Origin of the sequence: Shinella sp. S4-D37, from assembly GCF_040812195.1 — a bacterium.
Classification (GTDB): domain Bacteria; phylum Pseudomonadota; class Alphaproteobacteria; order Rhizobiales; family Rhizobiaceae; genus Shinella.
Genome location: NZ_JBFNXL010000001.1, coordinates 54,436 through 110,074 on the forward strand (window position 1 = coordinate 54,436; position 55,639 = coordinate 110,074).

At 66.8% G+C, this 55,639-nt stretch carries 51 protein-coding genes and 2 pseudogenes (2 of these 53 running past the window's edge); 23 read left to right on the top strand and 30 right to left on the bottom strand.

The features are described 5' to 3' along the window. The 3 genes in view from napA to AB3G45_RS00300 are tightly spaced (at most 2 nt apart) and all read left to right on the top strand, a layout consistent with a single transcriptional unit that may run on beyond the window. A protein-coding gene (gene napA, locus AB3G45_RS00290) for a periplasmic nitrate reductase subunit alpha (protein ID WP_367828679.1) crosses the window boundary here: on the top strand, positions 1–2,339 show its 3' portion. Its footprint begins 166 nt before the window's first position; only the last 2,339 of its 2,505 coding nucleotides appear in the window; its start codon lies beyond the left edge, outside the window; it ends in the stop codon at positions 2,337–2,339. After that, positions 2,309–2,800, top strand: coding sequence for a nitrate reductase cytochrome c-type subunit (locus tag AB3G45_RS00295; RefSeq protein ID WP_367828680.1), 492 nt, complete (start codon positions 2,309–2,311; stop codon positions 2,798–2,800). Before napA ends, AB3G45_RS00295 begins: the two co-directional genes overlap by 31 nt. Positions 2,801–2,802: 2 nt before the next feature. Then, positions 2,803–3,507: a cytochrome c3 family protein gene (locus AB3G45_RS00300; RefSeq protein ID WP_367828953.1), complete on the top strand. Its 705-nt coding sequence runs from the start codon at positions 2,803–2,805 to the stop codon at positions 3,505–3,507. A gap of 22 nt (positions 3,508–3,529) precedes the next feature. Here the strand turns inward: AB3G45_RS00300 and AB3G45_RS00305 are convergent, their stop codons facing one another. The 7 genes from AB3G45_RS00305 to AB3G45_RS00335 form a co-directional block, all read right to left on the bottom strand. Further along, positions 3,530–4,246, bottom strand: a complete 717-nt coding sequence (locus AB3G45_RS00305) for a FadR/GntR family transcriptional regulator (RefSeq protein ID WP_367828954.1) — start codon at positions 4,244–4,246, stop codon at positions 3,530–3,532. 78 nt (positions 4,247–4,324) lie between these two features. After that, a complete protein-coding gene (yjfF, locus tag AB3G45_RS00310) occupies positions 4,325–5,293 on the bottom strand; it encodes a galactofuranose ABC transporter, permease protein YjfF (RefSeq protein ID WP_367828681.1) in 969 nt (322 codons plus the stop codon). After that, positions 5,290–6,315 (bottom strand): ABC transporter permease, encoded by a 1,026-nt coding sequence (locus tag AB3G45_RS00315; RefSeq protein ID WP_367828682.1) that lies wholly within the window; start codon positions 6,313–6,315, stop codon positions 5,290–5,292. Before AB3G45_RS00315 ends, yjfF begins: the two co-directional genes overlap by 4 nt. After that, on the bottom strand, positions 6,312–7,832 hold the full coding sequence (gene ytfR, locus AB3G45_RS00320) for a galactofuranose ABC transporter, ATP-binding protein YtfR (RefSeq protein WP_367828683.1): 1,521 nt from the start codon (positions 7,830–7,832) through the stop codon (positions 6,312–6,314). Before ytfR ends, AB3G45_RS00315 begins: the two co-directional genes overlap by 4 nt. 108 nt (positions 7,833–7,940) lie before the next feature. Continuing rightward, positions 7,941–8,903, bottom strand: coding sequence for a galactofuranose ABC transporter, galactofuranose-binding protein YtfQ (ytfQ, locus tag AB3G45_RS00325; protein ID WP_367828684.1), 963 nt, complete (start codon positions 8,901–8,903; stop codon positions 7,941–7,943). 244 nt (positions 8,904–9,147) lie between these two features. Continuing rightward, positions 9,148–10,176 carry an Ldh family oxidoreductase gene (locus tag AB3G45_RS00330; RefSeq protein WP_367828685.1) on the bottom strand — a complete coding sequence of 343 codons (1,029 nt, stop codon included), beginning with the start codon at positions 10,174–10,176 and terminating at the stop codon, positions 9,148–9,150. A 3-nt stretch (positions 10,177–10,179) separates the two neighbouring features. Further along, positions 10,180–11,874: an aconitase X gene (locus AB3G45_RS00335; RefSeq protein WP_367828686.1), complete on the bottom strand. Its 1,695-nt coding sequence runs from the start codon at positions 11,872–11,874 to the stop codon at positions 10,180–10,182. Positions 11,875–12,059: 185 nt separating this feature from the next. Here AB3G45_RS00335 and AB3G45_RS00340 point away from each other — a divergent pair, with 185 nt between their 5' ends. Together AB3G45_RS00340 and AB3G45_RS00345 are read left to right on the top strand one after the other, a co-directional pair. Continuing rightward, positions 12,060–12,740 carry a GntR family transcriptional regulator gene (locus AB3G45_RS00340; protein WP_367828687.1) on the top strand — a complete coding sequence of 227 codons (681 nt, stop codon included), beginning with the start codon at positions 12,060–12,062 and terminating at the stop codon, positions 12,738–12,740. 185 nt (positions 12,741–12,925) lie between these two features. After that, positions 12,926–13,927, top strand: a complete 1,002-nt coding sequence (locus tag AB3G45_RS00345) for an IS30 family transposase (RefSeq protein ID WP_367828688.1) — start codon at positions 12,926–12,928, stop codon at positions 13,925–13,927. Between the two features lie 157 nt (positions 13,928–14,084). Here the strand turns inward: AB3G45_RS00345 and AB3G45_RS00350 are convergent, their stop codons facing one another. Further along, positions 14,085–14,699 (bottom strand): hypothetical protein, encoded by a 615-nt coding sequence (locus AB3G45_RS00350; RefSeq protein WP_367828689.1) that lies wholly within the window; start codon positions 14,697–14,699, stop codon positions 14,085–14,087. 68 nt (positions 14,700–14,767) lie between these two features. Next, positions 14,768–15,075, bottom strand: a pseudogene (locus tag AB3G45_RS00355) (LysR family transcriptional regulator); the annotation flags it as partial. Positions 15,076–15,202: 127 nt separating this feature from the next. On the opposite strand from AB3G45_RS00355, the gene AB3G45_RS00360 reads away from it, so the two are divergent. Together AB3G45_RS00360 and AB3G45_RS00365 are read left to right on the top strand one after the other, a co-directional pair. Continuing rightward, positions 15,203–15,682: a carboxymuconolactone decarboxylase family protein gene (locus AB3G45_RS00360; protein ID WP_367828690.1), complete on the top strand. Its 480-nt coding sequence runs from the start codon at positions 15,203–15,205 to the stop codon at positions 15,680–15,682. A gap of 26 nt (positions 15,683–15,708) precedes the next feature. Beyond that, on the top strand, positions 15,709–16,125 hold the full coding sequence (locus AB3G45_RS00365; RefSeq protein ID WP_367828691.1) for a cupin domain-containing protein: 417 nt from the start codon (positions 15,709–15,711) through the stop codon (positions 16,123–16,125). Positions 16,126–16,207: 82 nt separating this feature from the next. Here AB3G45_RS00365 and AB3G45_RS00370 read toward each other — a convergent pair whose 3' ends face one another. Then, positions 16,208–16,696: an Rrf2 family transcriptional regulator gene (locus AB3G45_RS00370; protein WP_367828692.1), complete on the bottom strand. Its 489-nt coding sequence runs from the start codon at positions 16,694–16,696 to the stop codon at positions 16,208–16,210. Positions 16,697–16,758: 62 nt separating this feature from the next. Further along, positions 16,759–17,670 (bottom strand): LysR family transcriptional regulator, encoded by a 912-nt coding sequence (locus AB3G45_RS00375; RefSeq protein WP_367828693.1) that lies wholly within the window; start codon positions 17,668–17,670, stop codon positions 16,759–16,761. Positions 17,671–17,845: 175 nt separating this feature from the next. On the opposite strand from AB3G45_RS00375, the gene AB3G45_RS00380 reads away from it, so the two are divergent. The 4 genes from AB3G45_RS00380 (at position 17,846) to AB3G45_RS00395 (ending at position 23,405) form a co-directional block, all read left to right on the top strand. Then, positions 17,846–18,946 (top strand): Bug family tripartite tricarboxylate transporter substrate binding protein, encoded by a 1,101-nt coding sequence (locus AB3G45_RS00380; RefSeq protein ID WP_367828694.1) that lies wholly within the window; start codon positions 17,846–17,848, stop codon positions 18,944–18,946. 139 nt (positions 18,947–19,085) lie between these two features. Beyond that, positions 19,086–21,110 (top strand): tripartite tricarboxylate transporter permease, encoded by a 2,025-nt coding sequence (locus tag AB3G45_RS00385; protein WP_367828695.1) that lies wholly within the window; start codon positions 19,086–19,088, stop codon positions 21,108–21,110. A 92-nt stretch (positions 21,111–21,202) separates the two neighbouring features. Next, complete coding sequence (locus tag AB3G45_RS00390; RefSeq protein WP_367828696.1) at positions 21,203–22,309, top strand: 4-oxalomesaconate tautomerase; 1,107 nt, start codon at positions 21,203–21,205, stop codon at positions 22,307–22,309. 37 nt (positions 22,310–22,346) lie between these two features. Next, complete coding sequence (locus AB3G45_RS00395) at positions 22,347–23,405, top strand: isocitrate/isopropylmalate dehydrogenase family protein (protein WP_367828697.1); 1,059 nt, start codon at positions 22,347–22,349, stop codon at positions 23,403–23,405. 63 nt (positions 23,406–23,468) lie between these two features. Here the strand turns inward: AB3G45_RS00395 and rraA are convergent, their stop codons facing one another. From rraA to AB3G45_RS00425, 6 genes are all read right to left on the bottom strand, one after another. Then, positions 23,469–23,963 carry a ribonuclease E activity regulator RraA gene (rraA, locus tag AB3G45_RS00400; RefSeq protein WP_367828698.1) on the bottom strand — a complete coding sequence of 165 codons (495 nt, stop codon included), beginning with the start codon at positions 23,961–23,963 and terminating at the stop codon, positions 23,469–23,471. Beyond that, positions 23,960–24,937, bottom strand: coding sequence for a D-2-hydroxyacid dehydrogenase family protein (locus AB3G45_RS00405; protein WP_367828699.1), 978 nt, complete (start codon positions 24,935–24,937; stop codon positions 23,960–23,962). The genes rraA and AB3G45_RS00405 overlap by 4 nt, the downstream gene beginning before the upstream one ends. Positions 24,938–24,940: 3 nt before the next feature. Then, positions 24,941–26,026 carry an Ldh family oxidoreductase gene (locus tag AB3G45_RS00410; protein WP_367828700.1) on the bottom strand — a complete coding sequence of 362 codons (1,086 nt, stop codon included), beginning with the start codon at positions 26,024–26,026 and terminating at the stop codon, positions 24,941–24,943. Positions 26,027–26,146: 120 nt separating this feature from the next. After that, positions 26,147–27,043 carry a LysR family transcriptional regulator gene (locus AB3G45_RS00415; RefSeq protein ID WP_367828701.1) on the bottom strand — a complete coding sequence of 299 codons (897 nt, stop codon included), beginning with the start codon at positions 27,041–27,043 and terminating at the stop codon, positions 26,147–26,149. Continuing rightward, positions 26,961–27,218 carry a hypothetical protein gene (locus tag AB3G45_RS00420; protein ID WP_367828702.1) on the bottom strand — a complete coding sequence of 86 codons (258 nt, stop codon included), beginning with the start codon at positions 27,216–27,218 and terminating at the stop codon, positions 26,961–26,963. Before AB3G45_RS00420 ends, AB3G45_RS00415 begins: the two co-directional genes overlap by 83 nt. 115 nt (positions 27,219–27,333) lie before the next feature. Continuing rightward, positions 27,334–28,458, bottom strand: coding sequence for an AbrB family transcriptional regulator (locus AB3G45_RS00425; RefSeq protein WP_367828703.1), 1,125 nt, complete (start codon positions 28,456–28,458; stop codon positions 27,334–27,336). 103 nt (positions 28,459–28,561) lie between these two features. On the opposite strand from AB3G45_RS00425, the gene AB3G45_RS00430 reads away from it, so the two are divergent. Then, a complete protein-coding gene (locus AB3G45_RS00430; RefSeq protein WP_367828704.1) occupies positions 28,562–29,218 on the top strand; it encodes a GntR family transcriptional regulator in 657 nt (218 codons plus the stop codon). A 32-nt stretch (positions 29,219–29,250) separates the two neighbouring features. On the opposite strand, the gene AB3G45_RS00435 is transcribed toward AB3G45_RS00430, so the two are convergent. From AB3G45_RS00435 to acnA, 4 genes are all read right to left on the bottom strand, one after another. Continuing rightward, the gene (locus AB3G45_RS00435) at positions 29,251–30,651 is read right to left on the bottom strand and encodes a CoA transferase (protein ID WP_367828705.1); all 1,401 of its coding nucleotides are present in this window, start codon (positions 30,649–30,651) and stop codon (positions 29,251–29,253) included. Next, complete coding sequence (locus AB3G45_RS00440; RefSeq protein WP_367828706.1) at positions 30,648–31,802, bottom strand: 2-methylaconitate cis-trans isomerase PrpF family protein; 1,155 nt, start codon at positions 31,800–31,802, stop codon at positions 30,648–30,650. Before AB3G45_RS00440 ends, AB3G45_RS00435 begins: the two co-directional genes overlap by 4 nt. A gap of 28 nt (positions 31,803–31,830) precedes the next feature. Next, a complete protein-coding gene (locus AB3G45_RS00445) occupies positions 31,831–32,568 on the bottom strand; it encodes a TSUP family transporter (protein WP_367828707.1) in 738 nt (245 codons plus the stop codon). Between the two features lie 93 nt (positions 32,569–32,661). After that, entirely contained in the window at positions 32,662–35,355 is a 2,694-nt protein-coding gene (gene acnA / locus AB3G45_RS00450) for an aconitate hydratase AcnA (RefSeq protein WP_367828708.1), read from the bottom strand. A gap of 385 nt (positions 35,356–35,740) precedes the next feature. Here acnA and tcuA point away from each other — a divergent pair, with 385 nt between their 5' ends. Both tcuA and tcuB read left to right on the top strand, forming a co-directional pair. Beyond that, the gene (gene tcuA, locus AB3G45_RS00455) at positions 35,741–37,162 is read left to right on the top strand and encodes an FAD-dependent tricarballylate dehydrogenase TcuA (protein WP_367828955.1); all 1,422 of its coding nucleotides are present in this window, start codon (positions 35,741–35,743) and stop codon (positions 37,160–37,162) included. Continuing rightward, positions 37,159–38,292 (top strand): tricarballylate utilization 4Fe-4S protein TcuB, encoded by a 1,134-nt coding sequence (gene tcuB / locus AB3G45_RS00460; protein ID WP_367828709.1) that lies wholly within the window; start codon positions 37,159–37,161, stop codon positions 38,290–38,292. Before tcuA ends, tcuB begins: the two co-directional genes overlap by 4 nt. Here the strand turns inward: tcuB and AB3G45_RS00465 are convergent. After that, complete coding sequence (locus tag AB3G45_RS00465; protein WP_367828710.1) at positions 38,256–38,786, bottom strand: hypothetical protein; 531 nt, start codon at positions 38,784–38,786, stop codon at positions 38,256–38,258. The two genes, tcuB and AB3G45_RS00465, sit on opposite strands and share 37 nt — an antisense overlap. A gap of 39 nt (positions 38,787–38,825) precedes the next feature. On the opposite strand from AB3G45_RS00465, the pseudogene AB3G45_RS00470 reads away from it, so the two are divergent. Continuing rightward, positions 38,826–39,102: pseudogene (locus AB3G45_RS00470) on the top strand (LysR family transcriptional regulator); the annotation flags it as partial. 191 nt (positions 39,103–39,293) lie between these two features. Here AB3G45_RS00470 and AB3G45_RS00475 read toward each other — a convergent pair. Then, on the bottom strand, positions 39,294–39,971 hold the full coding sequence (locus tag AB3G45_RS00475) for an SMC-Scp complex subunit ScpB (RefSeq protein WP_367828711.1): 678 nt from the start codon (positions 39,969–39,971) through the stop codon (positions 39,294–39,296). 2 nt (positions 39,972–39,973) lie between these two features. Further along, positions 39,974–40,927, bottom strand: coding sequence for a DUF1403 family protein (locus AB3G45_RS00480; protein WP_367828712.1), 954 nt, complete (start codon positions 40,925–40,927; stop codon positions 39,974–39,976). Between the two features lie 267 nt (positions 40,928–41,194). On the opposite strand from AB3G45_RS00480, the gene AB3G45_RS00485 reads away from it, so the two are divergent. After that, positions 41,195–42,955, top strand: coding sequence for a peptidoglycan D,D-transpeptidase FtsI family protein (locus AB3G45_RS00485; RefSeq protein ID WP_367828713.1), 1,761 nt, complete (start codon positions 41,195–41,197; stop codon positions 42,953–42,955). On the opposite strand, the gene AB3G45_RS00490 is transcribed toward AB3G45_RS00485, so the two are convergent. The 4 genes from AB3G45_RS00490 to AB3G45_RS00505 all read right to left on the bottom strand — a co-directional run bounded on the left by AB3G45_RS00490 (position 42,952) and on the right by AB3G45_RS00505 (position 46,673). After that, entirely contained in the window at positions 42,952–43,344 is a 393-nt protein-coding gene (locus tag AB3G45_RS00490) for a response regulator (protein ID WP_367828714.1), read from the bottom strand. The two genes, AB3G45_RS00485 and AB3G45_RS00490, sit on opposite strands and share 4 nt — an antisense overlap. Before the next feature lie 23 nt (positions 43,345–43,367). Next, entirely contained in the window at positions 43,368–43,559 is a 192-nt protein-coding gene (locus tag AB3G45_RS00495; RefSeq protein WP_367828715.1) for a DUF3008 family protein, read from the bottom strand. Positions 43,560–43,648: 89 nt separating this feature from the next. Then, positions 43,649–45,766 carry a response regulator gene (locus tag AB3G45_RS00500; protein WP_367828716.1) on the bottom strand — a complete coding sequence of 706 codons (2,118 nt, stop codon included), beginning with the start codon at positions 45,764–45,766 and terminating at the stop codon, positions 43,649–43,651. 124 nt (positions 45,767–45,890) lie between these two features. Then, positions 45,891–46,673 carry an SDR family oxidoreductase gene (locus tag AB3G45_RS00505; RefSeq protein WP_367828717.1) on the bottom strand — a complete coding sequence of 261 codons (783 nt, stop codon included), beginning with the start codon at positions 46,671–46,673 and terminating at the stop codon, positions 45,891–45,893. Between the two features lie 137 nt (positions 46,674–46,810). Here AB3G45_RS00505 and AB3G45_RS00510 point away from each other — a divergent pair, with 137 nt between their 5' ends. Genes AB3G45_RS00510 through AB3G45_RS00525 form a run of 4 tightly spaced genes read left to right on the top strand, consistent with a single transcriptional unit; the run spans position 46,811 to position 47,973 of the window. Continuing rightward, positions 46,811–47,017 carry a hypothetical protein gene (locus AB3G45_RS00510; RefSeq protein ID WP_367828718.1) on the top strand — a complete coding sequence of 69 codons (207 nt, stop codon included), beginning with the start codon at positions 46,811–46,813 and terminating at the stop codon, positions 47,015–47,017. Positions 47,018–47,030: 13 nt separating this feature from the next. Further along, positions 47,031–47,423 carry a cyclic nucleotide-binding/CBS domain-containing protein gene (locus AB3G45_RS00515; RefSeq protein ID WP_367828719.1) on the top strand — a complete coding sequence of 131 codons (393 nt, stop codon included), beginning with the start codon at positions 47,031–47,033 and terminating at the stop codon, positions 47,421–47,423. A gap of 2 nt (positions 47,424–47,425) precedes the next feature. Next, a complete protein-coding gene (locus AB3G45_RS00520) occupies positions 47,426–47,686 on the top strand; it encodes a DUF982 domain-containing protein (protein ID WP_367828956.1) in 261 nt (86 codons plus the stop codon). Between the two features lie 29 nt (positions 47,687–47,715). Further along, positions 47,716–47,973 carry a DUF2934 domain-containing protein gene (locus AB3G45_RS00525; protein WP_367828720.1) on the top strand — a complete coding sequence of 86 codons (258 nt, stop codon included), beginning with the start codon at positions 47,716–47,718 and terminating at the stop codon, positions 47,971–47,973. Positions 47,974–47,983: 10 nt separating this feature from the next. Here the strand turns inward: AB3G45_RS00525 and AB3G45_RS00530 are convergent, their stop codons facing one another. Together AB3G45_RS00530 and glgX are read right to left on the bottom strand one after the other, a co-directional pair. Then, positions 47,984–49,009, bottom strand: coding sequence for a DNA topoisomerase IB (locus AB3G45_RS00530; RefSeq protein ID WP_367828721.1), 1,026 nt, complete (start codon positions 49,007–49,009; stop codon positions 47,984–47,986). A gap of 9 nt (positions 49,010–49,018) precedes the next feature. Then, positions 49,019–51,106 (bottom strand): glycogen debranching protein GlgX, encoded by a 2,088-nt coding sequence (gene glgX / locus AB3G45_RS00535; protein ID WP_367828722.1) that lies wholly within the window; start codon positions 51,104–51,106, stop codon positions 49,019–49,021. 210 nt (positions 51,107–51,316) lie between these two features. Between glgX and treZ the strand changes: the two genes are divergently transcribed. The 3 genes in view from treZ to treY are tightly spaced (at most 58 nt apart) and all read left to right on the top strand, a layout consistent with a single transcriptional unit that may run on beyond the window. Then, positions 51,317–53,137, top strand: coding sequence for a malto-oligosyltrehalose trehalohydrolase (gene treZ, locus AB3G45_RS00540; protein ID WP_367828723.1), 1,821 nt, complete (start codon positions 51,317–51,319; stop codon positions 53,135–53,137). A 58-nt stretch (positions 53,138–53,195) separates the two neighbouring features. Further along, positions 53,196–53,567 (top strand): CBS domain-containing protein, encoded by a 372-nt coding sequence (locus AB3G45_RS00545; RefSeq protein WP_367828724.1) that lies wholly within the window; start codon positions 53,196–53,198, stop codon positions 53,565–53,567. Positions 53,568–53,600: 33 nt separating this feature from the next. Continuing rightward, positions 53,601–55,639, top strand: the 5' portion of a protein-coding gene (gene treY, locus AB3G45_RS00550; protein ID WP_367828725.1) for a malto-oligosyltrehalose synthase. 604 nt of this gene lie beyond the right edge of the window; 2,039 of the gene's 2,643 nt are visible here — the first part of the coding sequence; the start codon lies at positions 53,601–53,603; the stop codon falls past the right edge of the window.

The following is a 55,639-nucleotide window of genomic DNA, read 5'->3' on the forward strand; positions in this document are numbered from 1 at the left end:
GCTGCGGCGTCATGGTGGGCGTCAAGGAAGGCAAGGTCGTCGCCACGCACGGCGACATGCAGGCCGAGGTCAATCGCGGCCTCAACTGCATCAAGGGCTACTTCCTGTCGAAGATCATGTACGGCTCCGACCGCCTGACGACCCCGCTCCTGCGCAAGCGGGACGGCGCCTATGCCAAGGACGGCGACTTCGAGCCGGTGACCTGGGAAGAGGCCTTCGACGTGATGGCCGAGCAGGCCAAGAAGGTCCTGAAGGAGAAGGGGCCGACGGCACTGGGCATGTTCGGCTCCGGCCAGTGGACGATCTTCGAGGGCTATGCCGCGACCAAGCTGATGCGCGCCGGCTTCCGCTCGAACAATCTCGATCCGAACGCCCGCCACTGCATGGCCTCGGCCGCCGTCGCCTTCATGCGCACCTTCGGCATGGACGAGCCGATGGGCTGCTACGACGATTTCGAGCATGCCGACGCCTTCGTGCTGTGGGGCTCGAACATGGCGGAGATGCACCCGATCCTGTGGACGCGCATCGCCGACCGGCGGCTCGGCAACGAGCATGTGCGCGTGGCGGTGCTCTCCACCTTCACCCATCGCAGCATGGACCTCGCCGACATCCCGATGGTCTTCAAGCCGGGCACGGACCTGGTGATCCTCAACTACATCGCCAACCATATCATCCAGTCCGGCCGGGTGAACGAGGACTTCGTGCGCAATCACACGAAGTTCGTGCGCGGCGTCACCGATATCGGCTACGGCCTCAGGCCGGACGACCCGGTCGAGGTGAAGGCGGCCAACTCCGCCGATCCGGGCAAGACGGAGCCGATGGACTACGAGGCCTTCAAGGCGTTCGTGGCGGAATACACGCTGGAAAAGGCGGTGGAGATGACCGGCGTGGAGGCCGGCTTCCTCAAGCAGCTCGCCGAGCTTTACGCGGACCCGGACCGCAAGGTCATGTCGCTCTGGACCATGGGTTTCAACCAGCATGTGCGCGGCGTCTGGGCCAACCAGATGGTCTACAATCTCCATCTCCTGACCGGCAAGATCTCCGAGCCCGGCAACAGCCCCTTCTCGCTGACCGGCCAGCCTTCGGCCTGCGGCACGGCGCGCGAGGTCGGCACCTTCGCCCACCGCCTGCCGGCCGATATGGTGGTGACGAACCCGGAACACCGCAAGCATGCCGAGGAAATCTGGCGTATTCCCCACGGCATCATCCCCGAAAAGCCCGGCTATCATGCTGTCCAGCAGGACCGCATGCTTCGGGACGGCAAGCTCAATTTCTACTGGGTACAGGTCAACAACAACGTCCAGGCCGGCCCCAACACCTCGAACGAGACCTACAGGGGCTATCGCAACCCGGAGAACTTCATCGTCGTGTCGGATGCATACCCGACGATCACGGCGATGAGCGCGGACCTCATCCTTCCGGCCGCCATGTGGGTGGAGAAGGAAGGCGCCTACGGCAATGCCGAGCGGCGCACCCATGTCTGGCACCAGCTTGTGCAGGCGCCGGGCGAGGCGCGGTCCGATCTCTGGCAGCTGGTCGAGTTCTCCAAGCGCTTCACCACGGACGAGGTCTGGCCGGCGGAAATCCTCGCCGCCAACCCGGCCTACAAGGGCAAGACGCTCTACCAGGTGCTGTTCGCCGAGAGCGACGTGGCGAAGTTCCCCGTCAGCGAGATCAGCGCCGACCATGCCAACAACGAGGCGCAGCAGTTCGGCTTCTACATCCAGAAGGGATTGTTCGAGGAATATGCCGCCTTCGGCCGCGGCCATGGTCACGACCTTGCGCCCTACGACACCTATCACGAGGTGCGCGGCCTGCGCTGGCCGGTGGTCGACGGCAAGGAGACGCTCTGGCGCTACCGCGAGGGGTACGACCCCTATGTGAAGCCCGGCGAAGGGGTGAGGTTCTACGGCAACAAGGACGGCAAGGCGGCGATCATCGCCGTGCCCTACGAGCCGCCGGCCGAATCCCCCGATGACGAATACGACACCTGGCTCGTCACCGGCCGCGTGCTGGAGCACTGGCATTCCGGCTCGATGACCATGCGCGTGCCCGAGCTCTTCAAGGCCTTTCCCGGTGCGCGCTGCTTCATGAATGCGGACGACGCGCGCAAGCGCGGCCTCAACCAGGGCTCGGAGATCCGCATCATTTCCCGGCGCGGCGAGATCCGCTCGCGCGTCGAGACGCGCGGGCGCAACCGCATGCCGCCGGGCGTGATCTTCGTGCCGTGGTTCGATGCCAGCCAGCTCATCAACAAGGTCACGCTCGACGCCACCGATCCCATCTCGAAACAGACGGATTTCAAGAAATGCGCAGTCAAGATCGAACCCGTCGCCTGACCCTTTCCAGAGGCTGGATCCTGGCTGCGCTCAGCGCAGCCGTCATCGCCACCAGCGCCATGGCGCAGATGGTGCCGCAATTGTCCGGCCCGGATGGCGACAAGATGCAGGAGGTGCCGGCCGATCCGTTGCCGAAATGGGTCGTCGACGACATCCGCCGCATGCGCGCCTATCCGGAACAGCCGCCGGTCATTCCGCACTCGATCGACGGCTACCAGCTGTCGGTCAATGCCAACCGCTGTCTTTCCTGCCACAAGCGCGAGTTCTCGCAGGATGCCGGCGCGCCGATGATCAGCATCACGCACTACATGACGCGTGAGGGCCAGATGCTCGCCGACGTCTCCCCACGGCGCTATTTCTGCACCGCCTGCCATGTGCCGCAGGCCGACAGGAAACCGCTCGTCGACAACACGTTCAAGGACATGAGCGACATGGGCGTCACCAAGGCGGGAAGCGAGTGATGGTGGCGCGCATCAAGGCACTCATCGTTTGGGTCTGGACCGTGCTGACGACGCCGGCGGCGACGCTCAGCCTCGCCTTCCTGACGCTCGGCGGCTTCGTCGGCGGCGTCATGTTCTGGGGCGCCTTCAACACCGCGCTGGAACTGACGAACACCGAGAAATTCTGCACCTCGTGCCACGAGATGCGGGACAACGTCTACCAGGAGCTGACCAACACGGTGCACTTCACCAACCGCTCCGGCGTGCGCGCCTCCTGTCCGGATTGCCATGTGCCGCACGAATGGACCGACAAGATCGCCCGCAAGATGCAGGCCTCGAAGGAGGTCTGGGGCAAGATCTTCGGCACGATCAACACCCGCGAAAAGTTCCTCGACCATCGGCTGGAGCTTGCCCAGCACGAATGGGCGCGGCTGAAGGCGAACGACAGCCTGGAATGCCGCAACTGCCATTCGGCCGTGGCGATGGACTTTACCAAGCAGACCCAGCGCGCGGCCGATATCCACGCGAAGTTCCTCCTTCCCGGCAAGGCGACCTGCATCGACTGCCACAAGGGCATCGCGCACGAGCTGCCCAACATGGAAGGCGTCGATCCGGGCTGGAAGATGCCGCGGGAACTTGAGGGCGAGCAGCTTCCGGCGGCGTCCAACGGGGCGATCGAGGACCTGCGCAAGGCGGTGGCAAGCGCCCATGGGGCGATGACGTTCTAGCTCCGGGGTTTGAGCGCTACGGCTACTTCTGCACCAGCGTATCCGTCAGGCGGCTGCGGCCGACGCGGATGACCGCCTCCATGGCGCGCCGGGCGCCGTCCTCGTCGCGCCGGCGGATTTCCTCGACGATGCGCATGTGGCTTGCGGCGACGTCGCCGATCTTGATCTGGTCTGCAGCGGGCGAGGAGAGCTTGAAAATGCCGGCCAGCGCTGCCTCGATGAGGCTGCCCACCGTGCGCATGAAGGGGTTGCGCGCGGCATCGATCACGCTGAGATGGAAGCGGAGGTCGGCGAGCGCCAGGGTTTCCGGCGTGTGGGCCGGATCGCCCATGGCGACGGCGAGCAGCATCATCTGGTTGATGTCGGCCTCGCTCGCGTGACGGGCGGCAAGGGCGGCGGCCTGCGGCTCGAAGCCGAGGCGGATCTCGCTCAGATGGACGAGGAACTGCTCGTCCACGCCGACGGCGAAATGCCAGGTGAGTATGTCGCTGTCGAAGAGGTTCCACTGGGTCTTCGCGGTGATGCGCGTGCCGATGCGCGCGCGCGGCACGACCAGCCCCTTGGCCGCCAGTGTCTTCATCGCTTCGCGCAGCACGGTGCGGGACACGCCGAAGCGCGCTTCGAGTTCCGCATCGCCCGGCAGCGTAGCGCCGACCGCGAATTCACCGGCGACGATCGCCCTGCCGAGCTCACCCACGACCTGGGAATGGCTGGTGCGCGCCATGGGTCCGTTCATCATCGTTTCGATAAGGCCCTTCTTTCGCACCGGTGCGTCCTCGCCTAGCCGTCGATGTTTCGGAATCCGGTGGGACGCATGTCAGGCATGCCGCCTCCGCCGGTCCGTCACGAGGATCAGGCCCTTCTGGAGCAGGATGAAGGCGAAGAGCAGGAGGCCGATCAGGATCTTCGTCCACCAGCTCGACAGCGAGCCGTCGAAGGTGATGTAGGTCTGGATGAGACCCTGGATGAGGATGCCCACCAGCGTGCCGGCGACGAAGCCGGAACCGCCCGTCAGCAGCGTGCCGCCGATGACGACCGCGGCGATGGCGTCGAGTTCCACGCCGACGGTGGCGAGCGAATAGCCGGCGGAGGTGTAGAGCGAGAAGACGATGCCGGACAGGCCCGCGAGGAAGCCGGAGAGGGCGTAGATCAGCACCGTCGTGCGTCCGATCGGCACGCCCATCAGCCGCGCCGTCGCCGTGCCGCCGCCCAGCGCATAGATGTTGGCGCCGAAGCGGGTGCGGTGGGCGATCAGGATGCCGGCGCCGAAGACGAGCAGCATCAGGCCGCCGATCAGGGTGATGCGCCCGCCGCCGGGCAGCTTGTAATAGGCGCTCTTCAGCGTGGCGTAGAAGGGGTGCTTGATCGGGATGGAGTCGATCGACAGCACGAAGGCCATGCCGCGCGCCAGGAACATGCCGGCGAGCGTGACGATGAAGGGCGGCATTTCAAGGTGATGGATGATCGCGCCCATCAGTGCGCCGAAGGCCGTGGTGACGGCAAGCGCCAGCACGAAGGCGGCGAGCGGGTGGATGGACGTCGATTGCAGCAGCACGGCGAGAAGGACGCCGGTGAAGGCGATGACCGCGCCGATCGACAGGTCGATGCCGCCTGACAGGATCACGAAGGTCATGCCGACCGCCGCGATGCCGAGGAAGGCGTTATCCGTCAATAGGTTGCCGATCACCCGCGTCGACAGCATGTTCGGATACTGCGCGATGCAGACGGCATAGGCGATGAGGAAGATCGCGATCGTGGCGGTGAGGGGAAGATAACGCGGGTTCATTTCGTCTCCTCGCCCGTCTTGCTTGCCGCCGCCTGCGGGCGGGAGAGGAAGACGAAGGCCGATCGCGCACGCGGCGACTGGATGACCAGGATCAGCACGATGATCGCCGCCTTGATGATCAGGTTGAATTCGGGCGGGAAGCCGGACAGCAGGATGCCAGTGTTGATCGACTGGATGATGAGCGCGCCGAGCAGCGAGGCGGCGATGGAAAAGCGCCCGCCAAGCAGCGACGTGCCGCCGACGACCACGGCGAGGATCGCGTCGAGCTCCAGCCACAGGCCGGCATTGTTGGCATCCGCGCCGCGGATGTCGGCGGCGGCGATGATGCCGGCGAGCGCGGCGCACAGGCCCGAGAGCACATAGGCGGCGATCAGCAGCACCCCGGTGGAGACGCCCGACAGCATGGACGCGCGCCGGTTGATGCCGAGCGCCTCGATGAGCATGCCGAGCGCCGTGCGCCGCACGATGAGCGCCACGACGAGGCCGAAGACGAGCCAGATGACCACCGGCATGGGCAGGCCGAAGAGCGAGCCGCTGCCGAGGAAGATGAGGCCGGCATCGTTGAAGGTGAGGATCGCGCCCTCGGTGATGAGCTGGGCGATGCCGCGGCCGGCGACCATCAGCACCAGCGTGGCGATGATCGGCTGGATATCGAGCACGGCGACGAGGAAGCCGTTCCACAGGCCGCACAAGAGGCCGGTGCCGATGGTGACGACGAGGGTCATCGCCAGGCCGTAGCCGGCGGTGATGCAGGCGGCGGCGACCGCCCCGCAGATCGCCATGACGGCGCCGACCGACAGGTCGATGCCCTTGGTGGCGATGACCACGGTCATGCCGATCGCCAGCAGCGCCACCGGCGCCCCGCGGTTGAGGATGTCGATGAGGCTGCCGTAGAGCCGGCCATTCTGCATTTCGAGGCGGAAGAAGCCCGGAAAGGCGATGGACACCATCAGCAGGATCAGGGCGAGTGCCGCGATCTGCGGAAACAGCCTGGCGGCGTAGGTCTTCAGGGTTCCGCTCATGCGCCGCTCCTCCCCGCGGAGGCGGCGATCGCCTCGACGATGCCGTCCGTGGTGACCGCGCCGCCCGTCAGTTCGGCGACATGCGCCCGGTCGCGCAGCACGATGACGCGGCTGGAATAGGCGACCAGCTCTTCGAGTTCGGAGGAGATGACGATCAGCGACATGCCTTTCTCGCACAGGGATTCGATGAGGCGGATGATTTCCGCATGCGCACCGACATCGATGCCGCGCGTCGGTTCGTCGAGGATGAGGAAATCCGGATTGGTGGCGAGCCAGCGGGCGAGGATCGCCTTCTGCTGGTTGCCGCCGGAAAGCAGCTTGATCGGCTTCTCGCGGTCGCTCGTGCGGATGTCGAGCGCCTTGATGTACTGGTCCGCCAGCCGGTCCTGCTCGCCGCGGCTGATCGGCCGCGCCCAGCCGCGACGGGCCTGGAGGGCGAGCGCGATGTTCTCGCGTACCGAGAGGTCGCCGATGATGCCGTCGACCTTGCGGTCTTCCGGGCAGAAACCGAATTTCTCGCGGATGGCGGCGCGGGGGGAGGAGAGGTCGAGCGTCCGGCCGTTCCCCTCCGCCGTGCCGCTGTCGGCGCGCTCGGCGCCGAACAGGATCTCGGCCGTTTCCGTGCGGCCGGAGCCGAGCAGGCCGGCAATGCCGACGACCTCGCCCGCGCCGACATCGAGGTCGAACGGCTGGATATGGCCCTTGCGGCCGAAATTGCGGAAGCGGAAGCGCAGGGGGCCGGCCTCGGTCTTCGCGCCGTGCTCGGCTGCGACTTCCTGCACCAGTTCGCGCCCGAGCATCATGGCGATGAGGTCGCGGCGCGGCAGGTCGGCGGCCTCGCGCGTGCCGACGAGCTGGCCGTTGCGCAGCACGGTGATGCGGTCGGAGATCTCGTAGACCTGCTCGAGGAAGTGGGTGATGAAGACGATGCCGAGGCCGCGTTCCTTCAGCCGGCGCACGATGCGGAACAGCATCGCCACCTCGTGCGTGTCGAGGCTGGCGGTCGGCTCGTCAAGGATCAGTACCTTGCCCGACAGGTCGACCGCGCGGGCGATGGCGACCACCTGCTGCACGGCGACGGAATAGGCGGCAAGTTCGGCGGTGACGTCGATATCGAGGTCGTATTCGGCCAAGAGCGCCTTGGCCCGCCGGTTCATTTCGCGGGCGTCGACGAGGCCGAAGCGCTTCGGCTGGCGGCCGAGGAAGAGGTTTTCGGCGACCGTCAGGTTCGAAAGCAGGTTCACTTCCTGGTAGACGGTGCCGATGCCGAGGTTCTGGGCTTCCAGCGTGCTCTGCGGATCGGCGTCCGCGCCGTCCACGAGGATGCGCCCGCCGTCGCGGCGATAGGCCCCTGTGAGGCATTTGACGAGCGTCGACTTGCCGGCGCCGTTTTCACCCAGCAGCGCGTGCACCTCGCCGCGGCGCAGCGAAAAATCGACGCCGTTCAGCGCCCTGGCGCCCGGGAAGATCTTGTCGATCCCTGTTGCCGAAAGAATATAGGAACTGGCAGGCTGCATGGTCCCAACCCGGATGAGGATGGCCGCCCGCCGCCTCGTAGGGAGACGAACGGGCCTGGCGGAGGCCCCGCGCCGGCGACAGGCCGGACACGGGGCTCCAGGGTGAGATCAGTAGCCGAGGCCCTTCTTCTCTTCGTAGATCTTCGCCGGATCGTCAGCCTGGGTGTAGAGCTTGGATTCGGTCTGGATCCATTTCGGCGGCGCCTTGCCGTCCTTGCGGAAGGCGTCGAGGGCGTCGAAGGCCGGGCCTGCCATGTTCGGTGTCAGCTCGACCGTAGCATTGGCTTCGCCGGCGGCCATCGCCTGGAAGATATCCGGAACGGCGTCGATCGAGACGACGAGGATGTCGGTGCCCGGCTTCAGGCCGGCTTCCTTGATCGCCTGGATGGCGCCGACGGCCATGTCGTCGTTGTGGGCGTAGAGCGCGCAGATGTTCTTGCCGCCGTCTTCCGCCTTCAGGAAGCTTTCCATGACTTCCTTGCCCTTGGTGCGGGTGAAGTCGCCGGTCTGGCTGCGGACGATCTTCAGGTTGTCATGGCCGGCAAGGGCCTCTTCGAAGCCCTTCTTGCGGTCGATGGCCGGCGAGGAGCCGGTCGTGCCCTGAAGCTCGACGACGTTGCAAGGCTTGCCGGCGACCGTGTCGACCAGCCATTTGCCGGCGACATTGCCCTCATGCACCAGATCGGAGGTGACGGCGGTGAGGTAAAGGTCCTCGGGGGCGTCGACCGTGCGGTCGAGCAGGACGACCGGGATTTCCGCATCCTTGGCTTCCTGCAGCACCTCGTCCCAGCCGGTCGCCACGACCGGAGCGACGAGAATGGCGTCGACGCCCTGCGCGATGAAGGAGCGCAGCGCCTTGATCTGGTTTTCCTGCTTCTGCTGGGCATCGGCAAATTTCAGGTCGATGCCGCGCTGTTCGGCCTGCTGCTTGGTGAGCGTCGTCTCGGCGGCGCGCCAGCCGGATTCGGAACCGATCTGCGAGAAACCGACCGTCAGCTCGGCAGCGGATGCGGCGCTGAACATCGAGGCAGCAAGGATCGTGGCACTCGCGAGTGCAATTTTGAATTTCATGATGATCTCCCAAAGAAAGCTGCTCCTCAGCAGCGAGGATAAAACATCATATTGTATTACTATTGTAAACCATCAAATTCGCGGCGCCGGAATTTTCTTTTGGGCAAAGGCGCGCCGGGTGTCGGCCGTTCGACGATTTCGCCGAGCCGTTTCAATGGCTTGGATAGAAATGGAGATTTCGCCTGACGGTGGTTTTGTCGCTCGCCTCTCGCGCGAATGCCGCAAGGCCCTTACGACGCGCGGCCTATGTCGAGAAACCGGCCGGCTTGGCGCAGAGCGCTTCGATGCGGTCGATCAGGGAAGCGGGGACGGTGACGCCGCCGGTTCTTGTCCGCGACCTCGCCTCATGGCGGCGGTCGGAGGGGAGGCGCAAGCCGGCCTGCCGGCGCGCGTCGGCGAAGAAATCCTCCGCAGCCGCCTTCCAGTCGGAGGAGGGCGAGAGGGCGCGCGGGTCGAACGCCATGTAGAGCTGGCCGCCCGGCGGCGGCCCGCCATCCGTTATGCCGAGGTCCGCCACCTTCCGGCTGGTCATTTCGCCGATCATCGGGCCGGCGATCAGTTCGACCATCATGGACAGGGCCGATCCCTTGTAGCCGCCGAACGGCAGGAGAGCGCCGTCGAGGGCAAGGCCGGGGTCGGTCGTCGGGGCGCCGTCCTTCCCGATCGCCCAGCCTTCGGGAAGCGTCTCGCCCGCCTGCATCCGCAATTCGACCTCGCCTCTTGCGACGGCGCTCGTGGCGAAGTCGAAGATGTAGTGCCGGCCGTCCGCGCGCGGCCACCCGAAACCGATCGGGTTGGTGCCCATGAGGCGTTGCGCGCCGCCCCAGGGCGTGACGCTGCACTGCCCGACCACGAAGGTCCAGCAGACCAGGCCGGCCTCGACGAGAGGCTCCATATCGACCCAAAGGGCGGAGAAATGATGGCTGTTGCCAATCGCCATGGCCGCCATCCCGTTCGCCCTCGCCGCGGCGATCAGCGCCGGCCGCCCGGCCTCGGAGGCCAGCGGGGCGAAGCCGCGGTCGCCGTCAACCCGCATCAGGCTCGGCGTCATTGTCGTGACCGAGGGCCGCGCGGCGCCATTGGCGCGCCCGCTGCGCAAGGCGGCGACATAGCCGGGCAGGCGGTAGATGCCGTGCGATCGGCATTCGTCGGCCTCGGCCGCTTCAACGACCTTCGCGACGGCCTCCGCCTGTTGCGAAGATGCACCGTTTGCCAGCAGGACCCGGCGAGACAAGCTGCCGACCTCGTCCAGCGTCATGACGATATCTGCCATCTTTTACACCAGGGGACGGGGCGCGGAGGAGCCGGTCACGGCGGCCTTCACGCAATCGGCCAGGCTGCCCAGCCGGACCGTGCGGCCGGAAAGGCCGGGGCCGTAATGGGCATATTTGCCGGAATTCGTCAGAACCGCCTTCGTTTGCGTGGGAAACAACGGCTCGGAGATCGAGCACCAGCAGAGATCCGGCAGGACCTGGACGCCGGCGCCCCTCAGCAGGGCGAGCGTGCCGTCCTCTCTCGCCGTGCTGATGACATGGTGACCGGCGGTCACGATGACGGCGACGTCGGGCTTGCGCTTGCGACCGTCCAGCGCCGCCGTCAAAGCGGCGGCGAGTGCGCGACATTCCTCAAGGGAGGCATGGGGGCTGCCGATGGCGACAAGCTCGACGCTTTCGGGACCGCCGTTCAGCATATGCCAGGCCGCCTCCATCTCCGACCGCGAGATCGTTGCGGTCTCGGCATCTGGCGCGACCGATCCGCCGGCCTCCGGCGTCACGCCTTCGACATGGAGCATCGGTGCCGCCGATGTCGTTCCGAAGGCGGCGCAGAGCGCCTTGAGGTCGTCGCGCGAGGGGTTCAGGGGGGCAAGGCCCCGAAGCAGGGGAATGCAATCGGGCGCCTTCTTGCCGGCGAGATAGCCGATGAGCGGCCAGAAGGCATCGTCGATCCCGTCCGGCGCCTCGACCTCCAGCACGCGGCGCGGGCGCCGGTGCGCGTCGAGATAGACGCCGGCTTCCGGCGCGCGCGCCGTCAGGGCGATGCACAGGTCGAGGAAGTCCGGGTGCTTTGCGGTGCGCGCGCCCAGCACCGTATTGGCGAAGATCACGGCGTTGGATTCCGCCCAGGCGATGGCTTCGCCGCTCTTCGGCGCACTGTCCAGCAGGTAGGGAGAACAGGTGAAGGTCGGCCTGCATCCCATGCGGACATAGGCGTCGGCAAGCCGGGCGGCGGGGTCGCCGAAGGAGGCCGGGATGCCTTGCGCTTGCCAGTTCGCCCGGTCGACCGAGATGGCGTTCATCGTCGTTAGGATTTTGACCTCGGCCCCCATGTCGGCCATCTTCTCGGCGAAGGTGAGATTGGCCGGGCTTGCATAGATGCACCCGTCGATATGGCCCTGCGAGACGTCGATAAGGCGTGTCGCGCCCTGCTGTGCCGCCATCGCGCAGATGATGCGCATGGCCTGCTGCGCCGCGACGCCGCCGCTTCCCGCCAGCAGCGCGCGGTCCGCGTCCGTCAGTTCGAGCGAACCGGTCGCCGGAGGAAGAAGCGGCACCTCGATGCCGTCGCCCGAGATGGAGGAGGGGCTTATGGTCACCGTGCGTGCGGTCGACAGTGCCTTGAAGTCGGCGGCCGACAGGCGGACCACGGGAAGGCTCCTGCCGAACATCTCGACCGCGATGAGCGCGCCCAGCGTCAGCACGTCCTCCGGCTCGGAAAAGACCAGCGCCGCCGGCGCGCGGCCGGAGAGCACCATGTCCAGCAGCACGCCCGACCCGGTGCACGATCCCCGGCTCGACGGCATGAAGAGGATGCCGCCGGTCAGGCAGGTTCCGCTGAGGGGATGGTGCACGTCGATCACGCAGCCCGTCGCCGGATCGACGCCGCCCCAGAAGCTCAGCGCCTCATGCGTGTGGATGGCGGGGCCTGTGGCGGTTCCTGCCAGGATGACACGGGAGGGCAGGGTTGGGTTCATGGGATTTCCTCGAATGTCACGCGCTAGCGGGGAGCAGACGGACGCGGTGCCATCATGTCGATTTCTGATGTCAGGATTGTATAAAATATGCAATTGTGAATCGCAAGACTGGCCTGCCCGCCCGGCATTGAGGGAGGGGCGCGCTCACGCTATAGGCGGGTCAACGGAAATCCAGGATCTGCGGAATGGCCCCGGTCGGCAAAAGCCTCAAGCACAGGACGATGGCCTCCGCCGCGGCAGAGGAGATCCGCAACCGGATTTTCTCGGGCGGGTATCCCCCGGGACTTCAATTGAGGCAGGACGGCCTGGCGGCGGATCTCGGCATGAGCCGCATTCCGATCCGCGAGGCCCTGGTCCAGCTCGAAAGCGAAGGGCTCCTGAAGATCATGCCGCATCGCGGTGCCATCGTCGCGCAGTTGACGGTCGACGAGATCGAGGAACTGTTCAACATGCGGCTTCTTTTGGAGCCGTTCCTTTTCAAGCGATCGGCGCCGCATCTGACCGGCGAGGATTTCGATGCCCTGCATGTCGTGCTGGATCGTTATGCGAGGTCGATCGACGAATTCGATATCGACGTATGGAACGAGATCAATACCGAGTTCCATCTTCTGCTCTATCGCCACGGCAACAGCCCGCGCATCGCCCTGACGGTGCAGAACCTGCTGGTCGAATGCGACCGGCACACCCGGCTTCAACTCGCGAACATCAGAGGCGACCGGGAGCGAGCCGTCGCCGAACATGCCGAACTGTTGCGCCTTTGCGAGCGAGGGGCGTTCGAGCGCGGGGCGCAGTTGATGTACCGGCACATCGACCATATTCGCGAAGGCCTGGTCGCGCTCCTGCGCGGCACGCCGGCCGCGCGGTGAAGCCCGGCAGGACATTTGCGAACGGGATGATCCTTGAAAGGGCAACCGGCCGGTGGCCAGAAAGACCCACCTACGGAAAATGTTCCATAAGACAGATTATGTGACAATTACGTGTAGCCGGGTACATTCTATTTCCAAGTGCGACATGCCATTAATTTCAATGGCTTCACTTCGGAGATTTTGGCATGTCCAGATGCTATACACAAATCACCCTCGCTGACCGGCGACGCCTACATCAGCTGGTGGCGGCAAAAGTTCCCGTCAACGAGATGGCCCGTCAGCTTGGCCGTCACCGCTCGACGATTTACCGCGAGATCAAGCGCAATACGTTTCGTGATCGCGAACTGCCGGACTACGACGGCTACTACAGCACGGTTGCTCACGATATCTCCAAGGAGCGGCGACGCCGGCTGAGAAAGCTTCGGCGCCACCCGAATTTACGCTCGGAGATCATCAACCAGTTGGAGGCACGCTGGTCTCCAGAGCAGATCGCCGGGCGGCTGTTGTTGGAGAGGCTCAGTCTTGTTCGCGTTTGCAAAGAGACAATCTATCGCTTCATCTACAGCAAGGAAGATTATGGGCTAGGCCTCTATCAGTATTTACCGGAAGCGCGCCGCAAACGTCGTCCACTGCGCTCCAGGAAGCCGCGCGACGGTGCGTTCCCAGCCACGCATCGCATATCCCAACGTCCTGATTTTATTGGAGATAGATCGCAGTTTGGGCATTGGGAGGGCGACCTCCTCATCTTTGAACGCCCACTCGGACATGCCAATGTCACGTCCCTTGTGGAGCGCCGAAGCCGCTATACAGTTCTCATCAAGAATCCGAGCCGGCACTCACGCCCGATCATGGACAAGATCATCAGAGCGTTTTCTCCTTTACCGGCGTTCGCGCGTCAAAGCTTCACATTTGATCGCGGTACCGAGTTTGCCGGATTCAGGGCTTTGGAAGAAGGGATCGGTGCGCGTAGCTGGTTCTGCGACCCGAGTGCACCGTGGCAAAAAGGGACAGTCGAGAATACCAACAAGCGCATTCGCCGTTTCATGCCAGGCGCTACAGATCTGGCAGCCGTGTCACAACACGACCTGATCCAACTCACACGTCATCTCAACGACCAACCCCGTAAATGCCTCGGCTACAAGACACCAGCCGAGGTGTTCATGGCGCATTTGCAGGATGAGGCGTGATCCCCTACCCTGCAAAATGGGTATGATGCACTTGGATTAGCTTCTCCACCGCAAAGTTAGAATGTCCTGTTTCTGCAAAGTTGGAATGTCACACTCCCCAGGTCTGAACAATGCCTGGGAGATTGCGGATGGGATTGATTGCGATGATGCGGTGCGTTCAATCGATCGAAGGATGGAAGATGGGCCGGTAGCCGGCGTGGAGCGTCATGATCGTGGAGGGTGGCGTCAGGAGGGCCTCGGCGCGGTCGAGGCGGTGCGGCGGGGCATAGCCTTCGGCGGTCCAGCGGTGGGCGAGGCCCGCGCGAAGGGTGAAGGCCTGCCCGCTGGCGGCAATGATGGCCCCGTCGGGAAGCGCGGCCAAGGGGCCGGTGATGGGGTGAAGGCGCTTGTGGCGGCGATCCAGGCGTTCCGCGTGCAGGGTCGCATCCATCGCGCCGGCTGAAGGCGGCGCCGTGTTCTTCGCCGCGGCCCAACAGGTCCGGAAGCGCTGTGCAGCCTCCCTTCTGCAGAAGAAGCAGGGGCGGTGGCCGGCGGCAAGGGCGACCGCCTCGTCGAGGAAGAACAGCTCGGTCCAACTCCGTCCCCCCATCACCGACCGGCGGCGGCCCCCGAAGTCGCAGAGGCAGATCAGCCAGGCCCTGGACGCCCAGCGTTTCGGGAGCAGGGTTCTTGTCGCCGGATCATGGATGATGCCGCGATTGCCGGTGAAGAGGCCGCGCTGCGGGAGCGCAACGATCTCGCCGAAGGGCGTGACACGGTTTTGGAGAGGCATGGGACTTTTCCGGCTCGAGCGACGGCCCGCATCCTATCTCCGAAGGGCCGCGCCGTCTCCCCTCCCGTAAGGCCGAGCGGCGCCGGCACAGAGAGCCTCGCCTTGCCGGAGGCCCTTCCCCCCTCCTGGCCGGGGTCGCCGAGTTCCTCGGCCGCCTCCAGAATCCGCCGGGCCATGGGATCACCCGCTCCCCTTCCGCCGTCAGGGCCAGCGCCGTGGTCGTGCGGTGGAGAAGCCGCGCGTTCAGCCGGGCTTCCAGCGCGGACACCTGCCGGGAGACGGCAGGCTGCGTCAGGTCGAGATCGAGGGCCGCCGCGGAAAACGACGAGGTTTCCGCTACACGCAGGAATGTCCGCAGCGCCGACACGATATCCATGGCCCTCATACCCTTCGGCATAAGCGTTATGCGCGAAGCTTATGCAGTTTCGGCTTTACAGTCCAGCAATTAAGGATATTAAATATCCATAAGGATAAATAGTGTCCTTAATTATCGGAGCACCGACATGACCCAGCGACTGAACTACGCCCAGCAATCCCCGGAATTCTTCAGGAAGCTCTCCGAGCTCAGCATGGCGCTGAAGGACAGCGTCATCGAGCAGAAGATCCGCGATCTCGTGAACCTGCGCGCCTCGCAGATGAACGGCTGCGCCTTCTGTGTCGACATGCATGTGAAGGAAGCGAGAATCCACGGCGAGAGCGAACTGCGTCTCCACCACGTCGCCATCTGGCGCGAATCGAACCTCTTCATACCCCGCGAGCGCGCCGCCCTTGCCTGGACCGAGGCGCTGACCCGGCTGCCGGAAGGCGGCATTCCCGACGACCTCTACGAGCGGGTGCGCGGCCAGCTCTCCGAGAAGGAAATCTCAGACCTCACCTTCTCGGTCATGACGATCAACGCCTGGAACCGCGTCAGCATCGCGTTCCGGTCCGTCCCGGGTTCCGCCGACAAGGCCTACGGCCTCGACAAGGCCGGCCTCAACTGATCGCGCCGCAAAGGGAGACCGTATCCATGACCAGACCCCTCCTCCTTGCCGCCGCCCTTGCCGCGACGGTCCTGACCGCCGTCCCCGGCGTGTCCCTTGCGGGCGACGCCTCGAAGGTGACGCTCGTCTATGAGCATGAATTGCCCAATGTCCCTGGCAAGAGCATCCGCGGCGTGCTTGTCGAATATCCGCCCGGCGGTTCTTCCGAGGGGCACACCCATCCCTCCTCGGCGTTCATCTACGCGACCGTCCTGGAAGGGGCGATCCGCAGCCAGGTCAATGACGGCCCGGTCAAGGTCTATCGTGCCGGGGAGAACTTCTCCGAAATGCCGGGCGACCGGCACGGCGTCAGCGCGAACGACAGCCAGACGGAGCCCGCCCGGTTGCTTGCGGTGTTCGTCGTCGACACGGACGAGACGGAACTCGTCTATCCGCTGAAGTGACGACAGGCGGCCGGGTGGGGCACCCGGCCCGGCCTTCCCTCACGACGCCACGGGCCGGCCCCGGCCCGTGGCGGGATGGCCCTCACCCCGCCCGCTTGAGGACCCATTCGGACGTGCTCCGCAACAGGGCCGGCGGAATGTCCTTTTCCAGCGTTCCCAGAAGGTCGGCCAGGCTGACGGCGCGAAGCCGCGCCCGCCAGGCTTCGTCCGCATCCCACATGATGCGGGCGATCGCACAGGGTCCCGTGTCGCAGAAGCCCTCCGGCCGGCAGGGATTGTTGGCGCGGATATTGTTGCAGGCGAAGGTGCGTTCCTTTCCCTCGACGGCCTCCACCACATCCAGGAAGCTGATATCGGCCGGGCGGAGGGCTAGGCGGTAACCGCCGCTCGGGCCGAGCGTCGATTCGACGAGCTTCGCCTGCGACAGGCCTTGCAATGCCTTGGACAGGTATTCCTTCGGCAGGCCGTGGAGTTCGGCGAGCGCCTTGGTGGAGAGATAGCGCCCGCTCGGAAGTCCGGCGAGAATGGCGCAGCAATGCAGCGCCCATTCGACTTGGCTCTTGAGGATCATCGAACCCGTTCCTGTAATACGGATAAAATATATCCGTATTATCGGTGCTTGTAAACGTGATCTCAGTCGTCGGCGCCGGCGCCCTGCCAGGTGCCGACCAGCATGCGCCGGAAATGCTCGGCGGCGGGCGAGAGCGTGGCGGCGCGGCGGCGCACGATGCCGATCGTGCGGGAAATCCGCGGTGCGCCCAGCGGCCGCGTGACGATGATCGGGTGGTCGGGCCCGGGGGTCGCGGTGCGCGGCAGAACGGAGATGCCGAGGCCCGCCTCCACCAGGCCGAGCGACGTCGACAGGTGCGTCACCTCATAGGACCAGCGCAGCTCGATATTGGCGCGCGCCAGCGCCGCGTCCAGCATGGTGCGGTTGCCGCTGGAGCGGTGCACGGTGATCAGCCGGTAGGGCGCAAGGTCCGTCCAGCCGATTTCCTGCAATTCCGCCAGCGGATGGTCGCGCCGCGCGGCCAGCACGAACGGGTCCTCGGCGATCCGGTCGAAGAGGAGGTCGGGATCCGACGTTCCCATGAAGTTGATGCCGAACTCCACCTCCCCGCGCGAGACGGCCTGGAGGCCCTCGGTCGCCGTCAGGTCGAGGATGCGGAAGCGGATATCGGGATATTCCTGGTTGAACTGCTTGATCACGGTCGGCAGGAAATAGAAGGCTGCCGTCGGCAGGCAGGCGATCGTCACCAGCTCGCTGCGCCGCAGCCGCCGGTCGCGGGCGGCAAAGAGAGAGCCGTCGAACTCCTCCAGCATGCGCTGCACGAGCGGCATCAGTTCGAGGCCGAGCGCCGTCGGGGAGACGTGGCGGGTGGTGCGCTCGAGCAGCGGGGCGCCGATGGAGGCTTCCAGCTTCTGGATGCGGCGGCTGAGCGCGGGCTGCGACAGGTTGAGGGCTTCCGCCGCTCGGTGGAAGCTCTCCAGCTCCACCACGCCGAGAAAGGCACGCAGGTCGAGGATTTCGCAATTAATGCGCATGACACATCATTGGTCCAAAATTTTGCACTTAACATAATAATTGCGGTGACGCATATCTTTCAAGGAGAAAGAAAGGATGATGTCGGGCCGGGGACGATGATGGGCTTGGCGTTTCCAACTTTCATGTGTACCTTTGTATACATTTGAACGCATTGCCATCGTGGGAGGAAAAAACATGGCTGATTTTACGCGTCGTCAACTGCTGGCCGCCGGCTCCGCCGCCGCGGCCGTGGGGCTTATGGGAGTGCGCCCCGCCTTTTCGCAGGCATCCGTCGATTTCGCCGGCAAGACGATCGAATGGTGGATGCCCTTCTCCGAAGGCGGCGGCTCGGATGTCTGGGCCCGCTTCTTCGCACCGTACCTGTCGAAATATCTGCCGGGCAACCCCAACGTCATCGTGCGCAACGTGCCGGGCGGTGGATCGATCACCGGTTCGAACGAGTTCGTCGCCCGTGCGCGGCCGGATGGGCTCGCCATCCTGGGCACGTCCGGCTCCACGCAGTTCCCGTTCCTGCTGGGCGATCCGCGCGTGCGCTACGACTATGCCAAGCTGATCCCCGTGCTCGTCTCGCCGACCGGCGGCGTCTGTTACCTGCCCGCCAAGTTCGAGGTCAAATCGGCCGCCGATCTCGGCAAGCTCAAGGACCAGGAACTGATCTACGGCAGCCAGGGCGCGACCTCGCTCGACCTCGTGCCGATGCTCGCCTTCCGCCTGCTCGGCCTCAATGTCCGCCATGTCTTCGGCATGCAGGGACGCGGCGACGGGCGGCTTGCCTTCGAGCGCGGCGAGGCGACGATCGACTACCAGACCTCGTCCGCCTACCTCACCAACGTCACGCCGCTCGTCGAGGCTGGCACGGCCGTGCCGATCTTCTCCTGGGGCGTCCTCGACGCCAACGGGGATGTCGCGCGCGATCCGACCTTCCCCGACCTGCCGCACTTCGTCGAAGCCTATGAGATGATGCACGGCAAGAAGCCGTCCGGCGTGGAATACGATGCCTATCTTGCATTCTTCGGCTCCGGCTTTGCGGCCCAGAAGCCCTGCATGCTGCCGGAAGGCACCTCCGCGGATATCGTGGCGACCTACCGCAAGGCCTTTTCCGACGCTGTGGCCGACCCCGAACTGCAGAAGGCCAAGGCCGACGTTCTCGGCGACTATGAGCAGGCCGTCGGCGCCGACATCGAGAAGCTCTACGCCGTGGCGACGTCGATCAAGCCCGAAGCGCGCGAATGGGTGCGCAACTTCCTGACGACGGAATACCAGGTCAAGCTCTGACCGCGGGCGCTCCCCGCCGCCGAAAGGCGGCGGGCACGCTTTCCCGACGCCGAAGGGCGCGAACATTCACCTGCCGACACTGACGAGGCCGGAGCACCCGCGCCGTCTCGCACCTGTTGCTATCGAAAGGACAGCCACAGTGATCGATGTCTTCGTCACTTCGCTCCACAACCTGCTGACGCTCCACCATCTCGGTTACATGATGATCGGTGTGGCGGTCGGCCTCGTCGTCGGCATCCTGCCGGCTCTCGGCGGCATCGCCGGCATGTCGCTGTTGCTGCCCTTCGTCTACGGCATGGAGCCGACCGCGGCGATCGCCATGATGGTCGGCCTCCTGGCGGTCATCCCGACCTCCGATACCTTTTCCTGCATCCTCATGGGCATTCCGGGCTCTTCCGCCTCGCAGGCGACCGTGCTCGACGGCTTTCCGCTCGCCCGCAAGGGGGAAGCGGCCCGCGCGCTCAGCGCCTCCTTCTCGGCTTCGATGATCGGCGGCCTGTTCGGCGCGCTCTGTCTGACGGGCATCGTCATCGTCGCCCGCCCGCTCATCCTCAGCTTCACCTCGGCCGAACTCTTCATGCTGGCGATCTTCGGCCTCTCCATGGTCGGCGTGCTTTCGGGCAGCAGCCTGGCGAAGGGCGTCGCCGCCTGTACGCTCGGCCTTGCCTTCGGCGCGATCGGCACGGCGCCGGCCAATGGCGGCGAGCGCATGACCTTCGGCTCGCTCTACCTGATGAGCGGTCTTGAGATCACTATCATCGGTCTCGGCATCTTCGCCCTGCCGGAAGTGCTCGACCTTTTGCGCGGCAATTCGAGCATTTCGAGCACGGGCAAGCTCGGCCGCGGCTGGCTGGACGGCGTGCGCGACACCTGGCGGGAGAAGTGGCTGACGCTGCGCTGCTCGACGATCGGCGCCTGCGTCGGACTGATGCCCGGCCTCGGCGGCAGCGTTTCGGACTGGATCTCCTACGGCCATACCGTGCAGAGCGCCAAGGACAAGTCGCAGTTCGGCAAGGGCGATATCCGCGGCGTCATCGGCCCGGAGGCGGCCAACAATTCCTGCGCCGGCGGCAACCTCATCCCGACCCTTCTCTTCGGCATCCCCGGCTCCGGCTCGATGGCGATCTTCCTGGCGGCGATGATCCTGATCGGCCTGCAACCCGGCCCCGGCATGGCCGACCCGAACCGCGACCTCAACCTCACCTATACCGTCGTCTGGACGCTGGCGCTCGCCAATGTCATCGGCACGGCGGCTTGCATCGCGCTGTCGCCGAGCATCGCGCGGCTGACCACCATCCGCTTCGTGCTCTTCGCGCCCTTCATGATCCTCATCATCGTGTTCGGCGCCTTCCAGTCGACCCGGTCGTTCGAGGATATCGTCGCACTCCTGATCGTCGCGCTCACCGGCATTTTTCTCAAGCGCTTCGGCTGGCCGCGTCCCGCCTTCCTCATCGGCTTCGTGCTTGCCGGCCAGGTCGAGACCTACTTCTACCAGGCGGTGCAGTTCTACGGCTACGGCTTCCCGCTGCGCCCGATCGCCATCGTCATCGGGCTCGTCACCATCGCCTCGCTCTGGTTCACCAGCCGCTCGCGCATGCTGCAGAAGGAAGAGGCCGTGCCGGGCGGCATCACCACCGACATCGAGTTCGAGCGCGAGGAAGACGAGACCGCGGTCGCCAAGAACCTCTGGCCGCAGGTCGTCTTCACCGCCATCACCGTCGCCTTCTTCGTCTTCACCATCGTCGAAGGCGCGGAGAACTCGTTCCTCGATGCCGTGTTCCCGATCACCGTCGGCGCGGTCGGCCTGCTGACCTCCGCCGCCGTGCTGTTCTGGCAGGTCCGGGGCGCCACGGGACGCGGCACGGCCGGCAACATGAACTTCGACCTTGACGACGGCGCGACGAGCGGCAGCCTGTGGCGCTTCGTCGGCTGGCTGGTGGGCTTCGTCGCGGCGATCGGCCTCGTCGGCTTCACGCTCGCCCTCGTCGGCTTCTTCGTGGCCTTCCTGAGGATTGTCGCGCGGTCGAGCTGGCTGCAGACGCTGGTGCTGACCGCCGCTGCCGTCGGCCTCGTGCTGCTGCTGACCTCGATCCTGCACATGAACCTGCCGGGCGGTCTCCTGCAGGACCAGTTCTACGACCAACTGGTCTGGCCGCTGCGCTGATCCCTGCCCCGGCGGCAACGCCGGGGTTCTTCATTCCGGTTTTCAAAGTATGCAATTGCATACAAGCGTCTATATCAACCAGCGAGGGCATCATGCCGGCACAACATCCCATCCCCTGCATCCTCATGCGCGGCGGCACGTCGAAGGGGCCCTATTTCAAGATGCAGGACATTCCGCAGGATGCCGCTATCCGCGCGCGCGTCCTGCTCGCGGCGATGGGCTCGCCGGATATCCGCCAGATCGACGGTCTCGGCGGCGCTGACACGCTGACGAGCAAGGTCGCCATGGTCGGTCCGTCGAGCCGCGAGGGCGTCGATGTCGACTATCTCTTCGCGCAGGTCTCCGTCGACAAGGCGATCGTCGACACCTCGCCCTCCTGCGGCAACATGCTGTCCGGCGTCGGCCCCTTCGCCATCGAGACGGGCATGGTGCCGATCAGCGGAGCGAAGACCAGCGTCGTCATCTATGACATCAACACCCAGAGCCGCATTGAGGCGATCGTCGAGACGCCCGACGGCGCCGTCAACTACGAGGGTGACGCCCGCATCGACGGCGTTCCCGGCACGGCGGCGGAGATCCGGCTGAATTTCATGGATATCGTCGGTTCCAAGACCGGGGCCCTGCTGCCGACCGGCAAGCCGGTGGAGGAGATCGACGGGATCAAGGCGACGCTCATCGATGTCGCGGTGCCGATGATGATCGTGCGCGCCGCCGATGTCGGCAAGACGGGCTACGAGAGTGCCGCCGAGCTCGACGCCGACAAGGCGTTCTTCGCGAAGATGGAGGCGATGCGCATGGAGGCGGGCCGACGCATGGGGCTCGGCGACGTGACCGGCAAGGTCGTGCCGAAAATGGCGATGCTGGCCGCCCCGCGCGAGGGCGGAAGCGTGGCGGCGCGTTATTTCGTGCCGCACAAGACCCATGCGGCCTTCGCCGTGACGGGCGGCCTGTGCGTCTCGTCCTGTGTGCTGGTGCCCGGCACCGTAGCGGACGGCATCGCCGACCGGCCCGCGGGCGACGACTGCACCGTCATCATCGAGCATCCGACGGGTATCATCGACGTCGCCATGACGAGCCGGCCGGCCGGCAATTCCGTCGAGATCATCAGCGGCGGTGTGGTGCGCACCGCGCGCAAGCTGATGCAGGGCAATGTCTTCGTGCCGGCGGCGAGCCTGCTTTCGTTATCCCCCGCAGCCTGAGCCACCGTTGCCGTCTGTTTCTGGAGTTTATGGAATCATGAAACTGCTTGTTCTTCCGGGCGATGGCATCGGCCCGGAAATCGTCGGCGCCACGGTCGAGGTCCTTGACGCCGTCGACCGCCGCTTTTCGTTCGGCTTCCGCTACACGACGCGCGACATCGGCTTCGCCTCGCTGGAGAAGATCGGCACGACGCTGCCCGCCGATCTGCTCGACGAGGCCCGCGGGATGGACGGAACCCTGCTCGGCCCGATCTCCCATCTCGACTATCCGCCACGCGACAAGGGCGGCGTCAACGTCTCAGCCGCCTTCCGTACCCAGCTCGATCTCTTCGCCAACATCCGCCCGGCCCGCACCCGCAAGGGCGTCTTCCACCGGGGCACGGAGATGGACCTCGTCATCATGCGCGAGGCGACCGAGGGCATGTATCCCGACCGCAACATGTTTGCCGGCACGGGCGAATACATGCCGACGGAGGACGTGGCGATCTCCATGCGCAAGGTGACGGCGAAGGCGATCGAGCGCATCGCCAGGGCCTCCTTCGCGCTGGCGCGGGCGCGCCGCCGCAAGGTGACGGCCGTGCACAAGGCCAACGCCTTCGTGCTCACCGACGGGCTCTTCCTGAAGGAGGTGCGCAAGGTCGCCGCGGACTATCCCGACGTTGAGCTGGAGGAGGTGCTGATCGACGCGATGGCGGCGCTGCTCGTGCGCGATGCGGGCCGCTACGACGTCATCTGCACCACCAATTTCTACGGCGACACGCTCTCCGACCTCGCTTCCGAGCTGTCCGGCAGCCTTGGCCTTGCCGGCTCGCTGAATGCCGGGGCCGACCATGCCGCCGCGCAGGCCCAGCACGGCTCGGCGCCCGACATTGCCGGGCAGGACAAGGCGAACCCGACATCGATGATCCTGTCGGCCGCGATGCTGCTGCGCTGGCACGGCGAGCGCGCCGGCGACGCGCGCCATGTCGAGGCCGCGACCCTGATCGAGGACACCATCGACCGGGTCCTTTCCGATGCCGCCACACGCACCCGGGACCTTGGCGGACCGCTGGGTACGAAGCGGTTCACCGAGACGGTCGTCGCGGCCCTCGGGTAAGCCGAAAGGAAAACGGCGCCGGGGCGTCCGCTCCGGTGCCGCTGCATTCCCATTCCTGCCGGCTCAGCCGGCCCGATGGACCGGTCCATCAGCTACCAGAACGCCGTCGGCGTCCGCATAGAGATAGGCTCCGGCGCGGAATTCGACATTGCCGAAGACGAGCGGCACGCCGCGGGCGCCATGGCCGGCCTTGCCGCTCTTCTTCGGCGCCTGGCCGAGCGCCATCACGCAGAAATCCATGGCGTCGATATCGGCGCTGTCGCGGATGGCGCCGCGGATCAGGAGGCCCCGCCAGCCGTTTGCTTGGCCGAGGGCGGCGATCTGGTCGCCGAGGAGCGCGCAGCGCACCGACCCGGCGCCATCGACGACGAGCACCTTGCCCGTGCCGTCGCCCTCCAGGGTCGCGCGCAGCAGGCTGTTGTCCTCGAAGGTCTTCAGCGTGACGATCTCGCCATGGAAGCCCTTGCGCCGGCCGAAGGTCTTCCACTGCATCTCGCAAAACCGCACCTCGGGGTCGTGGCTGTCGACCAGATCTGCCGTCTTGATGATATCCGTCACGTTCTTCCCTCCGTCTTCGGTGCGGCGAGCACCCGCACGGGCGCACCCTCGCGCCAGGCCCTGATATTGTCCACGGCATCACGGTAGAAGGCGGCATAGGCGCCTTGCGTGACATAGCCGAGATGCGGCGTCAGTACGGTGTTTGGCATCGTGCGCAATGGATGGTCGGCCGGCAGCGGCTCGATCTCGAAAACGTCGAGCCCTGCCTTGATGCGCCCCCGACGCAGCGCCTCGATGAGCGCCGCCTCGTCGACCAGGGGCCCGCGTGCGGTGTTGATCAGCCATGCCCCCTGTTTCATCAGTGAGAGTTCGGCGGCCGAGACGGTGTGCCGGCTGCGCTCGCCAAGGATGAGATGCAGCGAGACCACGTCGGCCTCGCGAAACAGGGTCTGCTTGTCGACGCGGCGTGCGCCGACCTCGGCGGCCCGCGCGTCTGTCAGGTTCTGGCTCCAGGCGATCACCTCCATGCCGAAAGCCTTGGCGATCGGCACCATGCGGCCGCCGATCTTGCCGAGCCCGACCAGCCCCAGCGTCTTGCCGCCCAGTACGGTCCCGACCGTGCTCTGCCAGCCGCCGGCGCGGATGCGGGCGTCCTCCTCCGGGATCGACCGGGCGAGCGAGAGGATCAGGCCCCAGGCGATCTCAGGCGTCGCATGGGCGGATTCGCCGGCATGGGTGTGGCAGACGGTGATGCCGCGCGAGACGGCGGCCTCCATGTCGATGGTGCGCACGCGCGCGCCGGTGACCACGACCAGCTTCAGCGCCGGCAGCCGCTCGATCAGCGCTGCGGAAAGCGGCATGCGCTCGCGCATGAGGCACAGCACGTCGAAGCCGGCGAGCGCGGCGGCGGCCTCGTCCTCGCTCGCCAGATTGCGGTCGAAGCGGACGATCTCGCAGCCGTCGCCGAGCAGGCTCCAGTCGGCAAGGGAAAGCGCCATATCCTGATAGTCGTCGAGGATCGCGATGCGCAGCATGGTTCAGCCCTTTCCAAGCGTGGCGAGGTCGATGGCAAGGCCTACCAGATCCGCCTGCTCGCGCAGCATGGCAAGATCGGCGGCGGTGAGCGGGATGCCCTCGGCAAGCCGCGCTCTCATCCGGTTCGCCTCCGGCTCGCCCGGCATCAGGATCGACTGGTCCTCGTCGGCCCGCGGACAGGCGCGGGCGCGGGTCACCAGATCGTCCATGCGCGCGCCGTAGGCCTCTTCGCCGAGGAACAGCGAGGGGCGGAAGGCGACGAAGCTGTGGCCGACATTCTGCGGCCGGTCGAGATCGCGGTACTGGTCGCCGACCTTGCCGCCATAGGCCGCGCCGCTCATCACGCCCGCGAGAATCTCCATCATCAGCGAGAGCCCCGATCCCTTCGGGCCGCCGAGCGGCAGCACGATGCCCTCATAGGCCCGGCGGGCATCCGTCGTCTCGCGGCCTTCGGCGTCGAGCGCCCAGCCGGCGGGGATCGGTTCGCCCTTCTGCATCGCCCGGCGGATCTTTCCGCGCGCGACGACCGACGTCGCCATGTCGAGCACGATCGGCGGCGATCCCGCGCCGCCCGGCGCGCCGAAGGCGAAGGGGCTGGTGCCGAGGAAGGGCGTGCGACCGCCCCAGACCGGCATGGTGGGCGAGGCGTTGGTGAAGACGAAGGCCGCATAGCCAGCGTCGATCGCCTCCAGGAGATAGGCTGCCGCCATGCCGAAATGGGCGCTGTTGCAAACGCTCGCCATGCCGATGCCGCATCGCTCCGCCGCGGCGATGGCCTCGCGCATCGCCCGGCGGGCGACGATGAAGCCGAGGCCGTCGTTGCCGTCGACATGGGCGGCCGCGGGCATCGGATGCGTGACGCGGATATCGGGCCGGGCGCGCACCAGGCCGCGGCGCAGCCGGTCCGCATAGACCGGAATGCGCGAAATGCCGTGGGTGCCGACGCCGCGAAGATCGGCGAGAACCAGATAGTGCGCGACGGCCGCGGCGTCCTCCGCGGGAACGTCGAGACCGGCGAAGATCGCGGCGACCAGAGCCTCCAGCCGTACGGCATCCGCGTGCAGGATCGTTCCATCATTCACCGGCATTCGAGCATCCTCCTCCAGGAATTCCGCATGGCATGGCATCATGGACTAGCAGGCATGGATGCCAGTGTATACTATTGTATCCAGAAAATCCGGACAGATTCCGGCCTCCTCGCGCCGAACCTAGCGCTTGCGCGCCAGCGCCAGGAATTCGCGGATCGGTCGGGACAGCGGGCTGGACCCGCGACGCGCGGAAAGCAGTTTCCGGCTCGCCCATTCGTCCGAAAGGCGCACGCTGATGACGTCCGTTCCGGCAAGCAGGTGCAGGCTTGTCGAGCGCAGGAAGCCGATGCCGAAACCCGCTTCCACCATCCGCACCAGAGAGGGGAAGGTCTCGACGCGCACCCGCTCGCCGAGCGCCCGGCCGCTGCGGGCGGCAGCCTCGTTCAACAGCCGGTCGAGCGCCCCGCTCTGGTGGATGCCCACCACCTCGTGCTCGGCCACGGCGTCGAAGCTGATCGGCTTTCCCGATTGCAAGCGGCCGGCCAAGGGGTGCTCCGGCGAGCACAGGACGAGCACGTTGTCGTCCTCGAACACCTCGGTCTCGAAGCGTGCGACATCGTTGTTGTCGGCGACGAAGGCGATGTCCGCCTGCCCGTCGTCCATCGCGGCCAGCGCAAGAGCCGCCGACATTTCCTGGATATCGAGGCCGATGCCGGGATGGCTCTGCGCATAGGCGGCCAGAAGCTCGGGCAGCCGGCCCGACAGCGAGGAGCTGGTGCAGGCGAGCCGCAGCGAGCCGCGCGTGCCCGTCGAGAAATCGACCATCTCGGTGTTGAGGTCGGCGACCTGCCGCAGGATCTGCCGGCAGCCGGAGACATAGACCTCGCCGGCCGGCGTCAGGCGCGCGCCCTGCAGGGAACGGTCGAACAGCGCCACGCCGAGCCGGGCCTCCAGCTCGCTGATGCGCCGGCTGACGGCGGACGGGGCGATGTTCTCATGCTCCGCCGCCCGCCCGATGGATCCGTACCGGGAGACCGCGAGGACGAGGCGCGCCGTTATCGGATCGAAGGGCTGCATGGCGCACCTCCGTTGCGGCCGGCGGCAGGGACGGATCGGCAAGGCCGAAGTCGCGGCGTATCCGCGCCACCAGCCGTGCATCGAACCGGTGCAGCGAATAGTCCGCGCAGCGCCGGACGAAGGCGAGATGGCGCTCGATGGCGGAGGCGAGGTTGGAAAGGATGACCAGGATCATGGCGCGGTCCACCGATTGGGGGTTGCTCGATATCCATGGCCTATCGGTTCCTGTTGGGCGCGGGTAGCGACGGTTGGCGAGGAGGGCATCGCGCCTCGGCAACACCTGCTCGCCTTCAGCCCTTACCCTCCCCGCCCGACAACCGCAACCAGAGCGGCAGGATCGATGGTGCCGCCAGGACGACGATGACCACGCGGCACAGGTGGTGCAGGCTCACGAAGGCCGGGTCGGCATTGAGCGAGATGGCGATCAGGCTCATTTCCGGCAGGCCGCCCGGCACCAGCGCGAGCAGGCCGAGCGCGAAGGGAATGTCGAGATAGCGGTCGAACGCGACGGCGAAGAGCGCGGCCATGCTGAGGCTGAAGCAGGTGAGGACCAGGCCGAGCCCCACGCCGGTCAGCATGGTGCGCCGCGCCACGCCGGCAAAGTGCTGGCCGATCGTCGCGCCGATCACCACCTGGGCGACGGCGATGACGAGATCGGGCACCGCCGCGTCCGTCAGGCCCGTCATGTGGGCCGCGGCGCTCAGCGCCAGCGGGCCGGTGAGGTTTGCCGCCGGCAGGCGCAGGCGGCGGCCGAGAAAGATGCCGAGTACGGCGCAGCCGGCAAGCACGGCCGCATCCTGCAACGAGAGCGTCAGCGCCCAGTGCATCGTCCGGTCGACCGTGCGTCCGGTGAGCGCGGCAAGCGCGCCCGAAAGGGTCAGCGACAGCGGCACGATCGTGATGAGGAGAACGAGGCGCGTGGCATGCACCATGCTCACGCTGCGCACATCCGCCTTGAAGGAGGGTGCCATGGAGATCAGTTCGCTGAGGCCGCCGGGCATGCCGCTCAGGGCCGCGGTCACCGGGTCGAGCCGGCCGACGCGGCGGCACACGACGATCCCGAACACCGCGACGATGACCGTATAGACGGCGACGGCCGCAAGGCTCGCCGGCCATTCCGCCGCTTGGCGCAGCACCTCCGGCTTGAAGGCGCTGCCGACCATCAGCCCGACGACGGCGATCATCGCGGCGCGCGGCTCCGGCGATGCGCTCACGCACACGCCGGCAATCGCCAGCGCCATGGTCAGCGCCATCGCGCCGAGCAGCCAGCCGAGCGGCAGGCCGAGCATATAGCCGCAGGCCCCGCCCACCGTGCCGAGGGCGAGCGTGCGCAGGGTGTGGAGAACGGGAACGGTCTTGCCGTGTCCGCCGGCCTTCAGGGGTGGGATCTCATGCTTCGACAAAGGTCGTACCATTTCGCTTTTGCTTTGCATCCAATGGCATGCAATTAAACAAGCCCGTGGACAATGCGTTTTTCCTTCTGTAGCCGGGAAGTCCACACGGACGGGAGAGCCAGCCATGACCGCATCCAAGGACCTGCTTTCCAAGACGCGCGGCCAGAGCGCCTACCAGGCCATCCTGGCGGCCGTCCGCGACGGCATCTACCGGCCGGGCGATCCGCTGCGCGAGGAGGAGGTCGCGACCCGCCTCGGCGTCAGCCGCACGCCGGTGCGCGAGGCGCTCGGCCGCCTGCAGGAAAAGGGCCTTCTCGAGGCGGCTCCCGGCCGGGGTGTCGCGGTCGCCATCCTCTCCATGCAGCAGATCTTCGAACTCTATGCGATGCGCGAGGAGCTGGAGGGCGTCGTCGCCCGCTTTGCCGCGCGCCACGCGACGGAGGCGGAGATCGCCAATCTGGAGCGGCTCAATGCGCGCTTTTCCGCCTCGGAGGACCCGAAGGTGGCGGCGCAGTGGAACCGGCAGTTCCATGCGCGTCTCTACGATGCCGCCCGCAACCGCTACCTCCGCCAGGCGGTGGAGGATCTGCAGGAGACCATCGCGCTGCTGCCCGACACGACCTTCATCCAGCCGGGCCGCACGACGACCGCGACGGACGAGCATGTCGCGATCATCGAGGCGATCCGCCGGCGCGACACGGAGGGCGCGGAGAAGGCCGCGGTCGGCCATATCAAGGCGGCGCTCGAAGTCCGCCTCGTCATCACCAGGACCGAGACCTGAAACGCACCGGCGATCCCCGACGGCTGCTTGCGTCATGATCGCGGCCAGCGAGCTGGGTCGCTGCCGAGCGGCACGGGCATGCGGCTCCAGGCGGCGCGCACGCCGTCGAGACGAAGCGCCGGCCGCAGGACGGTGACACGGCCGAAGGCCGTTTCGTGCGTGTCGAGGAGATCGGCCACCGCGGCGAAGTCGGGGTTGGCGGGTGGATGCGCGGTCTCGTCGCCCAGCATGTCGCGCATGCGCCACATCCAGTGCGCGGTCGCGGCCAGCGAAAGCGTCGCCTGCCACCGCCCGCCGTCTTCGTGGCGGCGGATGAGGGCGAGCATGGCGGCAAAGGCGGCAAGGTAGCCGGTCAGGTAGTCGAGCGGCTGGCACGGCAGCAGCGCCGGCCCCCTGCCCTCGCGTCCCTCCATCGCCATGCCCGTCGTCGCCTGTACGAGGCTGTCATAGCCCCGGCGCTCCTGCCAGAGGCCTTGCAGCGAGAAGGCGGACAGCGAGAGATGGACGCCGTGCGGATTGAGGCGACCGAGATCGTCCGGGCCGAAGCCGCGCCCGGGCAGCGATCCCGGCCGGTAGGCGTCGAGGACGATATCGGCGTCGCCGGCGAGCGCTCGCAGGGCCACTCGCCCCTCGTCCGTTTCCAGTTCGGCGAAGGCCGCATGCTTGCCGAAGCCGGTATCGATGACGAGGGAGGGGATCGAGGGAAGGCGGGGGCTCGCGATGCGCATCACCGTCGCGCCGTGCTCGGCCATGGTGCGGCCCGCCATCGGGCCGGCTATGACGCGGGAGAGGTCCAGCATGCGCAGGCCGGAGAGCGGCCGTTCGCCGCCCGTCGGCAGCGGCATGGCCGCCGCCGTGCCGCTTCGTTCGAGATGCACGAGGGGCTGCGCGGCGATGGCCGCGGCCTGCGGTTCGCGCCGCCACCCGGCCCGCTCCCGCACCCGGGCGGCGCACAGGCCGCGCCGGATCGCCTCCGCCTCGATATCGCCCGCGCCGCGTTCGGCGACCGCCGCCCGCACCGCATCGGCATCGTTGGCAACCCCGAGCAGGGCGAGCAGCCCGTCGCGCAGATGCGGGAAATTGCCGTGCAAATAGACCCATTCGCCCCCCGCCGCCTCGTAGAACCCGGTGAAGGGATCGCGGAATTTTGCCGGTTTCCCGTCCACCAGCAGATAGCTGGAACTCGCCATGGCCAGTTCCGCCTCCCGCGTGTCCAGCCGAACGTGCGGGCGCGCGCCGATGCGCAGTTCCCGGATGCGGGAGGCCGCCAGCCCGACGGCGCCAAGCACCGCCGCGGCGAGCGGCGCGACCGGCCAGGATGTGGCGAGGACCCTCGGCCGCTCCTCGATGGTGAGGCGTTCGAGCGGCGCATCCGGCCAGCCGACGGCGTCGAGAAGGTCGCGAAGCGGCCCTTCCGCCGCGCCGAGGCTCATGGCCCTTCCTCCCCCCGGAACGGGGCGACGGCCACTTCTCCCTGCATCAGGCGTCGTGCCGTGCGGTAGACCCGGGCGCTCTCGACATGCCAGCCGCCGTCGCGCGGGAAAACCGCCGCGCCGGCTGCGACGATGCCGGAGGGATGGGCGACGCGGATCGCTTGGGCGTCGGCCGCGGCGGTGCACAGCCGGTGTGGCAGGGAGCCTTCGATCCGGCAGGCGGCGGCAAGGCACATGGCGCCCGTCAGCGTCACCGCCCGGTGCGCGCGCTCCATCGAGAGCATGCGGATGGCGATGTCCTGCGTCGCGGCGTCGATGGTCCGGCCGTCGAGCGTCACGAAGGCGGCGGGCGCCGAGACAACGGCGATCTTGGGATTGGCGAGGCCGACGCCATCCGGCGCGTGGCCGAGCCCCATCCGCACCCCGGCGGCGCGGCGCAGCCGGTCGAGCAGCGCCATGGCGGCGCGGTCTGCCTCGATGGCGTCGGGATGTTCCGAGCCGGTGAGGCCCACATCGCCCGCCGCGACGAAGGCGACGGGATTGCTGGCATCGACCAGCGACATTTCGAAGGTGCGGGCATCGACCTCGATCGTCTCGATGACCCTCCCCGTCGGCAGGAGGCCGGGCGTCACCGTGCCGCCGGGATCGAGGAAATCGAGTGCGATGGGCGCCCCCGTCCCCCCGACGCCGTCCACGGAGGCCTCGCCCGCCGTCACCGCCTTGCCGTTTCGGACGGGGAAGCGGGCATGGATGATCTTCTTCGTGTTGACCTGGTGGATGCGCACCAGCGCCTCGCCGTCCGCGGCACTCACCAGCCCCTCATCCACCGCGAAGGGGCCGACGGCCGAGGAGAGGTTGCCGCAATTGGCGCCCCAGTCGACGACCGGACGGTCGACCGCGACCTGCGCGAACGTATAGTCGACATCGGCATCCGGATGCGTCGGCGGGCCGATGATGACGGCCTTCGACAGCGACGAGGTGCCGCCGCCCATGCCGTCGAGCTGGCGGCCGTAGGGATCGGGGCTGCCGAGCGCTAAGAGCAGCATGCGGTCGAGCGCGGCCCTGTCCTGCGGACAGTCCCGGGCATGGAAGAAGAGGCCCTTGCTGCTGCCGCCGCGATAGAAGGCCGCCGGTACGAAAATCTGTGTCATCTTCCCTCCTCTGCGCCCGGGCTTTCCCTCAGGCGAGATGCATGATCCCCGAAACGAAATAGATGGCGCCGATCCCCGTCACGATCCAGCGCGTCCAGGCGCGGAAATTGGCGTCCGTCATGCGGTGCAGGATGATGTTGCCGGACCGCGTGCCCAGGACGGCGATGGGCACGGCCGCCACGACCGCCAGCCAGCCCTCCGACGAAAGCGTCATCGCCGCATCCCAGTAGAAGACCACCTTCGTGGCATGGGTGAAGAACTGGATGGCGGACTTGGTGGCGATGACCGTGCGCCGGTCCATGTTGGTGCGGATGAAGAAGACGTCGATGCTCGGCCCGGAAACGCCGACGCCGATCGCCAGCCCACCGGACAGGAAGCCGCAGACGAAGGCGTGCAGCGGTCTGGACGCGTCGAGTTCCAGCTTGCCGAGCGGCAGCCAGACGAGGATCGGCAAAAGGCCGACGACGATCGAGACGACGACGAGGCTCGGGCGGTAGGCGACGAGGATGAGCAGGATCGCGGCGCTGAACAGGCCCGCGGTGAGGACGGCGAGGATGCGGTAGTCCAGGTAGTCGCGCGAGAACCAGGCCCGCGATCCGTTCGACACCATCTGCACGAGGCCGTGCACGGCGATCGCGGTGGCGACGGGCACGAGGAACAGGAGGACCCACAGCAGGATCATCCCGCCGGCCATGCCGAAAATGCCGGAGAGCAGCGATGTCAGGAACACCGTGACGGTCATGCCGGCGAAGAGAACAACGGTCATGGATAGCTCGGGATTGGCCGGGCGGAAGACGCCGGCGCGTTGCGTCGGGCGGTGGGTGTGGGCGCCGGGAGCGAGCCCGGCGCCCACACCTGTTCAGGCGGCGAGGTCCCTGAGGACGGTTTGGAGGATGCCGCCGTTGTTCATGTACGTGACCTCGTCGAGGGTATCGATGCGGCAGAGCAGCGGGATGTCGCGGACGGTTCCGTCGGCATAGGTGATCCTGGCGATCTTCCTCTCGCGCGGCTTGATGTCGCCTTCCAGGCCCTCGATGGTGACGATCTCGTCGCCCTTCAGGTCGAGGCTCGCCCAGCTCGTGCCGTCCTCGAAGACGAAGGGCACGATGCCCATGCCGACGAGGTTGGAGCGGTGGATGCGCTCGAAGGACTGGGCGATCACCGCCTTGACGCCGAGAAGGTTGGTGCCCTTGGCCGCCCAGTCGCGCGACGAACCGTTGCCGTATTCCACGCCCGCGAAGATGACGAGCGGAACGCCCTCCTCCTTGTACTTCATCGCCGCGTCGTAGATCGACAGCTCCTCCTTCGTCGGATAGTGGATCGTGTAGCCACCCTCCTTGCCGTTCGGTCCGAGCATGTGGTTGCGGATGCGGATATTGGCGAAGGTGCCGCGCATCATCACCTCGTGATTGCCGCGCCGCGTGCCGTACTGGTTGAAGTCGGCCACGGCCACGCCGTTGCCCGTGAGATAGGCGCCGGCAGGGGACGCCGCCTTGATCGAACCGGCCGGCGAGATGTGGTCGGTGGTGATCTTGTCGCCGAACAGGCCCAGCACCCGCGCGCCCCTGATGTCGGAAAGGCCCGAGCCGGTCTTGCCCATGCCCACGAAGTAGGGCGGGTTCTGCACATAGGTCGACTGGTCGTCCCAGGCATAGGTCTGGCCCGCCGGCACCTGCACGTCCTGCCAGTTGGCGTCGCCCTTGAACACGTCGGCATATTTCGTGGCGTAGAGCTCGCGCGTGACATACTTCATGATGAACGCCTGGATCTCCTTGGAGGAGGGCCAGATGTCCTTGAGGTAGACGGGCTTGCCGTCCCTGTCCTGGCCGAGCGGTTCGCTCGTCAGGTCCTTCCGCACGGAGCCGGCCAGCGCATAGGCGACGACGAGCGGCGGGGAAGCGAGGTAGTTCGCCTGCACGTCCGGCGAGATGCGGCCCTCGAAGTTGCGGTTGCCGGAGAGCACGCCGGCGGCGATCAAGCCCTTGTCGTTGATCGTCTTCGAGATCGGCGCCGGCAGCGGGCCGGAATTGCCGATGCAGGTCGTGCAGCCGAAGCCGACGAGGTTGAAGCCGAGCGCGTCGAGATCGGCCTGCAGGCCGGACTTGGCAAGATATTCGCCGACGACCTGCGATCCCGGCGCCAGCGATGTCTTCACCCAGGGCTTGGTCTTCAGGCCCTTCGCGACCGCGTTGCGGGCGAGAAGACCGGCCGCGATCAGCACCGACGGGTTCGACGTGTTGGTGCAGGACGTGATGGCGGCGATCGCCACGTCGCCATGGCCGATGTCGTAGTCCGTGCCCTCGACCGGATAGCGGTTCTCAAGCTGGCCCGGCTTGTTGTAGTCGCCTTCCAGCGAGGCGGCGAAGCCCGAGGCGATGTTCTCCAGCGGGATGCGGCCCTCGGGACGCTTCGGGCCGGCCATGGCCGGAACGACGTCGCCGAGGTCCAGCTCCAGCGTGTCGGTGAAGACGAGGTCGGAACCGTCGCCGTCACGCCACATGCCCTGCGCCTTCGAATAGGCCTCGACCAGCGCGATGCGCTGCTCCTCGCGGCCCGACATGGTCAGGTAATTGACCGTCTCGGCATCGACCGGGAAGAAGCCGCAGGTCGCGCCGTATTCCGGGCCCATATTGCCGATCGTCGCGCGGTCGGCCAGCGTCATGTTGTCAAGGCCCGGGCCGAAGAACTCGACGAACTTCGACACCACACCCTTCTTGCGCAGCATCTGCACGACCATCAGCACCAGGTCGGTCGCCGTCACGCCTTCCTTCAGCCTGCCCGTCAGCTTGAAGCCGATGACCTCCGGCAGCAGCATGGAGACCGGCTGGCCGAGCATGGCCGCCTCCGCCTCGATGCCGCCGACGCCCCAGCCGAGAACGCCAAGCCCGTTGATCATCGTCGTGTGGCTGTCCGTGCCCACACAGGTATCCGGGTAGGCGATGGTCTCGCCGTCTTCGTCCTTGGTCCAAACCGTCTGGCCCAGATATTCCAGATTGACCTGATGACAGATGCCCGTGCCCGGCGGCACCACGCGAAAGTTCTTGAACGCCTGCTGGCCCCACTTCAGGAAGCGGTAGCGCTCGCCGTTACGTGCGTATTCGAGCTCCACGTTGCGGGCGAAGGCCGTCGGCGTGCCGAACTCGTCGACGATGACCGAATGGTCGATGACCAGGTCGACGGGAACGAGCGGGTTGATCTTCTCCGGATCGCCGCCGAGCGAGACCATCGCATCGCGCATCGCCGCAAGGTCCACCACCGCCGGAACGCCGGTAAAATCCTGCATCAGGACGCGCGCCGGGCGATAGGCGATCTCGTTCTCCACCGTGCCCTTGTTCGAAAGCCAGGCGGCGACGGACAGGATATGCTCCTTCGTCACCGAGCGCCCGTCCTCGAAGCGAAGCAGGTTCTCAAGCAGAACCTTCATCGAATAGGGCAGCTTCGAGACCCCGGAAAGCCCGTTCGCCTCGGCCTTCGGAAGGCTGTAATACACATAGTCGGTGCCGTTCACCGTCAAGGTCGAACGACAATTGAAACTGTCTAGGGATCTGGACACGTTATACCCCGTTCCGTCTGGTCGCCAGAAACTGACGTACGAACGCCCGTGCGCCGAAACGCGTATGGGATGCGGGTGCGGCCATTTCCGCTGTCCGTACCCGGAAATCACTCCCCGTGTTCGGCGCTGAATATCAAATTCACGCCGACCGCTGGCGTGTCGCCGGCGTTATAGATAATTTCCGCACCGCCCGCTACACTGATGTATCCATTTGCATACTGCCGTTCGGCGAACGGGGGCTTCTCCAATTGCGAGGCCCTGTTTTTATTTCTGATTTACCGATCGATGCCGTGCGGCGGCGGGCGTCGTGCCGTCATATGCTTGACTGTATACAAATGTGTGCAGTAAGAACGACGCAGATGCGACAAAGGTGGAACAGCTCAGGATGCTCGACGGATCGACACAGTACGACGTGCTCATCGCAGGCGGCGGCAATGCGGCGCTCTGCGCGGCGCTCAGCGCCAGGCGTGCCGGCGCGCGCGTCATCGTCGTCGAGGGCGCGCCGCATTTCTATCGCGGCGGCAACACGCGCCACACTCGCAACATGCGCTGCGCGCACGATGCGGCGACCGAAACGCTCTCCGGCCCCTACAGCGAGGAGGAGTTCTTCGACGACCTGTTGCGCGTGACCGGCGGGCGGACGGACGAGGCGCTGGCGCGCATGATGATCGCCGAATCCAAGGAGATGCTGACCTGGATCGTCGAGCAGGGCGTGCGCTTCCAGCCCTCCCTCGGCGGCACGCTCAGCCTGGGGCGCACCAATTCCTTCTTCCTCGGCGGTGGGCGGGCGATGCTCAACGCGCTCTACCGCACGGCCGAAAGCCTCGGCGTCGCGGTCGTCTATGACGCCGAGGTCGTGGACCTTGCGATCGAGGGCACGCGGTTCCGTTCCGCCACCGTGCGGCATGCCGGCAGGGACGTCGCCATCCGGGCGAAGACCTTCATCGCGGCCAGCGGCGGCTTCGAGGCGAATATCGACTGGCTGAAGGAAGGCTGGGGTGACATCGCCGAGAACTTCCTGATCCGCGGCACGCCCTACAACCGCGGCACCGTGCTGAGGATGCTGATCGACAGGGGCGTGATGCAGATCGGCGACCCGACCCAGTGTCATGCCGTCGCGATCGACGCGCGCGCGCCGAAATTCGATGGCGGCATCATCACGCGCCTCGACTGCGTCGTCTTCGGCATCGTCGTCAACAAGCATGCCGAGCGTTTCTACGACGAGGGTGAAGACGTCTGGCCGAAACGCTATGCCATCTGGGGACGGCTCGTCGCCGCCCAGCCGGACCAGATCGCCTATATCGTCTTCGACGCGCCGTCGCTCGAACTCTTCATGCCGTCGCTCTTCCCGCCGGTAAAGGCCGACACGATCGGCGAACTTGCGGGGAAGCTGGGGCTGGAACCCGCGGCGCTGGAGCGCACGGTGGTCGGCTTCAATGCTGCCGTCCGGCCCGGCACCTTCGACCACACGATCCTCGACGACTGTCGCACCGAGGGTCTCGAACCGGCCAAGACCCATTGGGCGCGGCGCATCGGGACGGCGCCGTTCTATGCCTATCCGGTCCGGCCGGGCATCACCTTTACCTATCTCGGCGTCAAGGTGGACCGGGCGGCGCGCATGGTGATGGCGGATGGCGGGCCGGCCGCCAACATGTTCGCCGCCGGCGAAATCATGGCTGGCAACGTGCTCGGCCAGGGCTATGCCGCCGGCATCGGCATGACGATCGGCAGTGTCTTCGGCCGTATCGCCGGGCGAGAGGCCGCCCGTCTCGTTTCGTCCGCAAGCCAGCCCCCGGAGGCCGCATGAACATCCAGACCCCGCTCCTGCCGACGCACGCGACGGCCAGCCTTGCCGAGGCGGACCGCCTGATGACGGTCTGCAATTCCTGTCGCTACTGCGAAGGGCTCTGCGCGGTCTTTCCCGCCATGGAAATGCGGCGGGCCTTTTCGGACGGCGATCTCAACTATCTCGCCAATCTCTGTCATAGCTGCGGCGCCTGCTTCCACGATTGCCAGTTCTCGCCGCCGCACGAATTCGACGTGAACGTGCCGAAGACGCTGGCGATCGTGCGCAACGATTCCTACCAGGCCTATGCCTGGCCGCGCGCCTTTTCCGGTCTTTTCCATCGCAACGGCCTGGCGATCAGCCTGATCGCGGCGCTGAGCGTCGCGCTCTTCATCGCCGGCTTCGCAGCCTGGCACGACCCGGCCGTGCTCTTCGGCGTGCATACCGGCCCCGGCGCCTTCTACACGCTGATGCCGCACAATGCGATGGCCCTGCTTTTCGGCGCGGCCTTCGCCTATTCCGTGGTGGCGATGGCGATGGGCATTCGCGCCTTCTGGAAGGATATCGGTGCGCCCGCCGGAACGCTCGGCGAGCCCGCCTCCATCTGGCAGGCGATGAAGGATGCCGGGAGCCTGCGCTATCTCGACGGCGGCGGGGTCGGCTGCATGAACGAGGACGACCGGCCGACCGACCGGCGGCGCCTCTATCACCACATGACGTTCTACGGCTTCGTGCTGTGCTTTGCCGCGACCTCGACGGCGACGCTCTATCACTATCTCCTCGGCCTCGAAGCCCCCTACCCTGTCTACGATCTCCCCGTCGTGCTCGGCACGCTGGGCGGTATCGGCCTGCTCGTCGGGCCGGCCGGCCTGCTCCATGCGAAATGGCGGCGCGATCCCGTTCTCAAGGACGATTCTCGCACCGGCATGGACGTCGCCTTCCTCGTCATGCTGTTCCTGACGAGCCTGACCGGCCTGCTGCTGCTGGTCCTGCGCGCAACGCCGGCCATGGGCCTGCTGCTCGCGCTGCATCTCGGGGTCGTCTTCAGCCTGTTCGTCACCATGCCCTACGGCAAGTTCGTGCACGGCATCTACCGGTTCCTCGCGCTGGTGCGCTATGCGAAGGAGAAGCGGGAGGTCGACGGGGCCTGAGGACACGCCGCCGCCGGCAGGGCATCGTCGAAGAGACCGCCGAGCGCGCGCCGGACGTCGTCGCCGTCGATCATGACGGCGGGGCGCGCATGGGAGGCGTCGCCGGCCGTGTCTCCCGCCCACGCCATGCAGTCGATGAACTTTGCCCTGCGGTCCTCCGCGCCGAGCGGGTCTTCCGCGGCACCCCGTGCATGCAGGCGGGATGCGGTGAGGCGGCGGCCGTCGCGGAGTGTCACGGCGACGAGAAGGAGGAGCCTTTCGTGCCCGTGTTCCTCCTCGGCGGTGCAGGACTGCATGGCGATCGACCGCATGCGCGCCACAAGGCCGGGCGCGCGAAGGTGGCCGCCGCCACCGGCGAAATCCACGAGGCTGAGCGAGCCCTTCATGAGGGCTGCCGGAACGAGGACAGCGTCGCGGGCGCGCTCGATGGCATTTGCGGAGAATTCGGTTCGTGATGCGAGCCTGCCGGATATATCGAGAAGAACGCCGGTCATTGACGAATGTCTTTCCGTGAGCTTGGTTCGCGGGCGAAACTGTTCGACTTTCGGCAGGGCCGCAATCTTATGCGGTTTGCGGATAGGGTTACCGGGCAGCGCCATGGGCAAGGCATCGAGTGCCGCGATCAGCCTGAAACATATCGAGGCCTACGACGCGATCGCCGCGACGGGCTCGACGCTGGCGGCGGCCGCCGAGATCGGCATTTCGCAGTCGAATGCCAGCCGGCTGTTGCAGGAGTTGGGGGATTATCTCGGCGTGCGCCTGTTCGACCGGAACAAGAGCCGCCTGTCGCCGGCGCGTGAGGGCCTGCAGCTCTATCGTCAATGACGAGGGTGGTGCTGCCGCTGGGGGTTTCGCTGATGACCGCCCCGGCCCTGCTTGCCGAGGCGAAACGCGAATGGCTGGAGAAGAGGGACGGAAAACCCTATGTCTGCCCATCCCGGCCGAGGTAATGCCGGGCGAGAAGGGGTAGCTTCGGGGACAGGCGGCGATGCCCGGCCCGTTTATTCTTCGCCGTCATCCGCCGGGGCGGGCAGGGTCTCGTCCAGCATCTCCTTGCGGCTCAGCAAGCCGGCGTCTTCCAGCGCCTCGATATCCGGCAGGTCGCGCAGCGTCTGCAGGCCAAAGGCGGAGAGGAACTGTTTGGTCGTCACATAGGTGTAGGGCGCGCCGGGCGTCGGGCTGCGCGGTCCCGAACCGATGAAGCCGGCATTGCGCAGCGCGCCGATCGTGTCGCGACTGACCTCCTTGCCGAAGATTTTTGACAGCTCGCTGCGGGTGACCGGCTGGAAATAGCCCACCGCCATCAGCACCATCGCCTCGAATTCCGAAAGCAGCGCCCCGCCCCCGCGCGTCGGCGCGGCGGAGGCGCGGATTACGTCGGTGTAGCGCAGGCGGGTCCGGTGTTGCCAGCCGCCGGCGACGGCGACGATCTCGTAGGGGCGTCCGTGCAGGTCTTCCTTGAGGTCGTCGATGAGGAGGTCGATGCTGCAATTGCTGCCGACGATGCGCGACAGCGTCTCGCGCGTCACCGGTTCGGCCGCGGCGAAGATGACGGCCTCGATGCGCAGCATCCATTCGCGCCAGCGCAGGTCCGGCGGCAGGTCCTCCAACTCGCGGTCGAAGAGGATTTCCTTCTCCGCCTTCGTCCTGCCGGCCTTCTGAGCGGTCGGTCCGGTCATCGTCACAGCCCGAAGATCCGGAAGGTGGTGCGGCCCGACAGTTCGCGCACGGCGCCGAAGCCCTCCAGCCGCTCGAACAGCCGGGTGCTCGCCCAGCGGGAAAGGTTGGTGCTGCGCGCGGAGGCCGGGATGGCGTCCTCGTCGAGCAGCTTGCGGATGACGGCGCCCGCCCCCTTGGTGCGCACCTTCGGCGCGGCGGCGAGAAGCTGGTCGGCGCGACGCGCCACCTCGCCGGCCGATTGCAGCGCCGCCCCGGCGCCTTCGGCCAGGGCAAGGCAGACGGCGCGCGGAAAACCCGGATCGCCCGGGCGCACCCGCCCCCTGCCCCCGAGCGTGCGGAAGGCCGGGCCATGGCGCTCTGCCATCAGCAACGGCACGGGGCGCTGCCATTTGAGCTTTTCCGCGATTACCGCATCGCCGAGCGCCCAGGCGAGCGGTTCGGCATCCGGCCGCTCGGCATGGATGGCGGCGACGAGATCGGCCGCCGCGAAGGGCGCCGGGCGGCCCGACTGGAGGACGGCCTCGGCGTGATCGACAGCTGCACCAAGCCGCTCGTCCCAGGCAAGGCCGAAGAGATCGGCAAGCTCCGCCACGAATTTCGAGGTGATGGCGCCCTTGCGGCCGGCGAGCCTGCCGAATGCCAGGAAGAACTTTCCGGCCGGTCCCGGATCATCGCCCGGCGCCGTCAGCAGCGCCGCGTCGCGCAGCGCCGCCTCGTCCTCTCCCCTGCCCGCCAGCCGGACGGCGGCAACGGCGCAGGCAAGCGCCCGGCGCGCGCGCCAGCAGCCGGCCCAGACCGGCTCGCTGCGAACGAGGTCATCCAGGGTCTTGAGGGCGACGCCGGCGGCGAAGGCGGCGTCGAGCTCATCGGGCGTCCGGCCGCGCGGCAGCGTCCAGCCGGGCAGGAGCAGCGGCGGCAGGGCGGCGGGAACAGGGGGGCGGGCGCGCGAATCCATGTCCGTGAGTTTACATGGCGCGTGCGGTTCGTGCTGCTTTTTCCAGCGCATGCGCACAGCTTTTCGATTTTTTCTCGAAGACTGCCTCCCAAACGGATCGTTAAGCCGGTCGATACGACTTTAAATGTATATTAATGCAAATTTAATCGCGCGCCGGCGCGCGCCCACTCTTTCCTTGGTTTCCCGGCCGCCTGCATGCAGGTTCCTCCCGTCGACGCGCAGGGATCCGCCCTTCGCTCGCCGCGACAGGGCCTGGATTGCTTTGGAATGATCTCGTTCGTCATCGGGCTGAAGAGCCGCGCGCATTTCGTCTTCGACCGGGGCCTTCGCGCCCGGGGCGAGGCGTTCGTCGGCACCAATGCGCGCCGCGGCAGGCAGGCGCGGCAGCGAGTGGCGATCGTGTTCGCGATCTTCTCGGCGGCCTATCTTCTGATCGGCGGGCGCCTCCTGCAATACGGCCTTTCCGAGCCGGTCGTCTCCGCGTCGATCGGCGGCACCGGCCATGCCGTCGCCTCGCGCCCCAACATCGTAGATCGCCACGGCGAGCTGCTGGCGACGGACCTGCACATGGTCTCCCTCTATGCCGATCCGCGCCGCATCGTCGATGCCGACGAGGTGGTGGAAAAGCTCGCTCTCGTCATTCCGAACCTCGACTGGGGCGAAACGCACAGGAAGCTGCGCTCTCCCACGGCGTTCCAGTGGCTGCGTCGGCAACTGACGCCCAAGCAGCAGGCCGACATCCTGGCGCTTGGGCTTCCCGGTATCGGCTTCCGGCCGGAAAAGCGCCGGTTCTACCCGGGCGGCGCCACCGCCGCGCATATCGTCGGCCATGTCAATGTCGACAACCAGGGCCTTGCGGGCATGGAGCGCTATCTCGACCAGCAGGGGCTGGCGGACCTCAGGGCGGCCGGGCTGACGGACGACGCGCGCCTTGCGCCGGTCCGCCTGTCGATCGATCTGCGCGTCCAGAACATCGTGCGCACCGTCGTCGCCAAGGCGATGACCGACTACGAGGCGGAAGCGGCCGGCGCCGTCATCCTCGACGTGGAGACCGGCGAGGTGCTGGCCATGGCCTCGGTTCCGGACTACGACCCGAACGCGCCGTCCCGCACCCTGGCGGACGGAAGCGTCGACAAGGAGTATGAGAAGGGTTGGTTCAACCGCATCAGCAACGCCACCTTCGAGATGGGCTCGACCTTCAAGAGCTTCACCCTGGCGATGGGCCTCGACGCGGGCAAGATCACGCTGGGTTCCGTCATCGACGCCTCCCGCCCCATCCGCATGGGCGGCTTCACCATCCGGGATTTCAAGGGCAGGAACCGCCCGCTCTCCATCCCGGAAGTGTTCCAGTATTCCTCAAATATCGGCACCGCCGCGGTGGCCGACATGGTCGGCATCGACGGCCACCGGCAATTCCTCACCAAGCTCGGCCTGCTCACGAAACCGGTGACGGAGATGCCGGGCGTAGCGACGCCGACCCAGCCGCGGACGTGGAAGAAGATCCATTCCGCGACGATCTCCTTCGGCCACGGCGTCGCCACCACGCCCTTGCAGACGGCCGTCGCGGCCGCCGCGCTGATGAACGGCGGCTATCTCATCCCGCCGACCTTCCTGCCGCGCTCGAAGGCCGAGGCGCAGGCGCTTGCGACGCGTGTCCTCAAGGACAAGACGAGCGCCGACATGCGCTTCCTCTACGACTGGAACGGCCAGAATGGATCGGGCCGAAACGCGCAGGCAGAAGGTTTCCGCGTCGGCGGCAAGACCGGAACGGCCGACAAGGTCATCGACGGGCGCTACGCCAAGACGATCAACTTCAACGCCTTCGTCGCCGCCTTCCCGATGGACCGGCCGCGGTATGTCGTCCTTTCGATCATCGATGCGCCCCGCACGGGCGAACGCGGCGGGCGAACCGCGGCCTCCACCGCCGCACCGATGATCAAGGCGATCATCCAGCGTGTTGCGCCGCTCCTCGGCGTCCAGCCGCGCTTCGGCACGCCGGAGGTGGAGATGCGGCTTGTCGACTATTAGAGCGCGGGCTTTTCCATCGCCGCCGGACGGGCGACGGAACGGCTGCGCTTGTCCAGCGCCATGGCCAGCGCGCCGGTGATCTCCTCGTCGCGAAAGGGCTTGTTGACCACCGCGAGCGCCCCGTCGAAACCCTGCTGCACGGAGGCGGGATCGCCCGTCACGAAGATGATGTCGATGCCGAAGCGATCGATCAGCCGCCGGGCGAGAAGCTGGCCGCTGTTTCCGTCGGAAAGGCTGAGATCGACCAGGGCGATATCGGCGCGCGGGGCATAGGCGAGCGCCTGCTCCACGGTCGAGACCGGGCCGATGGCCTCGAAGCCGTCGTCCTCCACCACATTTTCCAGAAGCTTGGCGATCAGGAATTCGTCCTCGACGATCAGTACGCGCATCGGTTCCTCCCCGGTCAGCGGCGTCAGGCGGATTTCGAAGCGTGCTCGGGCTTGCCCTTGCGCTTTGTCGAAGCCATTTCCTTCAGCTCGCCCTCGGACATGGATTTCTCCATGCTGCGCGAGGCGCCCTTCAGTTCGCTCTTCTTGATATCGCCGCGCTTGGCGGCGAGCGCGGCCCCGGCAGCCTTCTGCTGGGCTTTCGATTTTGCAGGCATGGAACGGCCTCCTCTTCGGGGATATTTCCGCCAAACCCGCAAAGCCCCGCAATGTTCCCGCAAGGACGCGCGCATCGTGCAAAACCTCCTCAGGCGATCGCGGCGGCGATGGCGATGGCGATCTCGCGGCTGTCGTAGGGCTTCATCAGCAGCACGGGGGCACGGTCGCCGGGAACGGCGGGCCGGCGGTCGTGGCCGGTGGCGAAGACGACGCCGATATCCGTGTGCTGCGTCCGGGCGTGGACGGCAAGATCCGCCCCCGACATGACGGGCAGGCCAATATCGGTGAGAAGGACGTCGAAGCGCCGTTCCTTCAGCAGCGGCAAGGCCTGTTCCGCCGTCGCCGCCTCCACCACCTCGTGGCCGAGTTCCTGCACGAGATCGACGGCATTGAGCCGGATCAGGAAGTCGTCCTCGACCAGCAGGATCGTCAGCCGCCTTGTTTCCCGTGTCCCCGTCCCAGCGCCGTTCGCCGCGGTTTGCGCGGGCGGCGACGGTGGCGGCGGCCGGCCGGCGAGGCTCGCGCGGATCTTCCGGGCCAGCGTCTCTTGGCTGTAGGGTTTTGAGAGGAGAGCGACGCCGGCATCGAGCCTGCCCTCATGAACGATCGAGTTTTCGGCGTAGCCGGAGGTGAAGAGCACGGCGAGGTTCGGCAGATGCTCGCGGGCCTTGCGGGCAAGGTCGGGGCTGCTAAGCGGCCCCGGCATGACGACGTCGGTGAACAGCAGGTCGATGGCCAAGCCGCTTTCGATGACCGACAGCGCGCTGGCCGCATCGCGCGCCTTCAGCACCGAATAACCGAGGTCGCCCAGCATCTCGACGACCGTCGTGCGCACCTCGTCGTCGTCCTCGGCCACCAGGATCGTCTCGGTGCCGCCGGTGAGCGGACCGAAGTCCGCCTCAGCGAGGCGATCCTCCTCCTCCTCCAGCGAGCGTGGCAGGTAGAGGCGCACCGTCGTGCCCTCCCCCGGCGCGCTGCGGATCTTCACATGCCCGCCCGATTGCTTGACGAAGCCGTAGACCATGGACAGTCCGAGGCCGCTGCCCTTGCCGGCCGGCTTGGTGGAGAAGAAGGGCTCGAAGGCGCGTCCTAGAACGTCCGCCTCCATGCCCTCGCCCGTATCGGTGACGGCGATGAGGACATATTGGCCGGCCGGGATATCCGGGTGTTGCCGGGCATAGGCGTCGTCGATATGGGCATTGCCCACCTCGATCGTCAGCTTGCCGGTGCCGTTCATGGCGTCATGCGCATTGATCGCGAGGTTGAGGATGGCGTTCTCGATCTGCGAAGGATCGACGAAGGCATTCCACATGCGGCCGGAGCGGATGGTTTCGATCTCGATCGCCTCGCCGATCGTGCGGTGCAAAAGCGCCTCCAGCGTCAGGACGAAGCGGCCGATATCGATGACTTTCGGCTCCAGCGCCTGCCGGCGGCCGAAGGCGAGAAGCTGGTTGGCAAGCTTGGAGCCGCGGTTGACGCCGGCAATGGCATTGGCGACCCGCTGCTCCGCCCGGCCGTTGCCCGCCACGTCCTTACCGAGCAATTGGAGATTGCCGGAGATGATCTGCAGGAGATTGTTGAGGTCGTGCGCGACGCCGCCCGTCAACTGGCCGATCGATTCCATCTTCTGGGCCTGGCGAAGCTGCTCCTCCGCCTCCGCGAGCGCGCAGGCCTGTTCGCGCTCCGCCTTCAGCCGCTCCTCGGCCTTCACCCGGGCCGTGGTCTCGGCCACCATGGCGATGACGCCGGCAGGCCGTCCGTCCGCGTCGAGCACCGGCGAGCAGTCGAGGTTCATCCAGACCTGTTCCGGTTCGCTGCGGTGCCGCAGGAGCGTCAGTTCGCGGTCCCTGTAGGCGAGCGCGCCGCCCGCAAGGCCGACTTTCATGACATTGTCGTTGAAATCGGCGATCTCCGGCCATCCCTCGCGGACCTTGCTGCCGAAGAGGGCCGGGTGTCGCCCGCCGGCGAAGGCGGAATAGGCGTCGTTGTAGATCATGATGCCGTCCTGGCCCCACAACAGGACGATCGGCATGGGCGAGCGAAGCAGGAGGCCCGTCGTCGCCTTGAGGTTCTGGGGCCATTCGGCGAGGGAGCCGAGCGGCGTCCGGGACCAGTCGAACCCGGCGATCAGCACGGCGGCGCCCCCGCCTCCGCTGAGGAACGGATAGCTCTCCACTTCTGCGTCCCGGCCCTTCTCAAACCCCATTCGGCATCTCTTTCAAGCACTCCGGCACTCTTCCGTTCCTCCCGGCGCGCGGGCGGAAGGGACCGCGAAAGGAGATAGGGCACGCCCCTGCCGCGTCAAACGACGCCCGGCCGAAACGCCGCCGCTAGCGCAACAGGCCCTGCCCGCCGTCGATCCACAGCGGGATGCCGGTAATGTGCCGGGCCTTCGAGGAGGCGAGGAAGAGGATCGCATCGGCGACCTCGTCGGCCGTGCCGGGCTTGCCCTGCGAGACCGGGATATCGCCCTCGGGCCAGACGACGGGGATGCCTGCCTCTTCCGTCCCGCGCTGTTCGGTATTGTCGTCGATGTCGGTCTCGATGGCACCGGGACACACGGCATTGATACGGATGCGGACCTTGCCGAGTTCCAGCGCCAGTTGCTGCACCATGGCGACCTGCGCCGCCTTGGTGGCGGCATAGGCGGTCGCGCCCGGCGTGGTGAAGGTACGCGTGCCGTTGATCGAGGAGACGACGACGATCGCCCCCTCCCCCGCCTGCTTGAGCAGCGGCACGGTGAGATGGAGCGTCAAGTAGGTGCCGCGCAGGTTGATGGCGATCGTCTCGTCCCATTCGGCCGGCGTCAGGTCGTCGATCGGCGCCCAGGCGCCGTTAACGCCTGCATTGGCGACGACGATGTGAAGGCCGCCGAAGGCACTCGCAAGCTGTTCGACGGCGGCGCGCATAGATGCTTCGTCCGCCACATCCGCCGGAAGCGCCAGAGCCGCGCCGCCCTGCCGGCGGATCTCGGTTGCGACCGCCGCCACCTCGTCGGCGCTGCGGCTCAGCACCCCGACGCTCGCCCCGTAACGGGCGAGCGCCAGTGCCGTGGCCTTGCCGATCCCGGAGCCCGCGCCGGTGACGAGGGCGACCTTTCCTGCAAACAGCATCCGCGGCCCCTCTGCATTGTTGTCGATTTGGCTCGACAACAATGCCCGGGAAGCACGTCGGTTCCCGGCTTTTTTGCGGAACCAAGCGGGGGTGTCTGCGTTTGCTAAAAAGACAATGCCGTTCGCAGGAGGTCACCGTGCGCCAGAAGAAGAAGCCGCTTGCCCGCAAACCCGCCGCCACCCCCGATGCCGACCTGCGGAACATCGCCAAACGCCGCAATTCCTGGGACCCGCAGGTGATCGTGCCGCAGCAGGTCGATCTGCCGCTCCGCCGGCAGGATCATGAGGAGGTGGCCGTGCCCGCCGCGCCGAACGGCCGCAGTCTCGTCAACGGACGGTTCTGAAGGGACGACGGAAATGCTTGTGAAGGACGTGATGTCCGCCCAGATCGTGACCGTCTCGCCCAATGACACCGCCCAGTCGGCCGCGCGGCTGATGCTCGAAACCGAAGTGGGCGCCCTGCCGGTCGAGGTGCCGGGCGTCGGGGCCATCGTCGGCATCATCACGGATCGCGATATCGTGGTGTCGGTCCTGGGGCGGGGACATTCAACCTCCATGGCGATTGCCGAATTCATGACCGTGTCGCCTGAAGTGTGTAACCAGGGCGACGACACGGCGATGGTGGCTGCCCGCATGCGTGAATTGGGCGTGCGCCGCCTCGTGGTGGTGGACGACGACCGGCGGGTCGTCGGCATCGTCAGCCTTGTCGACGTTCCCGCCGAAAGACCCGCGACGGAGGGTCCGCAATGACCATCTTTGCAACCGACCGGCTGTGGGACGAGGCCGCCGTGCTCGAAGGCGACAGGCAGGTGCTTCGCGTGCAGAGCACGCGCGATGCACTCCTGTGCCTGAAGAACCACTGGCCGATCAAGGACGGACCTGCAGCGCTGATGGCCAAGAGCGTCTGCGAGCAGGGGCTGACAAGCGACGACGACCCGGCCTTCGCGCGCCGTGCCTTCATCGAGGCGGCCAAGGAAGCCGGTTTCCGCGTGAATTCATGGACGGCGACATAGGCCGCTGCCACCACCGAAGGGACATTATCGTGGACGACGAACGCCAGGAATGGATCAGCAAGCGCGCCTATGGCCTGTGGGAGGCGCAAGGCCGCCCGGAAGGCAAGGATCGCGAGCATTGGGAGCAGGCCGCGCGCGAGCGCGCCGAACTCGAACGGGTCGCCCTGCCCGAACATCTGAAGACGAAACGCACCTCGAACGATACCGACGAGGCCACCCGCAGGGCGGTCGACGCGATCCGCCGCCCTCCGCCGAAAGGCGACAAGGCGCTCGCCCTTCGCCCTTGAGGCGGTCCCCCTAACCCTGCTGCGCCCTTTTCGGGCTTTCGAGAAAGCGCAGCAGGCGCTCCTCCTCCACTCGCAGTCCCGAAATGTCCAGCGCCGGGCGCCGCAAGGCGCGGCGAAGGGTTTCCGGCGTCTCGGCGAGCGCGACGATCTCAGGATGGATATAGCTCGACCGTGCAATGGCCGGCGTGTTGTGCAGGATCTCGGCCGCGGCCTCGGCCATGCCCTTGATCGTCGGGCGCCCGCCGGCCTCGATCTCACGGCGGGCATGGGCGAAGGCGGCAAGGCTGCCGGCCCAGGTGCGAAAGGTTTTTGCCGAAATGGCGATGCCCGAGATCTCGGCGAGATAGGCGTTGAGCCGGCCCGAATCGATCGGCCGCACGAGATCGCCCTCGTCCTTCCACACGAAGAGCTGTCGGCCCGGCAGGTCGGCGCAGTCTTCCAGCAGGCGCTGGAGGCGGGGATGCTTCAGCGTCCGGCGCACGCGCTTGCCGCCCTTGGCGGTGAAGCGCAGCGCGATGCGCCCGTCGGCGACGGTGACGTGGCGCTTGAGCAGGGTCGTCGCGCCATAGGTCTTGTTCTCCACCGCATAGGCCCGGTTGCCGACGCGAAGCTGGGCTTCGTCGAGCAGGACGGTGATCGCCGCCAGCATGGTGGCGACCGCGCCGGGCTCGCCGTCGAGGTCCCGCTTCACCGCGCGCCGTAGTTTCGGCAGCGCATGGCCGAAGGCGACGAGCTGGTCGAACTTGTCGCCGCTTTTCAGCGCCTGCCAGTCGGGATGATAGCGGTACTGCTTGCGCCCGCGCGCATCGTAGCCGGTGGCCTGAAGGTGGCCGTTGGCCTCTATGCAGATCCATACATTCTCGTAGGCCGGCGGCAGGCCGAGGGCGGCGATGCGTGCCTTCTCGGCGGCATCGCGCAGCAGCGCGCCGTCGGGCAGGCGATAGCAGAAGCCGCGGCCGGTCCGCCGGCGCCGGATGCCCGGCTCGCTGTCGCTGACATAGACGAGACCGGTCTCCTTGAGATTGTCGGGCGCCATGGTCTGTCGTCAGCCCGCCGGCTGGAAGACGGCGATGCTCGCCGGGTAGACGACGGCGGGGCTTTCGGCAGGGTGTTCGGCGAAGGCATCCTCCGCGGCTCCCGTGTCGAGAACCCTTTTCCATGCCGTGATGCCGTTCACCGCGGGCAGCGTGATTGCGCAATCCTCCTCGCCGGCATTGAAGGCCATGAAAAGCTGGTCCGCCGCCTCGCCGTTCGCGGGCTTCGCGAGGAAGAGGCCGAGGGTGCGCAGGTTGCCGTCCGTCCAGGCGGCGTCGGTCATGACGGCGCCGTCCGGCCCGTACCAGGCGATGTCGACCGTGCCATCCTCGCCCGCCTCGCCCGTCAGGAACCGCTCCTGCCGCAGCGCCGGATGCTCTTTCCGGAAGGAGACGGCGCCCTTGCAGAAATCGAGGAAGGGATCGCCCAGGCCGCTCCAGTCGGTCCAGCCGGTCTCGTTGTCCTGGCAATAGGCGTTGTTGTTGCCGCTCTGGCTGTTGCCGAGTTCGTCTCCGCCGAGCAGCATCGGCACGCCCTGGCTGAGCAGGAGGGTCGCGATCATGTTGCGCCGGCGGCGGTCGCGCGCCGCGCGGATGGCCTCGTCCTGCGTCGGGCCTTCGGCGCCCATATTGTGCGAATGGTTGTCGGAATGACCGTCGCGGTTGTCCTCGCCGTTCGCCTCGTTGTGCTTGCCGTCGTAGGAGACCGTGTCCATGAGCGTGAAGCCGTCATGGGCGCTGATCAGGTTGACCGACGAGGTGGCGCCGCGGTCGGAATGGTTGAACTGCGGGGACGAGCCGGTGAGCCGCGTCGCCAGCCCCGAAACGAGGCCGCCGTCGCCCTTCCAGAAGCGGCGCACGTCGTCGCGGTACTTGTCGTTCCATTCGCGGAAGGGATGCGGGAAGCCGCCCACCTGGTAGCCGCCGTCGCCGACATCCCAGGGCTCGGCGATCAGCTTCACGCCGGAAAGCATCGGATCCTGCCGGATCGCGTCGAAGAACGTGCCGTCGCGGTCGAACTCAATATGCCGCGTGCGGCCGAGCGTGCTGGCGAGGTCGAAGCGGAAGCCGTCCACATGCATGACGCCGACCCAGTAGCGCAGGCTGTCGAGCACCATGCGCAGCACCATGGGGTGGGCGATGTTGAGCGTGTTGCCGGTGCCGGTCGTGTCGTAGCTGTGGCGCAGGTCCTCCGGCGACAGGCGGTAGTAGTTGAGATTGTCGAGGCCACGGAAGCTGAGGGTCGGGCCGCGCTCGGAGCCTTCGGCCGTGTGGTTGTAGACGACGTCCATGATCACCTCGATGCCGGCGGCATGGAAGCGCTTGACCATGGTCTTGAACTCGGTGACGGCGCGGCCGGAGAGAAAACGCGGCTGCGGCGCGAAGAAGCCGAGCGTCTGGTAGCCCCAATAGTTGCGCATGTCCTTTTCCAGGAGATGCCGGTCGTCGGGGAAATACTGGATCGGCAGGAGCTCGATGGCGGAAATCCCCAGGTCGACGAGATGCTCGATGATCGGGTCGCTCGCCATGCCCATGAAGGTGCCGCGCAGCGCTTCCGACACGCCGGGATGGCGCATCGTCATGCCGCGCACATGCGCCTCGTAGATGATCGTCTCGGTCCAAGGCCGGCGGATGGCCGCATCGCCCGCCCAGTCGAAATCCGGATCCTGCACCACGCCCTTGACCATGAAGGTCGCGCTGTCGCGCGCGTCGAAGGAGAGATCGTCGGCCGGATCGCCGATCGTGTAGCCGTAGAGGGCGTCGTCCCAGGCAATCTCGCCCACGACCTGTTTGGCATAGGGATCGAGGAGCAGCTTGTTCGGATTGAAGCGATGACCGTTTTTCGGATCGTACGGGCCGTGTGCCCGGTAGCCGTATACGGTGCCCGGCTTCAGGCCGGCGATATAGCCCGACCAGATATCCCCTTCGCGCTTCGGTAGCGCCAAGCGGTCTGTCTCCTCCTTCCCGTCCTCGGAAAACAGGCAGAGGTCCATCTGTTCGGCATGGGCCGAGAATACGGCGAAATGCGTGCCCTCGCCGGTGAATTCGGCGCCGAGCTCCGGCTTCATGAAATCGAGTTCGGAAAATGCGTAGCTCATGCGGCGGGTCCCCTTCTGTCGCGCAGGCAAGCTTACCGACCGGATCGCCTGCGAATGCTCCACCGACCTGCGACGGGTTTTGCCGGAGGAACGGAAGCGCCGGTCGGGTGCGGAAAGAGCGATGGTGCAACGCGAAAAGGCGGGATTTGTTCCGGAACATTTCCGCCGCTGCCCGGTTCCCTCCCCTACACGCAGCGATGGGGGATCCGCATGACGCCAGCATCGTCGACGCCAGACCACTGGGGACCGGAAATCCTGAAAGACGGTCGGGTACGGTTCCGCCTCTGGGCGCCTGCCGAAGAGACGGTCACGCTCGTTGCGGCGGGCCGCGAGATCGCCATGCGCCCGGCGGGCGAAGGATGGCATGCGGTCGAGACAGAGCTTGTCCGGCCGGGCGATCGCTACGCCTTCCGGCTTTCCGATGGCCTCACCATTCCCGATCCGGCCTCGCACGCGCAGGAGAGCGGGCTGGAAGGCCCCTCCATCGTCATCGACCATGCCGGCTATGCCTGGCGACATCCGGGCTGGAAAGGCCGCCCGTGGGAAGAGGCGGTGCTCTACGAACTGCATGTCGGCGCCTTCACGCCGGAAGGCACGTTCCGCGCCGCGATCGAGCGGCTCGCGCACCTGCGCGCCGTCGGCATCACGGCCATCGAGATCATGCCCGTCGCGCATTTCGCCGGACGGCGCGGCTGGGGATACGACGGCGTGCTGCACTATGCACCGCACAATGCCTATGGCACGCCCGACGACCTGAAGGCGCTGGTCGACGCGGCCCACGGCCATGGGATCATGGTGCTGCTCGACGTCGTCTACAATCATTTCGGCCCGGTCGGGAACATCCTGCCGCGCATCGCCCCGCCGTTCTTCCATCCTGAGCGCAACACGCCCTGGGGCGCGGCGCTGGCCTTCGAGCGCGCGCCGGTGCGCCGTTACTTCATCGACAACGCGCTGCACTGGATCGTCGACTACCGGTTCGACGGCCTGCGTCTCGACGCGACCGAGGAGATCGTCGACGACAGCGAGCGGCATGTCCTCATCGAAATGGCGGAGACGATCCGGCAGGCCGTGCCGGATCGGCAGGTCCATCTCGTCGTCGAGGACCAGTTGAGCCGCAGGAGCCTGCTGAACCGCGACGGCGGCGCCGTGCATCACTATACGGCTGGCTGGAACGACGAATTCCATCATGCGCTCCACGTCGTCGCGACAGGCGAACGGCAGGGCCATTACGCGCCTTTCGCGGAAGACACCTATGCGCTCCTGCGCGAGGCGGCCGCCAAGGGGTTCGTGCATGCGGACCGCGGCCGCGACCGCGTGGGGCCGGCGCCGCAGGATCGCCTGCCGCCGCAGGTCAACGTCAACTTCCTGCAGAACCACGACCAGATCGGCAACCGCGCCTTCGGCAACCGGCTGGAGCAGCTTACCGACCCGTCGCTCTTCGAGGTCATGACGGCGCTGCTGCTGCTCGCCCCGCCCGTGCCCCTGCTCTTCATGGGCGACGACTACGGCGAAACGCGCCCCTTCCTCTTCTTCGCCGATTTTTCCGGGGACCTCGCCAGAGCCGTGCTGGAGGGACGCCGGCAGGAAGCGGAGAAATTCGGCGGGCTCGGCCCGGGTCACAGCCTGGACGATCTTCCCGACCCGAACGCCGAGGAGACGTTGCGGCGCTCGACGCTCGACTGGTTGCGCGTGGCCTCCCCCGAGGGCCGGCGGCGGACGGATTTCGTGCGCGACCTGATCCGGCTCCGGCAGGCGCATGTCGTGCCGCTGCTGTCTGCCGAGGCCGTGCCACGGATCCTGCCCGCCCCGGACGGCATTCTCGCCGTGGACTGGCATTTTCCCGCCGCGGCGCTTCGCCTGCGCGCCAACCTGGCCGAACGCAAGGCCTGGCCCGCGGCCGGGGGAGAGACGATTTTCGAACGGGCGGCGGACGCGGCGGCCGGCCCGTCGATTGTCGTCACCGTCGATCGCACGGCGGCACTGCCCCGCGGCGCCACGGTTGGAACCAAAGCCGTGCTCGTCTGTTCTTAGGAAAGACACTCGCGCGGCGCTGCTTTGTCTTGACGAAAACGCTCAACCAGAGGCCCCCATGCCCATCGGCGACATCATGACCCGCAATGTCCATCTCGTCCGGCCCGAGGAAACCCTGCAATATGCCGCGAGCCTGATGGCGGAGTGGGATATCGCCTTCCTGCCCGTAGCGGATGCGAGCGGCCTCGTCGGCACCCTCACGGATCGCGACATCATCCTGCGGGCCGTCGCGCCGGGGCTGAACGCGGAAACGACCAGGGTCGCCGACGTCATGACGACCAACATCACCTATTGCTTCGACGACGAGGAGCCGGAGGGAGTGCTCGCCAACATGCAGTCGCTGCATCTGCGCCGCCTCGCCGTGCTCGACCGGCAGAACCGGCTGGCCGGCGTCGTCTCGCAATCGGATTTCAAGCGCCAACGGACCTGAGCGCTTCCCGCGGCCGGCCAGCGAGGCACCGTCTTGATCCCCATCCGCTCGACCTATCGCCTCCAGTTTCGCAACGGCATGGATTTTGACGGCGCGTGCCGGCTCGTCCCCTATCTCGATGCCCTCGGCATCAGCCACCTCTACGCCTCGCCCGTCATGACCGCGGTCGACGGCTCGACCCATGGCTACGACATCACGCAGGCGAACGAGATCGATCCGTGCCTTGGCGGGCTCGACGGCCTGCGGCGCCTGTCCGGCGATCTTCACGCCCGCGGCATGGGGCTCATCCTCGACATCGTTCCCAACCACATGGCCGCGCATCTGGAAAATCCCTGGTGGCGGAGTGTCGTGACATGGGGCCTGGAGAGCCCTTTCGCCCGGTATTTCGATATCGATTGGTCCGAGCGCCTGACGCTTCCCTTCCTCGGCGGCGATTTCGACGCGGAACGGGCGAGCGGGACGATGCGCCTCGCGCTCGATCCCCGCGACGGGCTGCCGGCGCTTCGCTACCACGACACCTTCTATCCGCTTCATCCGCGCAGCTACCCGCAGGTTCTGGGAGATGCGGAAGAGCCCACGCTTGCCGCTCTGTGCGCGGCCGGCGCCTCCTTCGATCCCGCGGACGAGGCGGGAACCCTGTGCCGCCTCGCCGGTATGCTTTCGGCACCGGATGCTGTCGAGGCCATCGCCGAAGGGCTGGCGGCGATATCGCGGGACGCTGCCCGGCTTCGCGCCGCCCACGACGCGCAGCCCTGGCGGCTGACCGATTGGAAGACGGCCGGCCGGCACCTTACCTATCGCCGCTTCTTCGAGATCGCGGGCCTCGCGGGCATGCGCATGGAGGATGCCGGCGTCTTCGAGGACAGCCATCGCCTGATCATCGATCTCGTGCGCGAGGGGATCGTGGACGGGCTCAGGATCGACCATATCGACGGGCTTGCCCATCCGCGCGGCTATCTCGGGCTTCTGCGGGCCGCCATCGGCCCTGACCCCTGCATCGTCGTTGAAAAGATCCTGGAGAGGAGCGAGACTTTCCCGGCGGATTGGCCCGTGCAGGGCACGACGGGCTATGAATTCATCGGGGCGCTGGCGGATGTTCTTGTCGACGAAGGGGGGCGGAAGCGCTTGCAGCAGGCTTTCGACGGGCTGAAGCCGCCGCACCGCCAATGCTCCCATGCCGAGGAAAGGCGAAGCGCCAAGCGGCAGATGCTGACGGAGAATTTCGCCGGCGAGGTGGCGGGTGTCGCGCGCGTTGCAAGGACCCTCGCCGATGCGGGCGGGCTCCCCTTCGACGGTGATGTGGTGGCCGAGGCGATCCGTGCCTTCGTCATCGCGCTTCCGGTCTATCGCACCTATACGACGGCGAGCGTCGTGCCCGAAGGCGATCGCGCCCTGGCTCGGGCGGTGTGCAGGGACGCGATCGAACAGGCGTCGGACGGTGTGCGGTCCGCGGTCGATTTCGTCGCTGCGCTTCTCGTCGACGATCCGGTTCCGAGCGAGGCAGACTTGCGCGCCGAATTCCGCCGGCGCTTCCAGCAGCTCAGCGGCCCGATCATGGCAAAGGCGGTGGAGGATACCCTCTTCTATCGGGAAAACGCGGTCATCGCCCTCAACGAGGTCGGCGGTGATCCCGGTGCGCCGGTCGGCGGCGTGCCCGCCTTCGATGCCTTCATGGCGTATCGGGCGGAGACCATGCCGGGTGGCCTGTCGGCAAGCGCGACCCATGATACGAAGCGGGGCGAGGATGCCCGCGCGCGGCTCTATACGCTCACCGAGGCGCCGGAGGCCTGGATTGCCGCGACAGGGCGGTGGCGTGCGCTCAATGCGTCCCTGCGGACTATGTTCGATGGGCGAACCGTGCCGGAGCCGGAGGTGGAATGGCTTCTCTACCAGTCGTTCGCCGGCGTCTGGACGCCCGGCGCCGCAGACGACCCCGCCGCGCTGCGGAGGCTCGGAGAGCGGATGGGGCTTTACGCAACCAAGGCCCTGCGCGAGGCAAAACGCGCCACGCGCTGGACGGAGCCCGATCTCGAATATGAGCGGCTGGTCGGCGATTTCATCGAGGGAGCGAT

Bases quoted from the DNA above. Each gene is read 5' to 3' on its own strand.
- AB3G45_RS00295 (WP_367828680.1), top strand. From the start codon at position 2,309: ATGCGCAGTCAAGATCGAACCCGTCGCCTGACCCTTTCCAGAGGCTGG.
- AB3G45_RS00305 (WP_367828954.1), bottom strand. From the start codon at position 4,246: ATGATGAACGGACCCATGGCGCGCACCAGCCATTCCCAGGTCGTGGGT.
- yjfF (WP_367828681.1), bottom strand. From the start codon at position 5,293: ATGAACCCGCGTTATCTTCCCCTCACCGCCACGATCGCGATCTTCCTC.
- AB3G45_RS00315 (WP_367828682.1), bottom strand. From the start codon at position 6,315: ATGAGCGGAACCCTGAAGACCTACGCCGCCAGGCTGTTTCCGCAGATC.
- ytfR (WP_367828683.1), bottom strand. From the start codon at position 7,832: ATGCAGCCTGCCAGTTCCTATATTCTTTCGGCAACAGGGATCGACAAG.
- ytfQ (WP_367828684.1), bottom strand. From the start codon at position 8,903: ATGAAATTCAAAATTGCACTCGCGAGTGCCACGATCCTTGCTGCCTCG.
- AB3G45_RS00330 (WP_367828685.1), bottom strand. From the start codon at position 10,176: ATGGCAGATATCGTCATGACGCTGGACGAGGTCGGCAGCTTGTCTCGC.
- AB3G45_RS00335 (WP_367828686.1), bottom strand. From the start codon at position 11,874: ATGAACCCAACCCTGCCCTCCCGTGTCATCCTGGCAGGAACCGCCACA.
- AB3G45_RS00340 (WP_367828687.1), top strand. From the start codon at position 12,060: ATGGCCCCGGTCGGCAAAAGCCTCAAGCACAGGACGATGGCCTCCGCC.
- AB3G45_RS00345 (WP_367828688.1), top strand. From the start codon at position 12,926: ATGTCCAGATGCTATACACAAATCACCCTCGCTGACCGGCGACGCCTA.
- AB3G45_RS00350 (WP_367828689.1), bottom strand. From the start codon at position 14,699: ATGCCTCTCCAAAACCGTGTCACGCCCTTCGGCGAGATCGTTGCGCTC.
- AB3G45_RS00360 (WP_367828690.1), top strand. From the start codon at position 15,203: ATGACCCAGCGACTGAACTACGCCCAGCAATCCCCGGAATTCTTCAGG.
- AB3G45_RS00365 (WP_367828691.1), top strand. From the start codon at position 15,709: ATGACCAGACCCCTCCTCCTTGCCGCCGCCCTTGCCGCGACGGTCCTG.
- AB3G45_RS00370 (WP_367828692.1), bottom strand. From the start codon at position 16,696: ATGATCCTCAAGAGCCAAGTCGAATGGGCGCTGCATTGCTGCGCCATT.
- AB3G45_RS00375 (WP_367828693.1), bottom strand. From the start codon at position 17,670: ATGCGCATTAATTGCGAAATCCTCGACCTGCGTGCCTTTCTCGGCGTG.
- AB3G45_RS00380 (WP_367828694.1), top strand. From the start codon at position 17,846: ATGGCTGATTTTACGCGTCGTCAACTGCTGGCCGCCGGCTCCGCCGCC.
- AB3G45_RS00390 (WP_367828696.1), top strand. From the start codon at position 21,203: ATGCCGGCACAACATCCCATCCCCTGCATCCTCATGCGCGGCGGCACG.
- AB3G45_RS00395 (WP_367828697.1), top strand. From the start codon at position 22,347: ATGAAACTGCTTGTTCTTCCGGGCGATGGCATCGGCCCGGAAATCGTC.
- AB3G45_RS00405 (WP_367828699.1), bottom strand. From the start codon at position 24,937: ATGCTGCGCATCGCGATCCTCGACGACTATCAGGATATGGCGCTTTCC.
- AB3G45_RS00410 (WP_367828700.1), bottom strand. From the start codon at position 26,026: ATGCCGGTGAATGATGGAACGATCCTGCACGCGGATGCCGTACGGCTG.
- AB3G45_RS00415 (WP_367828701.1), bottom strand. From the start codon at position 27,043: ATGCAGCCCTTCGATCCGATAACGGCGCGCCTCGTCCTCGCGGTCTCC.
- AB3G45_RS00420 (WP_367828702.1), bottom strand. From the start codon at position 27,218: ATGATCCTGGTCATCCTTTCCAACCTCGCCTCCGCCATCGAGCGCCAT.
- AB3G45_RS00425 (WP_367828703.1), bottom strand. From the start codon at position 28,458: ATGGTACGACCTTTGTCGAAGCATGAGATCCCACCCCTGAAGGCCGGC.
- AB3G45_RS00430 (WP_367828704.1), top strand. From the start codon at position 28,562: ATGACCGCATCCAAGGACCTGCTTTCCAAGACGCGCGGCCAGAGCGCC.
- AB3G45_RS00435 (WP_367828705.1), bottom strand. From the start codon at position 30,651: ATGAGCCTCGGCGCGGCGGAAGGGCCGCTTCGCGACCTTCTCGACGCC.
- AB3G45_RS00440 (WP_367828706.1), bottom strand. From the start codon at position 31,802: ATGACACAGATTTTCGTACCGGCGGCCTTCTATCGCGGCGGCAGCAGC.
- AB3G45_RS00445 (WP_367828707.1), bottom strand. From the start codon at position 32,568: ATGACCGTTGTTCTCTTCGCCGGCATGACCGTCACGGTGTTCCTGACA.
- tcuA (WP_367828955.1), top strand. From the start codon at position 35,741: ATGCTCGACGGATCGACACAGTACGACGTGCTCATCGCAGGCGGCGGC.
- tcuB (WP_367828709.1), top strand. From the start codon at position 37,159: ATGAACATCCAGACCCCGCTCCTGCCGACGCACGCGACGGCCAGCCTT.
- AB3G45_RS00465 (WP_367828710.1), bottom strand. From the start codon at position 38,786: ATGACCGGCGTTCTTCTCGATATATCCGGCAGGCTCGCATCACGAACC.
- AB3G45_RS00475 (WP_367828711.1), bottom strand. From the start codon at position 39,971: ATGACCGGACCGACCGCTCAGAAGGCCGGCAGGACGAAGGCGGAGAAG.
- AB3G45_RS00480 (WP_367828712.1), bottom strand. From the start codon at position 40,927: ATGGATTCGCGCGCCCGCCCCCCTGTTCCCGCCGCCCTGCCGCCGCTG.
- AB3G45_RS00485 (WP_367828713.1), top strand. From the start codon at position 41,195: ATGATCTCGTTCGTCATCGGGCTGAAGAGCCGCGCGCATTTCGTCTTC.
- AB3G45_RS00490 (WP_367828714.1), bottom strand. From the start codon at position 43,344: ATGCGCGTACTGATCGTCGAGGACGAATTCCTGATCGCCAAGCTTCTG.
- AB3G45_RS00495 (WP_367828715.1), bottom strand. From the start codon at position 43,559: ATGCCTGCAAAATCGAAAGCCCAGCAGAAGGCTGCCGGGGCCGCGCTC.
- AB3G45_RS00500 (WP_367828716.1), bottom strand. From the start codon at position 45,766: ATGGGGTTTGAGAAGGGCCGGGACGCAGAAGTGGAGAGCTATCCGTTC.
- AB3G45_RS00505 (WP_367828717.1), bottom strand. From the start codon at position 46,673: ATGCTGTTTGCAGGAAAGGTCGCCCTCGTCACCGGCGCGGGCTCCGGG.
- AB3G45_RS00515 (WP_367828719.1), top strand. From the start codon at position 47,031: ATGCTTGTGAAGGACGTGATGTCCGCCCAGATCGTGACCGTCTCGCCC.
- AB3G45_RS00530 (WP_367828721.1), bottom strand. From the start codon at position 49,009: ATGGCGCCCGACAATCTCAAGGAGACCGGTCTCGTCTATGTCAGCGAC.
- glgX (WP_367828722.1), bottom strand. From the start codon at position 51,106: ATGAGCTACGCATTTTCCGAACTCGATTTCATGAAGCCGGAGCTCGGC.
- treZ (WP_367828723.1), top strand. From the start codon at position 51,317: ATGACGCCAGCATCGTCGACGCCAGACCACTGGGGACCGGAAATCCTG.
- AB3G45_RS00545 (WP_367828724.1), top strand. From the start codon at position 53,196: ATGCCCATCGGCGACATCATGACCCGCAATGTCCATCTCGTCCGGCCC.